The organism is Clostridium sp. OF09-36, assembly GCF_003481985.1.
Classification (GTDB): Bacteria; Bacillota; Clostridia; order Lachnospirales; family Lachnospiraceae; genus Brotaphodocola.
In genome coordinates this window covers 1-57,671 of record NZ_QUMD01000013.1, presented here as the reverse complement: position 1 = coordinate 57,671, position 57,671 = coordinate 1, and the positions used below count along the sequence as shown (strand labels likewise).

General features: G+C 50.3%; 52 protein-coding genes, 1 tRNA gene and 10 pseudogenes (1 of these 63 running past the window's edge). 2 read left to right on the top strand and 61 right to left on the bottom strand.

Going from position 1 to position 57,671, the window contains the following annotated elements; translation table 11 throughout:
• From DXA97_RS11585 to nusB, 22 genes and pseudogenes are all read right to left on the bottom strand, one after another.
• Positions 1–1,117, bottom strand: partial view of a DUF4118 domain-containing protein gene (locus DXA97_RS11585; RefSeq protein WP_347561573.1) — the 5' portion only. 23 nt of this gene lie to the left of the window's left edge; only the first 1,117 of its 1,140 coding nucleotides appear in the window; its start codon is at positions 1,115–1,117; its stop codon lies beyond the left edge, outside the window.
• A 155-nt stretch (positions 1,118–1,272) separates the two neighbouring features.
• On the bottom strand, positions 1,273–2,025 hold the full coding sequence (gene tpiA / locus DXA97_RS11580) for a triose-phosphate isomerase (RefSeq protein WP_118720210.1): 753 nt from the start codon (positions 2,023–2,025) through the stop codon (positions 1,273–1,275).
• 16 nt (positions 2,026–2,041) lie between these two features.
• The gene (locus DXA97_RS11575; RefSeq protein WP_118720208.1) at positions 2,042–3,265 is read right to left on the bottom strand and encodes a phosphoglycerate kinase; all 1,224 of its coding nucleotides are present in this window, start codon (positions 3,263–3,265) and stop codon (positions 2,042–2,044) included.
• A 167-nt stretch (positions 3,266–3,432) separates the two neighbouring features.
• Positions 3,433–4,464 (bottom strand): type I glyceraldehyde-3-phosphate dehydrogenase, encoded by a 1,032-nt coding sequence (gene gap, locus DXA97_RS11570; protein WP_118720206.1) that lies wholly within the window; start codon positions 4,462–4,464, stop codon positions 3,433–3,435.
• A 245-nt stretch (positions 4,465–4,709) separates the two neighbouring features.
• Positions 4,710–6,383, bottom strand: coding sequence for a Na/Pi cotransporter family protein (locus DXA97_RS11565; RefSeq protein WP_118720204.1), 1,674 nt, complete (start codon positions 6,381–6,383; stop codon positions 4,710–4,712).
• 272 nt (positions 6,384–6,655) lie between these two features.
• Positions 6,656–8,014, bottom strand: coding sequence for a M14 family zinc carboxypeptidase (locus tag DXA97_RS11560; protein ID WP_118720202.1), 1,359 nt, complete (start codon positions 8,012–8,014; stop codon positions 6,656–6,658).
• Positions 8,015–8,017: 3 nt separating this feature from the next.
• Positions 8,018–10,125 (bottom strand): annotated as a pseudogene (locus tag DXA97_RS11555) (polyribonucleotide nucleotidyltransferase).
• Positions 10,126–10,306: 181 nt separating this feature from the next.
• Positions 10,307–10,573, bottom strand: coding sequence for a 30S ribosomal protein S15 (gene rpsO, locus DXA97_RS11550; protein WP_118530908.1), 267 nt, complete (start codon positions 10,571–10,573; stop codon positions 10,307–10,309).
• Between the two features lie 175 nt (positions 10,574–10,748).
• On the bottom strand, positions 10,749–11,084 hold the full coding sequence (locus tag DXA97_RS11545) for a divergent PAP2 family protein (RefSeq protein ID WP_347561584.1): 336 nt from the start codon (positions 11,082–11,084) through the stop codon (positions 10,749–10,751).
• A gap of 189 nt (positions 11,085–11,273) precedes the next feature.
• Positions 11,274–12,718: pseudogene (gene glgA / locus DXA97_RS11540) on the bottom strand (glycogen synthase GlgA).
• A gap of 156 nt (positions 12,719–12,874) precedes the next feature.
• Positions 12,875–13,686: pseudogene (gene spo0A, locus DXA97_RS11535) on the bottom strand (sporulation transcription factor Spo0A).
• A 636-nt stretch (positions 13,687–14,322) separates the two neighbouring features.
• On the bottom strand, positions 14,323–14,832 hold the full coding sequence (locus DXA97_RS22200) for a SpoIVB peptidase S55 domain-containing protein (RefSeq protein ID WP_347561572.1): 510 nt from the start codon (positions 14,830–14,832) through the stop codon (positions 14,323–14,325).
• On the bottom strand, positions 14,826–15,611 hold the full coding sequence (locus DXA97_RS22195; protein WP_347561571.1) for a SpoIVB peptidase S55 domain-containing protein: 786 nt from the start codon (positions 15,609–15,611) through the stop codon (positions 14,826–14,828). The genes DXA97_RS22200 and DXA97_RS22195 overlap by 7 nt, the downstream gene beginning before the upstream one ends.
• A 171-nt stretch (positions 15,612–15,782) precedes the next feature.
• Complete coding sequence (gene recN / locus DXA97_RS11520; RefSeq protein ID WP_118720200.1) at positions 15,783–17,447, bottom strand: DNA repair protein RecN; 1,665 nt, start codon at positions 17,445–17,447, stop codon at positions 15,783–15,785.
• An 18-nt stretch (positions 17,448–17,465) separates the two neighbouring features.
• Complete coding sequence (gene argR / locus DXA97_RS11515) at positions 17,466–17,918, bottom strand: arginine repressor (protein WP_118720198.1); 453 nt, start codon at positions 17,916–17,918, stop codon at positions 17,466–17,468.
• Between the two features lie 12 nt (positions 17,919–17,930).
• Complete coding sequence (locus tag DXA97_RS11510) at positions 17,931–18,758, bottom strand: NAD(+)/NADH kinase (RefSeq protein ID WP_118720196.1); 828 nt, start codon at positions 18,756–18,758, stop codon at positions 17,931–17,933.
• 11 nt (positions 18,759–18,769) lie between these two features.
• Positions 18,770–19,578 (bottom strand): annotated as a pseudogene (locus DXA97_RS11505) (TlyA family RNA methyltransferase).
• Positions 19,579–19,598: 20 nt separating this feature from the next.
• Positions 19,599–21,520, bottom strand: a pseudogene (gene dxs, locus DXA97_RS11500) (1-deoxy-D-xylulose-5-phosphate synthase).
• An 82-nt stretch (positions 21,521–21,602) separates the two neighbouring features.
• Positions 21,603–22,490: a polyprenyl synthetase family protein gene (locus DXA97_RS11495; protein WP_118726179.1), complete on the bottom strand. Its 888-nt coding sequence runs from the start codon at positions 22,488–22,490 to the stop codon at positions 21,603–21,605.
• A 33-nt stretch (positions 22,491–22,523) separates the two neighbouring features.
• A pseudogene (gene xseB / locus DXA97_RS20935) lies at positions 22,524–22,679 on the bottom strand (exodeoxyribonuclease VII small subunit); the annotation flags it as partial.
• A 218-nt stretch (positions 22,680–22,897) separates the two neighbouring features.
• Positions 22,898–23,967, bottom strand: a pseudogene (gene xseA / locus DXA97_RS11490) (exodeoxyribonuclease VII large subunit); the annotation flags it as partial.
• A 49-nt stretch (positions 23,968–24,016) separates the two neighbouring features.
• Positions 24,017–24,469, bottom strand: coding sequence for a transcription antitermination factor NusB (gene nusB / locus DXA97_RS11485; RefSeq protein ID WP_118720192.1), 453 nt, complete (start codon positions 24,467–24,469; stop codon positions 24,017–24,019).
• A 299-nt stretch (positions 24,470–24,768) separates the two neighbouring features.
• On the opposite strand from nusB, the gene DXA97_RS11475 reads away from it, so the two are divergent.
• Entirely contained in the window at positions 24,769–25,200 is a 432-nt protein-coding gene (locus DXA97_RS11475) for a DMT family transporter (RefSeq protein ID WP_118720188.1), read from the top strand.
• Positions 25,201–25,281: 81 nt separating this feature from the next.
• Here DXA97_RS11475 and DXA97_RS11470 read toward each other — a convergent pair whose 3' ends face one another.
• The 24 genes and pseudogenes from DXA97_RS11470 to DXA97_RS11365 form a co-directional block, all read right to left on the bottom strand.
• Positions 25,282–26,319 (bottom strand): cytidylate kinase-like family protein, encoded by a 1,038-nt coding sequence (locus DXA97_RS11470; protein WP_118720186.1) that lies wholly within the window; start codon positions 26,317–26,319, stop codon positions 25,282–25,284.
• A 15-nt stretch (positions 26,320–26,334) separates the two neighbouring features.
• Positions 26,335–27,681: a sodium:proton antiporter gene (locus tag DXA97_RS11465; protein WP_118720184.1), complete on the bottom strand. Its 1,347-nt coding sequence runs from the start codon at positions 27,679–27,681 to the stop codon at positions 26,335–26,337.
• A gap of 361 nt (positions 27,682–28,042) precedes the next feature.
• The gene (locus DXA97_RS11460; protein WP_118531089.1) at positions 28,043–28,378 is read right to left on the bottom strand and encodes an Asp23/Gls24 family envelope stress response protein; all 336 of its coding nucleotides are present in this window, start codon (positions 28,376–28,378) and stop codon (positions 28,043–28,045) included.
• A 212-nt stretch (positions 28,379–28,590) separates the two neighbouring features.
• The gene (locus tag DXA97_RS11455; protein WP_243032106.1) at positions 28,591–29,388 is read right to left on the bottom strand and encodes a SpoIIIAH-like family protein; all 798 of its coding nucleotides are present in this window, start codon (positions 29,386–29,388) and stop codon (positions 28,591–28,593) included.
• Between the two features lie 15 nt (positions 29,389–29,403).
• The gene (locus DXA97_RS11450) at positions 29,404–29,817 is read right to left on the bottom strand and encodes a hypothetical protein (RefSeq protein WP_347561570.1); all 414 of its coding nucleotides are present in this window, start codon (positions 29,815–29,817) and stop codon (positions 29,404–29,406) included.
• A 61-nt stretch (positions 29,818–29,878) separates the two neighbouring features.
• Positions 29,879–30,472 (bottom strand): stage III sporulation protein AF, encoded by a 594-nt coding sequence (locus DXA97_RS11445; RefSeq protein WP_182436873.1) that lies wholly within the window; start codon positions 30,470–30,472, stop codon positions 29,879–29,881.
• A 46-nt stretch (positions 30,473–30,518) separates the two neighbouring features.
• A complete protein-coding gene (locus DXA97_RS11440) occupies positions 30,519–31,718 on the bottom strand; it encodes a stage III sporulation protein AE (RefSeq protein ID WP_118720178.1) in 1,200 nt (399 codons plus the stop codon).
• Entirely contained in the window at positions 31,715–32,101 is a 387-nt protein-coding gene (locus DXA97_RS11435) for a SpoIIIAC/SpoIIIAD family protein (protein WP_118720176.1), read from the bottom strand. Before DXA97_RS11435 ends, DXA97_RS11440 begins: the two co-directional genes overlap by 4 nt.
• An 8-nt stretch (positions 32,102–32,109) precedes the next feature.
• Positions 32,110–32,304 (bottom strand): stage III sporulation protein AC, encoded by a 195-nt coding sequence (spoIIIAC, locus tag DXA97_RS11430; RefSeq protein WP_118720174.1) that lies wholly within the window; start codon positions 32,302–32,304, stop codon positions 32,110–32,112.
• A gap of 12 nt (positions 32,305–32,316) precedes the next feature.
• Complete coding sequence (locus DXA97_RS11425; RefSeq protein WP_243032120.1) at positions 32,317–32,841, bottom strand: stage III sporulation protein AB; 525 nt, start codon at positions 32,839–32,841, stop codon at positions 32,317–32,319.
• Positions 32,842–32,843: 2 nt separating this feature from the next.
• Positions 32,844–33,809, bottom strand: coding sequence for a stage III sporulation protein AA (spoIIIAA, locus tag DXA97_RS11420; protein ID WP_182436872.1), 966 nt, complete (start codon positions 33,807–33,809; stop codon positions 32,844–32,846).
• A 118-nt stretch (positions 33,810–33,927) separates the two neighbouring features.
• A complete protein-coding gene (locus tag DXA97_RS11415) occupies positions 33,928–34,674 on the bottom strand; it encodes a hypothetical protein (protein WP_118720172.1) in 747 nt (248 codons plus the stop codon).
• A gap of 40 nt (positions 34,675–34,714) precedes the next feature.
• A complete protein-coding gene (rlmH, locus tag DXA97_RS11410) occupies positions 34,715–35,194 on the bottom strand; it encodes a 23S rRNA (pseudouridine(1915)-N(3))-methyltransferase RlmH (protein ID WP_118720170.1) in 480 nt (159 codons plus the stop codon).
• Positions 35,191–35,918, bottom strand: a pseudogene (locus tag DXA97_RS11405) (alpha/beta hydrolase). Before DXA97_RS11405 ends, rlmH begins: the two are co-directional and overlap by 4 nt.
• A gap of 334 nt (positions 35,919–36,252) precedes the next feature.
• Positions 36,253–36,615 (bottom strand): hypothetical protein, encoded by a 363-nt coding sequence (locus tag DXA97_RS20185; protein ID WP_182436871.1) that lies wholly within the window; start codon positions 36,613–36,615, stop codon positions 36,253–36,255.
• 17 nt (positions 36,616–36,632) lie between these two features.
• Positions 36,633–36,929 carry a hypothetical protein gene (locus DXA97_RS20180; protein WP_182436870.1) on the bottom strand — a complete coding sequence of 99 codons (297 nt, stop codon included), beginning with the start codon at positions 36,927–36,929 and terminating at the stop codon, positions 36,633–36,635.
• Between the two features lie 101 nt (positions 36,930–37,030).
• Complete coding sequence (locus DXA97_RS20175) at positions 37,031–37,717, bottom strand: hypothetical protein (protein ID WP_182436869.1); 687 nt, start codon at positions 37,715–37,717, stop codon at positions 37,031–37,033.
• 18 nt (positions 37,718–37,735) lie between these two features.
• Positions 37,736–38,433: pseudogene (locus DXA97_RS11395) on the bottom strand (response regulator transcription factor).
• Between the two features lie 15 nt (positions 38,434–38,448).
• A complete protein-coding gene (locus DXA97_RS11390) occupies positions 38,449–39,321 on the bottom strand; it encodes a helix-hairpin-helix domain-containing protein (protein WP_118720168.1) in 873 nt (290 codons plus the stop codon).
• A gap of 216 nt (positions 39,322–39,537) precedes the next feature.
• Entirely contained in the window at positions 39,538–40,539 is a 1,002-nt protein-coding gene (locus DXA97_RS11385; protein WP_118720166.1) for a glycoside hydrolase family 25 protein, read from the bottom strand.
• 178 nt (positions 40,540–40,717) lie between these two features.
• On the bottom strand, positions 40,718–43,150 hold the full coding sequence (locus tag DXA97_RS11380) for a homocysteine S-methyltransferase family protein (RefSeq protein WP_118720164.1): 2,433 nt from the start codon (positions 43,148–43,150) through the stop codon (positions 40,718–40,720).
• A 156-nt stretch (positions 43,151–43,306) separates the two neighbouring features.
• Positions 43,307–43,960 (bottom strand): vitamin B12 dependent-methionine synthase activation domain-containing protein, encoded by a 654-nt coding sequence (locus DXA97_RS11375; RefSeq protein WP_118720162.1) that lies wholly within the window; start codon positions 43,958–43,960, stop codon positions 43,307–43,309.
• A gap of 86 nt (positions 43,961–44,046) precedes the next feature.
• The gene (gene metF, locus DXA97_RS11370; RefSeq protein WP_118720160.1) at positions 44,047–44,904 is read right to left on the bottom strand and encodes a methylenetetrahydrofolate reductase [NAD(P)H]; all 858 of its coding nucleotides are present in this window, start codon (positions 44,902–44,904) and stop codon (positions 44,047–44,049) included.
• A gap of 28 nt (positions 44,905–44,932) precedes the next feature.
• Positions 44,933–45,337, bottom strand: a complete 405-nt coding sequence (locus tag DXA97_RS11365; protein WP_118720158.1) for a hypothetical protein — start codon at positions 45,335–45,337, stop codon at positions 44,933–44,935.
• 222 nt (positions 45,338–45,559) lie between these two features.
• Here DXA97_RS11365 and DXA97_RS11360 point away from each other — a divergent pair, with 222 nt between their 5' ends.
• Positions 45,560–46,522: a LysR family transcriptional regulator gene (locus tag DXA97_RS11360; RefSeq protein WP_182436868.1), complete on the top strand. Its 963-nt coding sequence runs from the start codon at positions 45,560–45,562 to the stop codon at positions 46,520–46,522.
• A gap of 10 nt (positions 46,523–46,532) precedes the next feature.
• Here DXA97_RS11360 and DXA97_RS11355 read toward each other — a convergent pair whose 3' ends face one another.
• The 15 genes and pseudogenes from DXA97_RS11355 to DXA97_RS11295 all read right to left on the bottom strand — a co-directional run bounded on the left by DXA97_RS11355 (position 46,533) and on the right by DXA97_RS11295 (position 57,616).
• A complete protein-coding gene (locus tag DXA97_RS11355; protein WP_118720154.1) occupies positions 46,533–46,721 on the bottom strand; it encodes a hypothetical protein in 189 nt (62 codons plus the stop codon).
• 9 nt (positions 46,722–46,730) lie between these two features.
• Entirely contained in the window at positions 46,731–48,038 is a 1,308-nt protein-coding gene (locus DXA97_RS11350) for a UxaA family hydrolase (RefSeq protein WP_347561569.1), read from the bottom strand.
• Positions 48,039–48,059: 21 nt separating this feature from the next.
• Positions 48,060–48,398: a UxaA family hydrolase gene (locus DXA97_RS11345; RefSeq protein WP_118720152.1), complete on the bottom strand. Its 339-nt coding sequence runs from the start codon at positions 48,396–48,398 to the stop codon at positions 48,060–48,062.
• 12 nt (positions 48,399–48,410) lie between these two features.
• Positions 48,411–49,145 (bottom strand): PIG-L family deacetylase, encoded by a 735-nt coding sequence (locus DXA97_RS11340; RefSeq protein ID WP_118720150.1) that lies wholly within the window; start codon positions 49,143–49,145, stop codon positions 48,411–48,413.
• Between the two features lie 316 nt (positions 49,146–49,461).
• Entirely contained in the window at positions 49,462–49,728 is a 267-nt protein-coding gene (locus DXA97_RS22190; RefSeq protein ID WP_347561583.1) for a S41 family peptidase, read from the bottom strand.
• 20 nt (positions 49,729–49,748) lie between these two features.
• On the bottom strand, positions 49,749–50,696 hold the full coding sequence (locus DXA97_RS22185; RefSeq protein WP_347561568.1) for a S41 family peptidase: 948 nt from the start codon (positions 50,694–50,696) through the stop codon (positions 49,749–49,751).
• Between the two features lie 89 nt (positions 50,697–50,785).
• Complete coding sequence (locus tag DXA97_RS11330; protein WP_347561567.1) at positions 50,786–51,694, bottom strand: peptidoglycan DD-metalloendopeptidase family protein; 909 nt, start codon at positions 51,692–51,694, stop codon at positions 50,786–50,788.
• A complete protein-coding gene (locus DXA97_RS22180; protein ID WP_347561566.1) occupies positions 51,628–52,104 on the bottom strand; it encodes a hypothetical protein in 477 nt (158 codons plus the stop codon). Before DXA97_RS22180 ends, DXA97_RS11330 begins: the two co-directional genes overlap by 67 nt.
• Positions 52,105–52,106: 2 nt before the next feature.
• Positions 52,107–53,015 carry a permease-like cell division protein FtsX gene (ftsX, locus tag DXA97_RS11325; RefSeq protein WP_118720148.1) on the bottom strand — a complete coding sequence of 303 codons (909 nt, stop codon included), beginning with the start codon at positions 53,013–53,015 and terminating at the stop codon, positions 52,107–52,109.
• A complete protein-coding gene (ftsE, locus tag DXA97_RS11320; protein ID WP_118720146.1) occupies positions 53,005–53,691 on the bottom strand; it encodes a cell division ATP-binding protein FtsE in 687 nt (228 codons plus the stop codon). The genes ftsX and ftsE overlap by 11 nt, the downstream gene beginning before the upstream one ends.
• Positions 53,692–53,693: 2 nt before the next feature.
• Positions 53,694–54,781: pseudogene (locus DXA97_RS11315) on the bottom strand (helix-turn-helix domain-containing protein).
• 192 nt (positions 54,782–54,973) lie between these two features.
• A complete protein-coding gene (locus DXA97_RS11310) occupies positions 54,974–55,564 on the bottom strand; it encodes a class I SAM-dependent methyltransferase (protein WP_118720144.1) in 591 nt (196 codons plus the stop codon).
• A 10-nt stretch (positions 55,565–55,574) separates the two neighbouring features.
• Positions 55,575–56,408 (bottom strand): S1-like domain-containing RNA-binding protein, encoded by an 834-nt coding sequence (locus DXA97_RS11305; protein ID WP_118544063.1) that lies wholly within the window; start codon positions 56,406–56,408, stop codon positions 55,575–55,577.
• Positions 56,409–56,574: 166 nt separating this feature from the next.
• Positions 56,575–57,297 carry an acyl-ACP thioesterase domain-containing protein gene (locus DXA97_RS11300; RefSeq protein ID WP_118720142.1) on the bottom strand — a complete coding sequence of 241 codons (723 nt, stop codon included), beginning with the start codon at positions 57,295–57,297 and terminating at the stop codon, positions 56,575–56,577.
• A 247-nt stretch (positions 57,298–57,544) separates the two neighbouring features.
• A tRNA-Gln gene (locus tag DXA97_RS11295) sits at positions 57,545–57,616 on the bottom strand.
• Positions 57,617–57,671 lie beyond the last annotated feature (55 nt).

Sequence of the window (57,671 nt, the reverse complement as noted above, 5' to 3'; positions counted from 1 at the left end):
CTTCCAATGGTAATGTAAAAATAAATTCGGCTCCCTTTAGGCGGTTGGCAGCTTCAATGGTTCCGTTGTGGGCATTGATGATGGTCTTACAGATGGTAAGACCGATTCCCATTCCCTTATGGGAATCCCCGCTTGCATTCGGCTCAATCCCGGCTCCGTCAAAAATCGTCTTCAGACGCTGCGGGTCAATGCCTCTTCCGTAATCGCGGATGTGGAATGCCACACAATCATCTCTTTTTTCCACATAAAACTCGATCGGCTCATCTGTCCCGGAATGGTAAACCGCATTTTCCAGCAGGTTGATGATGACCTGCTCGATCAGCGTTGCATCCATCGGGACCATGAGAAATTCATCCGGGATCTTGACATCCACCTTTCCCTGAGGCAGACGTTTGCGGAATCGCTGTACGGCCTCTGCCACCACCTCCTCGAGCGGCTCCGGCGACGTATTCACGTGGGTATCACCCACACGGATCCTGGTAACTGATAACAGGTTTTCCACCATATTTAAAAGCCAGTTGGCATCCTCCCGGATCCCCTCTAACAGCTCCCGGCGCTTTTCCTCTGTCATCTGCGGGCTGTCGTTTAACGCTGTGTCTGCCAGTCCGATGATGCTGGTAAGCGGAGTTCTTAAGTCATGTGACACCGCACGCAGAAGATTCGCCCGCATGGTCTCCTTTTCTGCCTCCACCAACAGTTTCTCCCTCTCATTTAAGAGATGGCTCTGTTTCTTGAAACGTGTTGTCGTCGTGCTGGTGATCGATGAGACCAGAAGCATGCCAAGAAACGTTACCGGGTAGCCGTCCAGGGAAAAGTTAAAATTCATATACGGATAGGTAAACACATAGTTCACGAAAAACACGCCGAAAACCGATGCAATGATACCGGTAATATACCCGGTCGTATAACGGGCCACCAGCATAACCGTCAGTACATAAATGATCGCCACACTGGTCGAATTCTTACTGTAGTGAAAAAACGCCTGCGCGATGATCGTCGATATCCCCATGATCAAAAGTGTGATCAGGACATTGTGAAGGACCATCTTCCGGATGTCCGGATGCTCCTTTTCTGCCTTTTTCCGTCTTATTTTGTTTTCTTTTTTATCATTCTCCATACACAAAAATCCCCCTAAAAAATCCCAATTTCCTATGAAATAAAAAGGGAACGGAAATAGCTTCCGTTCCCCATATTTTACTACAAAAATGATTTTGTGTATAGTTTTTCGCCTTTAGCCAGATGATTCCTTAACAACACCTTTACAGTGGTTTCTTACTTATTGTAGTTTACGATCGCACCAAAATCCGGTTTTAGGGATGCACCGCCTACCAGGCCTCCGTCGATATCTGCCTGAGCAAACAGCTCCGGTGCGCTTGCCGCAGATACAGAACCACCGTACTGGATACGGATTGCTGCTGCAGTTGCCTCATCGTAGATCTCGCCGATGCATGCGCGGATTGCTGCGCATACTTCCTGCGCCTGCTCAGTCGTAGCAACCTTTCCGGTACCGATCGCCCAGATCGGCTCGTAAGCGATCACGGCAGTCTTTGCCTGGTCTGCAGTTACATTTAAGAATGCAACCTTGATCTGCTGGCGGATCCAGTCAATGGTAATGCCCTGCTCTCTCTGGGTCAGACTCTCGCCGCAGCAGATGATTGGGGTAATACCATGTTCAAATGCCTTTAAGACTTTCTTATTTACGGTCTCATTGGTCTCTGCAAAGTATTCTCTTCTCTCGGAATGGCCGATGATGACATATTTTACGCCTGCATCGACTAACATATTCGGGGAGATTTCACCGGTGTAAGCACCCTTCTCCTCGAAGTACATATTCTCGGCACCGATCTGGATGTTGCTTCCCTTTGCAGCCTCCATAGCCGGGATAATGTCGATAGCCGGAACACAAAGCAGAACATCTACTTCATCGTTCTTTACAAGTGGTTTTAAGGTTTCGATCAAGGCAACTGCCTCGGAAGGAGTCATGTTCATCTTCCAGTTGCCTGCGATAATTTTTTTTCTGGACATTGTAGGATCCTCCTGTTTATTTATCATCTGCTGCTGCTACGCCTGGGAGGGATTTGCCCTCTAAGAACTCCAGGGATGCGCCGCCGCCGGTGGAGATGTGGCTCATCTTGTCTGCGAAGCCAAGCTGGTTCACTGCTGCTGCAGAATCGCCGCCGCCGATGATAGTGGTTGCGTCGGTCTCTGCCAGTGCCTTTGCTACGGCAATGGTACCTGCTGCCAGAGTCGGGTTCTCGAATACGCCCATCGGTCCGTTCCATACCACAGTCTTGGCGCTCTTTACTGCCTCAGCGTAAAGCTTTGCAGTCTCGGTACCGATATCCAGGCCCATCATGTCAGCCGGGATCTGGTCTGCTGCTACGTTTGCAACCTCGATCGGAGCATCAATCGGATCCGGGAAGGATGCTGCTACTGCTGCGTCTACCGGAAGGAGTAATTTCTTGCCAAGCTTCTCAGCCTTCGCTAACATCTCCTTGCAGTAATCTAACTTGGTATCGTCTACCAGGGATTTACCGATTTCCTTGCCCTCTGCCTTTAAGAAGGTGAAAGCCATGCCGCCGCCGATGATCAGTGTGTCGCATTTCTCAAGCAGGTTGGAGATTACGTTTAACTTGTCCGCAACCTTAGCGCCGCCCAGGATTGCTACGAACGGTCTTACCGGGTTTTCTACTGCATTGCCGAGGAAGTCGATCTCTTTCTGCATAAGGTAACCAACTGCGTTGGTACCGCCCTTTGCGGTGATGAATTTGGTTACGCCCTCTACGGAAGCGTGTGCTCTGTGGGAGGAACCGAATGCATCGCATACATAATCGTCTGCCAGGTCAGCCAGCTCTTTGCTGAACTGCTCGCCGTTCTTGGTCTCCTCTGCACCACGGAAACGGGTATTCTGGAGAAGGACTACATCGCCCTCGTTCATAGCCTCTACTGCCTTGGTTGCTGCCTCGCCGGTTACGTTGTAATCTGCTACGAATACAACCTCTTTGCCCAGCTTCTCGGACAGGCGTACTGCAACCGGAGCTAAGGACTCACCCTCGTTCGGGCCGTTCTTTACTTTGCCAAGGTGGGAACAAAGGATAACCTTTGCACCCTCACCGATCAGCTTCTGGATAGTCGGAAGTGCAGCCACGATACGGGTCTCATCGGTGATCACGCCATTCTTTAACGGTACGTTGAAGTCACAGCGGACCAGAACTCTTTTTCCTTTTAAATTTTTCAGATCATCAACACTTTTTTTATTTAACATGGAGGTAATCCCCTTTCTTTGTATAAATGATGGTGGGACAAGCCCTATACCTATCGACGCAAAAGGGTCCGGTCCACATGTGACCGGACCCTTTCCTGAGCCTTTTGTAAACTGTTGCCGTTCATGCACTGCATAAACAGCAGCATAAGAATTTCCTTTAGCAGAAATTATGCCAGCTCTGCGAAGTACTTAATGGTGCGAACCATCTGGCTGGTGTAGGAGTTCTCGTTGTCATACCATGAAACAACCTGAACCTCGTACAGATCATCTGCGATCTGAGCCACCATGGTCTGGGTTGCATCAAACAGAGAACCATATCTCATGCCGATAACGTCGGAAGAAACGATCGGATCCTCGTTGTAACCGAAGGACTCGCTTGCTGCTGCTTTCATAGCTGCGTTGATATCTTCTTTGGTAACGCCAGCTTTCTTAACAACTGCAGTTAAGATGGTGGTAGAACCGGTCGGTACCGGAACACGCTGTGCGGAACCGATGAGCTTGCCGTTTAACTCCGGAATAACCAGGCCGATTGCTTTTGCAGCACCGGTGGAGTTCGGAACGATGTTTGCAGCGCCTGCTCTTGCTCTTCTTAAATCGCCTTTTCTGTGCGGGCCGTCCAGGATCATCTGGTCACCGGTGTAAGCGTGGATGGTGCTCATGATACCGGACTGGATCGGAGCGTAGTCGTTCAGTGCTTTTGCCATAGGTGCTAAGCAGTTGGTGGTGCAGGATGCTGCGGAAATGATGGTATCCTCAGCAGTCAGGGTGTTCTCGTTTACGCTGTAAACGATGGTCTTTAAGTCGTTACCAGCCGGAGCGGAGATGACAACCTTCTTTGCGCCTGCGTCAATGTGAGCCTGTGCTTTCTCTTTGGAGGTGTAGAAACCAGTACACTCTAATACTACATCTACGCCGATCTCGCCCCACGGAAGGTCTGCTGCCTTAGCCTCTTTGTAGATGGTAATCTTCTTGCCGTCAACAGTGATGGAGTCCTCGCCAGCCTCTACGGTGTGTTTGCCCTCACCGATGTGGCCTGCATATCCGCCCTGTGCGGTATCGTATTTTAATAAGTGAGCTAACATCTTCGGATCGGTTAAGTCGTTGATTGCTACTACCTCATAACCCTCTGCGCCAAACATCTGTCTGAAAGCCAGACGGCCGATACGACCAAAACCATTGATTGCTACTTTAACTGCCATGATTCATTCCTCCTAGATTGTTAAAAATATGATGATTGTTAAAAAGTCATCAACCTGGTTCTTATTGTACCTAATAACAAGCAAAATAGCAAGCCTTTTTTTGCCATATTAACAAAAACACCTGGATTTTCGTCTTGTTTTTGTCAAAGAAGCCCCCCGGAGGCTGGCTCCGAAGGGCTTTCTTTTGTGCTTTGTATACAATATTCGCTATTTTCGTATCTTTTCCTGCACCAATCTGTCATTATTTACATCTCATCTTTTACATAACCTGCCAGATTGTATGCATGGTCAGATACACGCTCCAGATTGCTGATGATATCCAGGAATACCACACCGGCGGAAGCTTTGCACTCGCCTGCAGACAAACGCTCGATGTGCTTCTCGCGAAGCTCCTCCTCCTGGCTGTCAACATCGTCCTCATACTGGCTGACTTTCCGTACTGCCTCCATATTGCCATTCTGTCTTGCATCAATCGCATACTGGAAGGATTTTAATACGCTGTCGCTGATGGATTTTAAGTCTTCTGCACCAGTGCTGGAAAACTGAAGTCCGTGTTCTACCATATACTGTGCCTGTTCTGCCAGGTTTTCCGCATGGTCACCGATACGCTCGATATCGCTGACGCTGTAGAACAGGTTATTTACGACCTTCTTCTGTTTCTCAGTCAGGGAAAGATTGTCTACCTTGATCAGATACTCGGTCAGCATCTTTTCCATATTGTTGATGGTCTGCTCGGTCTTAAATACGGTTTCTACCTCATCTGAGTTCACGGTCAGAACGGCATCGATGGCACGGGTCACGTTTTCGTAGGTGATCTGTCCCATATGGACTACCTCAAGGGCTGCAGTCTCAACGGCAAAGGCCGGGGACTCGAAGATACGCTCGTCCAGATGTTTGAGGGTTGCAGCTGTTTCTGCATCCTCCACAACCGGCTCTTTCTCTTCTTTTTCCTTCACAACCATACCGGAAATCTTTACCAGAACGTCTGCAAATGGGAACAGCAGCGTGGTCATGGACAGGTTAAAGATCGTATGGAAGATGGAAATCTGCACCGCATTGATATTTGCTGCTGCAAAGGCCGGGCGCAGGCTGAAAAAGATAAAACCAATGGTTCCAAATACGATCGCACCGATCACGTTAAAGGTCAGGTGCATGACCGCTGCACGCTTAGCGGTACGGGAGCCGCCCATACTGGACAGCATTGCCGTTACGCAGGAGCCGATATTCTGGCCCAGCGTAATGTAGATTGCCGCATTGGTCGTTACGATCCCGTTCATGGCAAGGGTCTGTAAGATACCAACCGATGCAGAGGAGCTCTGCAGCAGTGCAGTAACCATGGCACCGATCAGCATACCTAAAAGCGGATTTCCGCCCAGAACCTCAAATGCTTTCGCGAAGATCGGGGCATCGGTATAAGGATTGATAGAGCCTGACATAAAGTCCAGACCGATAAACAACAGTCCAAGACCGATCATGATCTCACCGACGGTCTTCTTCTTCTGGCTCTTTGAAAACACCAGGAACAACGCTCCGATTCCAATGATGGCCGGCGCATAAAAGCTCGGCTTCATGACTTCAAAGGCATCGCCTAACTGGCTCATGGATACGATCCATGCGGTGATGGTAGTACCGATGTTGGCACCCATAATCACACCCACTGCCTGTGACAGATTTAACACACCTGCACTTACAAAACCAACAACCATAACTGTTGTCGCACCGCTGGACTGGATGATTGCCGTGATCAATGCACCCAGAGCCACTGCCAGAAAGCGGTTATTGGTGAGCATTCCAAGGAAACTGCTCATCTTGCTTCCTGCTGTCTTCTGCATACCGTCTGCCATGATATTCATGCCATAAAGGAACATGCCAAGACCGCCAAGAAAGCCAAACCCGTTTGAAATGTCGCTGATTGACATACTCTCCTCCTCGTCTCGCGTACTTTTTCTCTTTATTCTCTTCAGTCCGCAAACAATTCAATCATACCATACCACTACCTTCATTTCCAATCATTTTTAAAATTTAAATAAATTTTGGGTAAATAGTATGTAAAAATGCCTGCCACAGCATCTGTGACAGGCATTCTAAACGAAACATGGTAAAACAATTGTTAAAAAAGCAGTATGATCCGGGAAGAAGCCGCCATGGTTTGGTAAGCAGCTGCCGGTCACGCATGTGTGAACCATAATACCTAATGATCTGCAGCATACGCTGCTACAGCCGCCATAATTGACTGGTTGCTGTTCCAGACATTGCCAAATTCACTGACTGGCATCGGACAGGCTACGCCTCCCACTTCGATCGTAAGACTTGGGACCGGATTGTCTTTGATCTGGACATAATCCTTAAACCCGCCTTTTCCGCTGCTTGTATTCGTGCGGTATCCGGAAATCCCAGTTACCAGATCTGCCAGTGCTTTGGACTCTGCTGACACCTTATTTCCCTCAAAATCCCAATAAACCAGATTTCCCATGCTGTGGTAGCTGATGGTCAAAGACCAGCTTCTGGAGTTCACGAGATTTGCCAGTGCCTGGCTCTCCGGCTCGGAAAGCGCACTGGTTCCCTTATAGTTTGCATAGGAAGCGTGGGACGGTCCCGTGCTGATGGAATCCCACAAGGCCGGGAAATTCTGGTTTAAGTCCACACCGCAGCCATTGGCCTTCCATAAGCTCAAATACCGGTCAAAGGCCTGACTGGTCCGCCCATCTGCCGTATCCTGGGCATAGCACTGGTTCACAGTCTGACGCAGGTCGGAAGAGCGAAGCGCTGACACCCCAAACTGACTGATCGTAATTCCATCCGGATTCACCATCGGTACAATGTGGACAGCCACACCACCCAGAATGTCTGAGAGCTTGCGCCCCTGGTATGCTCCACTGTCATAAAAGGCAAGCAGATGCTCCGCCTGCTTCATGACCAGAAGCGGTGTCATGTATTCCCGCGCATGGATTCCTGCATGAATCAGCACATGCTTTGACGCATTGGGATTTCCAATGATCATCTCATAAAGGGTTCTTCCATCCAGGCTGGTGCCGATGGAATTCACCTGCATGTGGCTTCCATAACGCGATTTCAGGCTGTTGATGTCCTTTGTCATCTGGTCGTAGCTGTATTTGTCCACAACCTTGACGATAGGACTGGAAAGCTGTCCTGCAAAGGAAATATTTCCGGCTCCTACTACGGCAGGAACCGAAATACTGCTTCCCGGTCCGCTGCCCGGTCCTGCCTGACCGCTTCCTGCCGTGATCACTCCGGAGGTTACGACACCAGATCCGGTTGTCTGACTTCCAGATAATGCAGGTGTCGAACCGGATGTCTGGCCACCCGCAGTGACTGTCTGGGATGCATTGCTTTGTGCTTCTGATGCGGCCTGCACGGTTTCCTGTGCAGCAGGAGCCGCATTTCCTGCCCCGGTGCTTTCGCCGGGTGCTGATGTAAGTCCTGCCGGATCGGTCCCCATCGTCACCGGACCGTCTGCGTAAGTCATAAAAGCACTACTGGCCACCATAAAGGCAGCCAGAGCACCTGTAAAATATCTTTTACAGTTCATAGTTTAGTTTTCACTTTCCTTTTTTGCAAGGTCACCCGGCTTCATGCTGAGGCTGATCTTGCCCATCTTATCTACGTCAAGAACCTTAACGGTTACCATATCACCGATATTTACAACATCTTCCACTTTCTCTACACGCTTGTCGGAAAGTCTGGAGATGTGGATCATACCATCTTTTTTCGGCTTCAGCTCAACAAAAGCACCGAACGGCATAATGCGGACAACCTTACCGGTAATGACCTGGCCCGGCTCAATGTCAGTCACAATGCTCTTGATGATGCTCTTTGCTTTCTCGATCATCTCTTTGTCGGTACCGCAGATTGCTACGTTGCCTTCCTCGGAAATGTCGATCTTCACGCCGGTCTCCTCGATGATCTTGTTGATCACGCAGCCCTGCTTACCAACCACATCGCCGATCTTCTGCGGGTCGATGCTGATCTGGTCAATCTTCGGAGCATATTTGCCAACTTCTTTTCTCGGCTCAGAGATTGCCGGTTTCATGCAGGTATCCATGATGAAGAGTCTTGCCTCACGGCATCTTGCGATCGCACCCTCTACGATTGGTCTGGTCAGTCCGTGGATCTTGATATCCATCTGGATTGCAGTGATACCATCGGTGGTACCGGTTACCTTAAAGTCCATATCGCCGAAGAAATCCTCAAGGCCCTGGATATCAGTTAAAAGAACGAAATCGTCATCAGAATCACCAGTTACAAGACCACAGGAAATACCTGCTACCATCTTCTTGATCGGCACACCTGCTGCCATTAAGGACATACAGGAAGCACAGGTAGATGCCATGGAGGTAGAACCGTTGGACTCGAAGGTCTCGGATACGGTACGGATCGCATACGGGAACTCTTCCTCGGACGGCAGTACCGGAACCAGGGCACGCTCTGCCAGTGCGCCATGACCGATCTCACGGCGTCCCGGTCCTCTGGACGGCTTGGTCTCACCTACAGAGTAGGACGGGAAATTATAGTGATGCATATAGCGCTTGGATACTTCGTTCTCATCCAGGCCGTCTAACTTCTGCTGCTCAGACAGCGGAGCCAGGGTACATACGTTGCAGATCTGGGTCTGGCCACGGGTGAACATAGCGGAACCGTGTACACGCGGGATCAGGTCGACCTCTGCAGCCAGCGGACGGATCTGGGTGATCTCACGGCCATCCGGTCTCTTGTGGTCTTTTAAGATCATCTTGCGGACAGTCTTCTTCTGGTACTGGTAAACAGCCTCGCCAAGCACTGCAAGCCACTCCTCGTTGTCCGCAAATGCCTCCTCCAGCTTCTCGGTAATCTGGCGGATGTTCTCCTCACGGGTCTGCTTGTCATCGGTGAAGACAGCCTCTTCCATCTGCTCCGGAGTTACGATCTCCTTGATCGCTGCAAACAGCTCTTCCGGGATTGCACAGCTCTCGTAGCTGTGTTTTGCCTTGCCGCACTCTGCCACGATGGTGTCGATGAATTTGATGATCTCCTGGTTGATCTCATGAGCCTTGTAGATTGCTTCGATCATCTTTGCTTCCGGGATCTCGTTTGCACCAGCCTCGATCATGATGACCTTCTCACGGTAGATGCTACGGTTAAGTTTAAGTCACCCTGCTTCCACTGCGCCTGGGACGGGTTGATGATGAACTCGCCATCGATCATGCCAACCTGGGTCATGGCACACGGACCGTCAAACGGGATATCGGAAATGCAGGTTGCGATTGCAGCGCCTAACATTGCAACTAACTCCGGACGGCACTCCGGATCTACGCTCATAACCATGTTGTTTAAGGTTACGTCGTTGCGGTAATCCTTCGGGAACAGTGGTCTCATCGGACGGTCGATAACACGGGAGGTCAGGATTGCATTCTCAGATGCTTTTCCCTCTCTCTTGTTGAAGCCTCCCGGGATCTTTCCTACGGAGTATAATTTTTCTTCATATTCTACGCTTAACGGGAAGAAATCGATACCGTCTCTCGGTTTATCGGATGCCGTAGCGGTAGATAATACGGTAGTGTCGCCATAATGCATAAATGCTGCGCCGTTTGCCTGCTTTGCAACTCTGTTGACGTCCACAGTCAGGGTTCTTCCGGCAAGTTCCATACTAAAACTTTTGTACATGGGTTGTCTCCTTTTCTCTTTCATTCTATATATTCACAGAAGGCTCCGAAACTACTGCTCTGTACACAAACAGTTGTGTATACAGCAGCGGCTTCGGGATATACCTTCCAGAAAATATCACTTTTCACAAAGTACGGAAAAACAAAAGGGTGGAGATGACCTCTCCACCCTAACGTCCTAATTACTTTCTGATGCCTAACTTTTCAATCAGTGCACGATAGCCTTCCAGGTCGGTTTTCTTTAAGTAGTCAAGAAGACCACGTCTCTGACCTACCATCTTTAACAGACCACGTCTGGAATGATGATCCTTCTGATTGCTCTTTAAATGCTCAGTCAGCTCTGCGATTCTTGCAGTCAGGATTGCGATCTGAACCTCTGGTGAACCGGTATCTCCTGCTTTTCTGCCGTACTCAGCGATGATTGCTGCTTTCTTTTCCTTTGAAATCATGGTGATTTCCTCCTTAAAAATAATATACTCACCGTAAACCAGGTCATTGGTTGGAGTTATCCAAACGACTGGGTCCCGGCGCTAACTCATACCGGATTATAATATCATATCCGTTTTTCTGTGTCAACTCGTTTTTATAAATAGTTTCTGCGCCAGACCGCATGCGCAAACAGAACTATAAATAGTTCTGATGCACAACCAGAGCCAGCAGAATGCCAAGTGCTGCCCCGGCTGCTACCTGAAGCGGTGTATGCCCGACAAATTCCTTCAGCCGTTTCTGGATCTCCTGGTTGTTTAAGTTAAACCAGTCCTGCTCCATGATCAGGTTTAACAGCTTTGCCTGTTTTCCTGTCTCCTGCCGTACACCGATGGCATCGTACATGACAACGGCCGCCAGTATAAAGCTGATCGCAAACTGAAAGGAATCCACCCCGTAGCAAAGTCCCGCCGCAGTCGTAAGACCACAGACGGTTGCTGAGTGGGAGCTTGGCATGCCGCCGGACCCTACCAGGCGTTCCGGTGTAAAGCTCTTATTTAAGCCAAAATCGATCAGTGTTTTTAAAACCTGGCAACCGTCCAGCCCACAATAGCGCTGATGAGTACCTCGTTTCCCAGGAGTTTATCCCAAAATCCCATGTTGTAATCCTGCTTTCCTTTTCGTTCTGTTCCTGTTTTTCCTGTGCAGGCCAGACCTTTGGGATCAATAACCGATCAGCCAGTCGTAAAGCTCCTGGTATTTGCCCGCTGACTGCTGCCAGGAGAAATCTGCTGCCATGGCACGGTCAATGATCTTGTTCCATTCCCGCTTTTTATCGTAGTAAATATACTTTGCATAGCGGACGGTGTCAAGCATCTCGTGCGCATTATAATTTGAGAAGGAGAAACCGGTTCCGCGGCTCTCGTATTCATTGTACGGCTCTACGGTATCCTTCAGGCCGCCGGTCTCACGCACGATCGGCACCGTTCCGTAGCGGAGCGCCATCAGCTGGCTTAAGCCGCACGGTTCAAAGAGTGACGGCATGAGTAATGCGTCACAGCCTGCATAGATCTTGTGTGACATCTCGTTGGAATAATAGATCTGTGCAGATACCCGGTCATGATATTTCCAGTCGTAATGACGGAACATATTCTCGTATTTTTCGTCGCCGGTTCCCAGTACGACAAACTGCATATCGTCGCTGCAGAGTTCGTCCATGACACACTGAACCAGGTCTAAGCCCTTCTGGTCTGTCAGTCTGGATACAATGCCGACCATGAATTTCTTTTCATCGACCGGAAGTCCAAGCTGTGCCTGCAGCTGCTTTTTATTCTTTCCTTTTTCCTTGCGGAAATTCTTCGCATTGTACGGCTGCACGATGAGTTTGTCTGTCTCCGGGTTAAATTCATCGTAGTCGATACCGTTTACGATACCGCGCAGGTCACCTGAGCGGGCACGCATCAGGCCGTCAAGTCCTTCGCCGTAAAACGGCATCTTGATCTCCTCTGCGTAAGTCTGGCTCACAGTGGTAATGGCATCTGCAAAAACAATGCCGCCCTTTAACATATTTCCGTCTTTGTATGCTTCCAGCTTATCCGGAGTAAAGTAATAGTCCGGCAGCATGGAGAAGCGCTGGATCGTCTTGACATCCCAGACACCCTGGAACTTTAAGTTGTGGATCGTCATGACGGATTTCATGTTTGCGAAAAACTCCCCGCCGCGGAACCGGTCCTTTAAGTAAACCGGGATCAGTCCGGTCTGCCAGTCGTGGCAATGTACAACATCCGGCTTAAAGCCAATGACCGGGAGTGCAGACAAAGCCGCATTACAGAAGAAGGAAAACTTCTCCAGATCATACAGCCAGTCTCCATATGGCTTCGGACCGCCAAAGTAGGATTCATTGTCGATAAAGTAAAAGGTGATTCCATCATAGATATATTCCATGATTCCCACATAACGGCTCTGTCCAGATAATCCATATAAAAATGGTCGATATAGGTCATTTCATTGCGCCATTTTTCCGGTATACACAAATATTTCGGTATCATGACCCTGACATCGAAATACTCCTTGTCAAAGCATTTTGGCAAAGAACCAACGACATCAGCAAGCCCTCCTGTCTTGATAAACGGAACTGCTTCTGATGCAACAAATAATATGTTCTTCATACGAACCCTCCTCTGCACCAGTCTGCCCCCAAGCGGACTGTCTTATCTATCAGTATACATGATTTACTCTGTTTTAGGAAGTAAAATCTTTATGAAACTTACGTGAAAATTCGTTTTTTTCATAAAACAGCCATTGGAAAGCAGCTTTTTCAAAAATCAGAGTGCACGTTTATAATCCAGGCGGATCTTATCTGTGATCAGCGCAATAAATTCGGAGTTCGTCGGTTTTCCTTTTCCGCTGTTTACCGTGTAGCCAAAGATGTCGTGGATCACCTCAAGCTGTCCGCGGCTCCATGCCACTTCAATCGCATGGCGGATTGCCCGTTCTACGCGGCTTGACGTAGTTCCATGCTTCTTGGCGATCGTCGGATATAAAACCTTGGTAACAGACACCAGCATATCCTCTTCTTCTACTGAGATCGTAATGGCATCCCGCAGATACTGGTAACCTTTGATATGGGCCGGGATCCCGATCTCGTGAAGAAGCTGCGTTACATCATCTTCCAGATTCTGCCGCAGGTACTCTCCTTTATTTAAATAGGATTCCACCGGTTTTTCGCGGACTGCCGATATCATTTTTGAGTGGAAACGCTCCTTTGCAACCAGACGGATCTTGTCGAGAAGAACCTCACGGTCAAACGGCTTCAATATGTAGTAACTGGCTCCATTCCGAAATGCCGCCGATGCCACAGTCTCATTTCCCGCTGCAGTCACCATAATGATGGAGGCATATTTTTCCCACCCTTCGCCTCTCGTACCTTCTCTAATACAGTAATTCCATCCAGCTTCGGCATGATTACATCCAGAAGAACAATATCTGGTTCTTTCTCCATGATCATCTGATAGGCGTCTTCTCCATTGTCTGCTGTCCCAACCACCTGAAATCCATTCTCTGCTTCCAGGATGCTGCTCAGTAATTCCAGCATCAGCGGGTTATCTTCTGCAATCGCAATCTTTAATTCTGCCATGATCCATTCCTCCTGTCCCCAAATCCGGCATATTTTATTTTATGACGGATAGTTACACAATTTGTATTATACTCGCCTTCTTTGCAAGGCAACAACCTGGTTTTGGCGCACAGTTCGACGCTTCCCGCATAATTCGACAAACACTCAGCCAAAGCTTTTACAGTTGTTTCACCGTTTGTTTTCCAGAGTGGTCTTTGCACCAGTCCAAAAAGACTGCCTTACATGTTCAGCTTTCATACTTTATGACGAATGAATCCTGTCAGATATAACGCATTGTGAAGAATTTTTTTGTATTCTTTAAAATTTTCTCGTTATGTTATGTTGTTGTATTTTCTACCGATGAACAGCTTGCCCTCCCCCCCGCAGCTTTGCCGCCTGCTACGCTTTTCAGCGTCCGCTCCAGAACGCCAATGTCAAGAGGTTTGGATATATGCGCGTCCATGCCTGCGTTCAGGCAGTTCTGCACATCCTCGGAAAAAGCATTTGCTGTCATGGCGATGATGAGAATCCACGAGTTTCTGACCGTCGGGATAGATCACGCAGGTAGCACCATTCATATCCAGCACCGCCTCCAGGATTTCTGCATTCAGGGCGTTATCCTCAGCACAGAGGAAGCTTGACATATCAGAAAAACACTCAATGCAACATCATATCCTCCGCAAAAATCCCATACCCTCGGCTGGAATCCTGCACAAACACATGCGTTACCGCCCCGATGAGCTTTCCATCCTGCAAAATCGGGCTGCCGCTCATGCCCTGCACGATTCCCCCGGTAAGGCGTAAAAGCCGTTCATCCGTCACCTGGAATACCAGACTCTTGTTTTCCCGCGCCGGGTTGTAATCGACCCGCTGGATTTCTATCTCATAATCGCAAGCACTTCCCGAAACATAGCTGCGAATCCAGGCCTTGCCTTTTTTCACATCCTGCCGGTGCCCCACCTCCACCGACTGCTGCAATACCTTCTGGCTAAATTTTTCGTCCACCGTTCCGAATATCCCGCAGTCTGTATTTTGATCCACACTTCCCAGCCTGGAACCAGGTCCATAGTAGATGACGCCAGCCATCACACCCGGATTTCCGGTACTTCCCTTCTCAATTCCCAGAATCTCTGTCTCATACAGCGCCCCGTTCTCAATCTCTACCACACGTCCGGTATCACTGTCACTGATCCCGTGTCCCAGTGCCCCAAAGCTCCATCTTCCTTTAAATACGTCATGGTGCCAATTCCCTGGGTATCGTCACGCACCCAGGCACCCAGCTTGCGGCTCCCATCCTCTGTCTTTACTGTATCCACAGACAGCTCCAGCTCCTTTCCGGCCCGCCGCACCAGCAAAAGTGCCTCACTTTCGCCCATACGGTTTAAGCTTGTGACCAGCGCTTCCTTGTCTGAGAGCGGTTGCCCGTTGATCGCCTCAATGTAGTCACCGGACTGCAAGATCCCATAGGCCGGCTCTGCCTCGTTTCCGTTTTCATCCGTCACTATTCCGGTCCCGACCACCATAACCCCACGGGATTTCAGGTAAATTCCCACCGGCATACCACAGGGAACTGCATAAGAGGCATCCTCCACATCCACGCTGATCTGTTTAAACGGGATCGCCCCGAACAGCTTCAGGCCCAGACGGAACTGACCTTCTTTTTTCGCATAGAGAGAAAACTCCTGGTCTGGCCGGATCCGGATCTCGTCCTGCGGAATACCGGAATCTCCCTTTAGTACGACCTCCTCACTCTCACTGAGTATGGTGGTATAAAAAGGCAGATCCAGCACTATGGATTCTTCTTCCCCCTCTGCAATGCTAAAATGCTCCGGGATCTGGTGCTCGGTATAGTACCAGCCATATCCCGCCGTAAAGACCAAGCTAGTCCAGAATATCACCGTAAGAATCCGGTAAAAGTAACTTCCTGTCCTGTGTGTTTTTCGCATCCCACATTCCTCCTGTCCGTTGTCTCACCTGCCGTCTGTTTCATTCCTGTACCCTGGAACCTGATTCCCGATTTTCTATGAAACAAAGAAAAAAGGAGCCTTTTTTAAGCTCCTTTCTAGTATGTGTGTCGGATGTAAAAAACACACTGTCAGTTTTTAGTTGTAAATATCTTACCTGCGCTTTTTTGTCTGTTCGGCCAGTTTTTTCATCTCGCTGGCATTCTGAAGCACTGCTTCCGTGATCTGGGCGCCGCCAAGAAGTCTTGCAAGCTCCGTCACCGTATCCTTCTCATTCAGGCGCAGAATCCGTGTTTTTGTGCTCTCACCGTCTGTCGATTTTTTAATTTCAAAATGGCAGTCGGCCATAGATGCGATCTGCGGCAGATGGGTGATACAGATCACCTGGTGGTTTCTGGATATCACAGCCAGCTTTTCCGCAACCTTCTGTGCCGTGCGGCCGCTGATTCCGGTATCGATCTCATCGAAAATCAGAGTTGGAATGTCATCGCTGTCTGCCAGCACCGTCTTGATCGCCAGCATGATACGGGAAAGCTCACCACCGGATGCCACCTGTCCAAGGGAACGTTCCGGTTCGCCGGGGTTTGTGGAAATGACAAACTCTGCCTCATCAAAGCCATTTGCCGTGTAGTGCGGCAGGCGGCGAAATTCCATGGAAAAACGCACATCCAGAAAATTTAAGTCGATGAGTCCCTCGCGGATCTTTTCGGTCAGCTTCTTTGCTTCCTCCATGCGGACCTTTGACAATTCCTCGCTCACCGCCTCCAGGCTTTCTTCTGCCTTTTGGTATTTCTGTTCCAGTCTGGCGCGGTACTCGTCAAAATGCTCCAGCTGCTCCAGACGGTTTTTCTTTTCTTCCAGGGATTTCTGGATCTTTTCTATGGTTTCCCCATATTTTGCCTGCAGTCCACAGATCAGGTCCAGCCGCTCCTGGGTTTTCTGAAACGATGCTTCATCAAAATCAAGCTGCTCTAAGTATTCCCCGATCGCATGGTGGGCATCCGACAACACAGCCTCCGCATCGTAAAGCTGGTCCTGTATTGCTTTTAATTCCGGATCAAATTCTGCCACCTCGCTGACCTCGTGCAGGGCATTTCCCACACCTTCCGAATCTACCGCACGGTATGCAGCTGAAAGATTTTCGATGATCCGCTTTGCGTTTGCATATTTTTTATAATTTGCCGCAAGAAGTTCCTCTTCCCCTTCTTTTAAACCGGCATTTTCAATTTCTTCAATCTCAAAACGCAGAAAATCGGCTTCTCTTCTGCGGCTCTCACTATCTGTATCAAGCTGCTCCAGTTCTCTCTTAAGACAGGTATATTCCCGATACAGGGATTCCGTCTGTAATTTCAGCTCAAGAACACGGGATTTTGCGTAGATATCAAGAATTTCCAGATGCTTTGACGCATGGAGCAAAGACTGATGCTCATGCTGTCCATGAATATCGATCAGAAGAGATGTGATCTGTTTTAACCTGGCCGCCGTAACCGTCTCATCGTTAATACGACTCATACTGCGGGATGGCATGATCTTGCGGCTGATGATCAGGATGCCGTTTTCATCGGGTACGACATCCAGCGCACGGAGCGCTTCTTCTTTTTGCGGATCCACCGAAAATACAAGCTCCACATAAGCATATTCCGCACCGCTCCGGATCATCTCTTTCGAAGCTTTCTGGCCAAGCGCCAGATTGACCGACCCGATCATGATGGACTTTCCTGCACCGGTCTCGCCGGTCAGGATATTTAAGCCATCTTCCAGTTCCACATCTGCCGCCTCGATCAGCGCCAGATTTTTTACATGCAGTTCCAAAAGCATTTCTGCACCTCCTTTTGCCTAACGGGCCAAGATCAGTTTTTTCAGTTTTTCCATCAGCAGAATGGTATCGTCCACGCTGCGCACTGCACACATGATGGTGTCATCTCCTGCGATGCAGCCCACGATCTCATGAAAGTGGATCTCATCCAGCGCTGCTGCAACCGCCATCGCCATGCCAGACACTGTCTTGATCACAAGGATATTCTGCGCCATATCCATGGAAACATATCCATCTTTTAAGATGCGGATATATTTGTCACTAAAAGCGGTCTGGTTCTGCATGACCATATAGCGCTGGCGTCCGTTTTCAGACTGTATCTTTGTCAGCTTCAGTTCCCGGATATCGCGGGAAACCGTTGCCTGCGTTACCTTATAGCCTTCCTGATTCAGACGCTCTGCCAGCTCCTCCTGGGTTTCAATCTCATATTTTCCGATCAGTTCCACAATTTTGCTGTGACGTTCCAGTTTCATTTATTACCTCCGTTAGATGCGGTCCATTTTCTGTCTGATATTTTCAAGGAATGATACATTTTTTAATTGGATCAGCGTTGTATACTGCGGTGCGCGGCAAATTTCCAGCCGTTCCCCGCAGTGGAGCGGAAATGCCTGATCCCCGTCAAATACAGCCGAGTACGACTTTCTTCCAGTCCAGTTTACCAGGCGGATGCTGACACGGTCCTCCGGGGAAAGCACGATGCTTCTCGCATTCAGGGAATGGGAGCAGATCGGGGTCAGAAGCATCAGCTCGGCCCCCGGCGCCACGATCGGTCCACCGGCTGACAGATTATACGCAGTAGAACCTGTAGGGGTTGCCGCAATGATTCCATCTGCCATATATTCGTTGAAAAATACTCCATTCACATAAACCTGGAAATGCAGTACCTGCAATACATCCTGCCTGGTCAGAACGATCTCATTTAAAGCAATGCCTTTGACTTTTTTTTCTGCCCCTACGACACTGCCTTCCAGCATCATGCGCTTTTCCAATGTAAAAGAATCTGTCAAAAGAGCATCCAGTACCGGATCGAGGGCTTCTTCCCTCGACACCTGGGTCAGGTAGCCAAGATGTCCCATATTAATTCCCATCATGGGAAGATCGAGACTGATCAGATCTCTGGATGCCTGGATCAGGGTACCATCTCCGCCAAGTGTGATCACACACTCCGTGTCAGACGGAACCTGATCCGCCCTTGTATATCCCCGGTTATGCGTGCAGTATGCACCGCGGCGGATCAGTTCTTTTTCTATTTTTTCCGCTGCATCCAAAGCTCCTGGTTTCGACGGATTCGCGATCAGATAAAAATGTTTCATAAACTCTCCTGTTATTTGTCCAGTTCTCCGTGAGCCGCATCGACAATGGCTTTTGCGTCGACCTGATACTCCGTGTAGGTTTGTCCATCTGTATGATTCTGAAGATAAAGCAGATATTCGATATTGCCCTCCGGCCCCTTGATTGGGGAATATTCCAGATTCAAAATTTCAAATCCAATGCTCACCGCAAATTCGATCACCTTCTCAATAACTTCCAGATGCGTGCTCTTTTCACGGACCACGCCCTTCTTTCCAACCTTCTCCCGCCCTGCTTCAAACTGTGGTTTGATCAGGCAGACGATCTGTCCGTCATCGGCAAGAAGCGCCTTCACCGGACCTAATACCTTCGTCAGGGAGATAAAGGAAACATCGATGGAAGAAAAGTTGATCTTATCTGCGATATCTTCCGGAGTTACGTAACGGATGTTGGTCTTTTCCATGCATACGACCCGCGGATCGTTGCGGAGCTTCCAGTCTAACTGGCCGTGTCCTACATCGACCGCATAGACCTTCACTGCGCCATTTTGCAGCATGCAGTCGGTAAAGCCTCCCGTGGAAGAACCGACATCCATACAGATCTTATCTTTTAATTCCACGCCAAAATGCGTCATGGCCTTTTCCAGCTTCAGGCCGCCGCGCTGACATATTTTAATGTTGCGCCGCGCACTTCGATGTTTGCAGTCTCCTCAAACATGGAGCCCGCCTTATCTTCCTTCTGTCCATCTACATAAACAATGCCCGACATGATAATGGCTTTCGCTTTTTCTCTGGAAGCGGCAAGACCTTTGTTCACGATCAGGATATCCAGTCTTTCTTTCATGTATCTTCCTCTTTCTGTTTCTATTTCTGATTTTCCTGCATTATTTCATGAGACTGCGCCTCAGACAACCTCTCATCCAGCGGTTTCCACGCGTTTCGCATCGTGCGGATCACAGAATCACTGTCAATGCCCAGCCCCTCGCGCAGGACTGACACATTGCCATGCTCCACATACGCATCCGGAAGTGCGATATTCAATACTTTAACCTGTGGGTAACGCTCCTGCACATAAGCCTTCACCTGCAGGCCATAACCGCCCTGAAGCACATTCTCCTCCAGTACCACAAGCAGCTCATGGTCTGCTGCCAGCCTGTCTGCCAGATCATAATCCACCGGCTTGATAAAACGGCCGTTGGCAAGTGTGCAGTTAAAACCTGCGTCTTTTAATTTTTCCCGCACATGCTCTGCCGTGCTGACCATGCTGCCGACTGCAAGCAGGGCAATGCGGCTGCCCTCGTAAAGCAGTTCCCCTTTTCCGTACTCAACCGGCTGATTGAAGTCTTTTAAGCCGCGGTAAGCCTGCCCACGCGGGTAGCGGATCGCGATCGGGCCATCGTAATGGCAGATTGCAAACTCCAGCTCCTGCCGAAGCTCCCACAAGTTTTTCGGAGCCATAATGCTCATATTCGGAATACAGCTTAAATAGGACAGGTCAAAAATGCCCTGATGGGTCTCCCCGTCACTCCCGACCAGTCCCGCCCGGTCTAATGCAAAGACCACCGGCAGGTTCTGGATACAGACATCGTGAAGCACCTGATCAAAGCCTCTCTGCAAAAAGGAGGAATACACGGCAACGACCGGTTTTAAGCCGGCTGCAGCCATACCCGCCGCAGAGGTTACCGCATGCTGTTCTGCAATTCCCACATCAAAGAAACGGTCCGGATACTGTTTGGAAAACGCTTTCAGACCGGTTCCATCCGGCATGGCTGCCGTAACCGCAACCAGTCGTTTTTCGGTTTCCGCAAGCTGACAGATTTCCTTGGAAAATACATCCGTGTACGTCGGATAAACCTTTTCCTTCAATGACTTTCCGGTTGCAATGTCAAACGGATCGATTCCATGGAACCGGGACGGATTCTTTTCTGCCGGTGCATACCCTTTTCCTTTTTTCGTCAGGACATGGACCAGCACCGCATGCTCCATTCTCCGGGCTTCCCGGAATGTTTTTACCATGGCTTTGATATCGTGCCCGTCCACAGGTCCCAGATACGTCACGCCCATATTTTCAAAGAGCATTCCCGGAATAACTAACTGCTTGATGCTGTCTTTGGTACGGCTGATCTGCTCTACCAGTCCGGCACCAACCACCGGAACTTTTAACAAGGTCTCCGATACATGGCGTTTCAGCGCATTATATCTGGTCCCGGAACGCAGACCGCTTAGATATTTTGACATGCCGCCCACATTTTCTGAGATGGACATGTTATTGTCGTTTAATACAATGATAAAATTCTTTTTCAGGTGAGCCGCATTGTTCAATGCCTCGTAAGCCATGCCACCGGTCAGGGCTCCATCGCCGATCACGGAAATGACTGCATAATTCTCTCCTAACAGATCCCGCCCCTGGCGATGCCAAGACCTGCAGAAATGGATGTGGAGCTGTGTCCGGTATCAAACGAATCGTACGGGCTTTCCTTGCGTTTCGGAAACCCGCTCATTCCCCCGTACTGCCTCAGTTCATCAAACATTTCCCGGCGTCCGCTTAAGATCTTATGGGTATAGGACTGATGCCCCACATCCCAGATGACTTTATCCTTTGGCAGGTCAAATGCCAGATATAAAGCAATAGTCAGCTCCACCACACCCAGATTGGAGGCAAGGTGTCCGCCGGTCACACTGATCTTTTCGATCAGAAACTGCCGGATCTCTGCCGCCAGGGTCTTAAGCTCCTCCGTGTTTAATTTTTTCACGTCCCACGGACCTTCAATGTGTTCCAGAATCATGGTTTTTGCAACTCCCTGTTTCTTTCCTAAAGTAATTTGTAACTGCCTGATATCCCCCAGTTACAGTATTTACATATAGCTCTTATTTTTTCCGTTCCACCAGCATCGTGATCAGGTTTTCAAGGAACGGATTTTCACCTGGCAGCTGTTTTAGCAGCGTTACCGCACGGGCAGAGATCTCTGCCACGTCTTCTCTTGCCTTGTCCAGGCCAGCCAGCGTTACATACGTAGTTTTCTGGTTCTTTTCATCGCTTAAGACCGGTTTTCCGAGTTCTTCGCTGGTGCTTGTCACATCGAGGATATCATCCTGGATCTGGAATGCCAGACCGACAGCAGACGCAATCTCCTCTACGCGGCTGATCTCTTCTTCAGATGCACCGCCCAGAATAGCTCCGATCATCATGGAAGCCTCCAGGAGTGCCCCGGTCTTTAAACGGTAGATAAAGTCCAGCTTTTCCTGCGGGATTGGTTTTCCGGTCAGCTCCACATCGACTACCTGGCCGCCGATCATACCGTAGATGCCGGTTTTTTCTGCCAGAACGCCAATCGCCCTTGCGGCACGGTCCGGATGAGCAGTCATGGCAAAGGCTTTGGATGCTGTCTCAAACGCATAGATCATCAGCGCATCCCCGGCCAGCACAGCCATGTCATAGCCGAATTTTTTCCAGGTTGTCGGAAGTCCCCTGCGCAGCTCGTCATTGTCCATGCACGGAAGGTCATCATGGATCAAAGAGGAGGTGTGGATCATCTCCATGGCTGCCATAAAGGGCTCTACTGCCTTTTCCGTCCCGCCAAACAGACGGTAGGTCTCCTCCATGAGCATGGGACGAAGGCGCTTGCCGCCGGCCCGAACACTGTAATTCATGGCTTCAAAAATCGTCTTCTGATGCCCCTCTTCCTCCGGGAGATAGCTCTCTACAACTTTCTCTACCTCACCGGTCCTCTTTTTCAGTTCCTCATGCATCTCCATCTTCCTCAGTCCCTCCCTGCAGATGATCATCTGTTTTTCTACTTTATCGATCTTGTCGTTGCAGGCCTTCACCAGCTTCATGCCTGCCTCATAGCAGGCAAAGGATTCCTCCAGCGTGCTGTCCGGTGCCTCCAGCTTTTCCACAAGCCCGTCCAGCTCTGCAAAGATCTGTTCTATTGATTGTTCCATGTCTGCTGCCTCTCCTTCTGCCGTTGCTGTTCCCATCTGTGTGCCCATCAACTGATTTTCCGTTTAGGAACTTCCTGCCTGCGCACAGTAACAATACCGGCCGTTTTTCATGTCTCCGATGGGCATGTTTCCGGGATTTCATGTTCTTCTGTCTCCAGCACCCTTGCCCGGACCGTTCCATCCGAAATACGCAGGGTAATGGCTTCTCCCGGTGCCGTCTGGCGGACACTCTCTAAGCGTTTTCCCCTTTCATCGGTTACAAAGCCAAAGCCACCGCTGATCCTTTCTAACGGGGACAGCCCGTGAAGACGGCTTCCCAAAAGAGCCAGCCGGTGGCGTGACCCGGTTATCTTCTGTTCCATGACCTGCCTTAAGGCATCCTGGATATCTGCCAGACGCTGTCTCTGCTCCCGCAGTGTGCGCTCCGGATCATGGAGCAGAAGCTTTAGCCGGTACTGCTCCGCCCGGTAGCGGAAAAGCTCTGTTTTCCGTTCCATGGCCTGCCCGAGTGCCTCCTGGTAAGACAGCCGTGCCGCTTCAAACTGGCGGTAATCGAACACAGCCAGCTCTGCCGCTGCCGACGGGGTCGGTGCCCGCAGGTCTGCCACATAATCTGCAATGGTCACATCGGTCTCATGCCCCACTGCCGAGATGACTGGTGTCGCACAGTCAAAAATAGCCCTCGCCACAATTTCTTCGTTAAACGCCCACAGATCCTCGATGGAGCCGCCTCCGCGGCCCACGATCAGTACGTCCAGCCCCAGCTTATCTAATGCGCGGATGCCTCTGGCGATGGAAGCCGCAGCCCCTGCACCCTGCACCAGCGCCGGATATAAACCAGCTGGGTATAAGGGTTTCTTCTGGCTGTGATATTCATGATATCCCGGATGGCTGCCCCGGTCGGTGCTGTTACCACGCCAACCCTTTTTGCATAATCCGGAATGGGCTGCTTATACTCCGGTGCAAACATGCCCATCTCCTCCAGCTCATCGCGCAGCTTTAAGAAGCGCTGGTATAAGTCACCGCGTCCCTCCTGCTCGATCTTTCTGGCATAAAGCTGGTATTTCCCGTCGCGCTCGTAGACCTCGACCGACCCGGTCACTACTACCTGGAGACCTTCCTGTAACTGAAAAGAGAGACCTTTCCTCTGGCCGGCAAACATCACTGCCGACAAAGTTCCGGTCCCGTCCTTCAGCGTAAAATAAATATGTCCTGATGTGTGATACTTGCAGTTTGAGACCTCGCCCCGCACCGTGATCCGGCTGAGGGCAAAGTCCTGGGCAAACATATTTTTGATGTAGGAATTCACCTGGGAAACAGAATAAACACTGGCCATATTATGCCTCGGTCACCAGCTTCGCCAGAACACCGTTGATAAACGCCGGTGAATCCTTTCCGCCGAATTTCTTTGCAAGGTTTACTGCCTCATTGATCGCAACCTTGGAAGGTACCTCGCTGTCATATAACATCTCGTAGAGAGCCTGGCGCAGGATGGTAAGCTCTACCTTTCCCATACGTCCGGTCTTCCAGCCCTGTGCCACCTCGTCGATGCGGGCATCTAACTCCGGGATCTTGCCGGCAATGCCTTCCACACGGTCTGTCAGGAAGGTGCGGTCTACCTCTTTCATGTCGACGTTGTGGACCACCTCTTCTTTTCCGTTGTCGGCTACGTCATCCTCCTGTGGGGCGTCAAAGTACTGCTCCACCTGGTCTTTTATTTCTTCTGCCGGGTAAAACTCTACTCCGAACAGGATCTTAAAACAATGCTCACGCATTTCTCTTCTGGTCATCTATCCTTTATCCTCCTGCTTGCAAGGGGCACAAAACCGCCGTCTCTGCACTGTCTGCAAAGCCATCTGGCCGCACCACTGCCAATCTTACGCATTATCATACCACATTTTTTTCAGTTTCACAACGCTGTTTCCTTTCATCGCATAAAAATCGTTGCCGGGCAGTTGCTGTTCATGCCTTGCACAGACAGCAACGCATAAAAACTGCCGCATAAGACACACTATCCCATGCGGCAGTTCCGTTTTGTTCTTTTGCGGTTCACGCATTGCGCAAACTTTTTTCTCCAGGAGGTACTGTTATGTTTGGATTTTTTGTTGCCCTGATATCCGGCGCCCTCATGAGCATCCAGGGCGTGTTGAATACCGGCCTGACCCGGCAGACCGGAATCTGGCTTTCCGCCGGATGGGTCCAGCTCACCGCGTTTTTCACCTGCATGGTATTCTGGATCTTTTCCGAACGGGTTCCCGTCTCTGCCCTGTTTACCGTTCGCCCCTGGTACATGATGCTTGGAGGCATTTTAGGAGCCTTCATCACTTACACGGTAATCCAGAGCATGGACGGCCTTGGCCCGGCCAAAGCAACGCTCTTTATTGTCGTGACACAGATCATCGTGGCTTATGCCATTGAACTGTTTGGATGGTTCGGGGTGGAAAAAGCCGCGTTTGAGTGGAGAAAAGCCATCGGCGCCCTGATCGCCATCGGCGGGATCGTACTGTTCCACAGCAGATGAGCTTCCTCCGGCTGCTACACACGGAGCCCGCCATCTGCTGTTTCGCAAACGGCCGGCACCGGTGCCTTTTCATGGGTACACTTACTTCGGAGCGTTCATCTTTCCTTCCCGGTCCAGCATCCTGAGGATAAAATCGACTGAGCCGTCAATTCCGTAGGCTGCACTGTTTAAGCACAAATCATAGTTTGCGGCATTGCCCCATTTTTTTCCGGTAAAGAAGCGGTAATAATTCTGGTGCTGGCAGTCCAGCTGCTTTAACAGATGCTTTGCCTGCTTCTCATTTAAGCCCGGGTGCACCTCCATGGTCCGGCGCAAGCGCTGCTCAAACGGTGCTGTGATAAAGATGCTGATGTGCGGGATGCGGTTATTGGTTAAGATCACATCCGCACAGCGTCCCATCACGATAAAGTCTTCCTTCTTTGCCATATCGCAGATCAGGTCACTCTGGTTAAAGAATACGGCATCTCGCTTGTTCAGGCCGTGGTAGCGGTTAAACCCGGCTGCCCAGTCCTTCAATGTCAGCTTCTTCGGTTTTTCAAAGGCAGCCTCCTGGTCGGCTTTATCAACAGCCTTGCCAGGATATCCGGCTCTGTCTACCACTTCATCCTTCTCCGCTTCCAGCCGTTTTAAAACCGCGGAGAAGATTTCTGCATCATAATAATTGATTCGCAGGCGGTCTGCCAGGGTAAAGCCGATTTCATTCCCTGCACAGCCATAGGTGCGGCTGATGCAGATGACCAGATGGTCGTTTCCCGAAAACCGGTGTTCCAGGTTTAAAGCATTTAAGCTGGCCATGTTCTGGTCCAGAACATCACCGCCGCCAAAGCTGGTCGGCATCGCAATGATCTCATGCAGGATGCTTGTGTATTCCCGCATGATCATGGAACGGCTCTCCTTATCCGGGATAGTCCGCGCCATGTTACTGATCAGTGCAAGCTCACTTCTGATCTGGTGCCCGCTGTCGCGCTGCATCATTAACTGTACCAGCTCCGTCACGCAGCGTTCCCGGTCACGGTTGAACACACGGCCAAGGGAAGATCCAAGACAGCTATAAACCTCTGCATCCAGATCGTAGATGCGCTCCGCAAGCTCGCGGAGACTTTCCTGTGTATATTCCATAGTCTCTTTCCCTCCTTATAAAAAGAATACCAGCATGTCCAGAATAAATACCGGAACCAGAAATGAAACAGACCAGAGCAGGTACCCGAAAAACGAAGGCATGCGGATACCGTTCTCATCCGAAATCGATTTTACCATAAAGTTCGGTGCATTGCCGATATAGGTATTGGCGCCCATGAAGACTGCACCGCAGGAGATTGCCTCCAGCATGGCGACCGGAACGGTACCGAGGATCGTCGGCATTCCTTCCGTAAAGCCCAGCGCACCGGCTGTCGTGAGGAATACCAGATAGGTCGGTGTGTTGTCCAGAAAGCTGGAGAGGCATCCCGTTGCCCAGAACATCTCAAACGGCTTGGTCAGTCCAAGGCTTGCGCCGTTCGCCTTTAAGATCATAAGAGCCGGCTGCATGGTGATGAAAATACCGACAAACAGTATGGCAACCTCATGGATCGCACCCCAGGTAAAGTGGTTCTTTCTGCGGATTTCCGGGCTGGTTGTCTTAAAGGACAAAAATGCTGCTGCCAGGATGATCACAACCTCGATCAGGGCCGGGTAAGTCAGTGTCACTTCCCCAAACAGATGGATTCCGCGCACAGCACCCTCTGCATCCTGAAATGCTGCCATGCCCGGAAGGGTTCCGCTTAAGATCACGGCTGCCACGATCATAACCAGAAATACCAGGTTGTGAAGTCCCATAATGTGAACCTCGGTACCCGGCTTGCTGATGTCAGGCTTTAAGCCCTCTGCAATGTCCTTCCGGTAAGCGCGAAGGTCCAGGAAATAAAAGACCGTCAGCAGGATCACTACATTAAATAAAAGTACCGGTAACAAATGCAGGCTCCAGAAAAACGGGACTCCACGCATAAAGCCCATCAGAAGCGGCGGGTCGCCGATTGGGGTCAGGCATCCGCCGATATTGGAGATCAGGAAAATAAAAAATACCATGATATGGCTTCTCCGTTTTCTCCACGCGTTCATCTTAATGACCGGGCGGACCATCAGCATGCTGGCACCGGTTGTTCCGATCCAGCTTGAAAGCATGGTTCCGATCAGCAAAAGGCCTACATTGATCCGCGGGGAACCGGCAAGGTCTCCCTCCAGGGTAATATTACCCGAAACGCAAAAAAGTCCGAACAGCAGAATGATAAAGGTCAGGTAATCGTCTACGATACACTCTAACACCTTCTCAAAAGCCTGTCCAGGGCCATAAACAAATGCAAAGGGCAGCACAAACAGCAGTGACCAGAATACGACCGCATGCGGCTGGTGTGCTTCCCACCATTCTGCCTTCACCAGCGGAAGCACCGCGATGCAAAGCAGAAGTCCTGCAAATGGAATACAAAATGCAAGATTCATCATCATTTCCTCCTTTGTCTGTTGCTGTTGCGTAAACACACGGCAACGTTTGTCTTCCTGTTTAGTCTCCAGCCTCGCGCACCCAAAATACGCTGCAGCTGTTCTCTTTTCGGAAACAGTGATGGATTATAGCACCTTTCTTACCAAAATGTAAGCATAGATATTTTATTATCAGTTTTCTTTACGGTATCTTTACACAATGGACCAGCCAATCAGCAGGCGCAGCACTAGCGCCCCTGACATGCAGCTTAAAATAAACTAATGAAAAAAGGACCAATCCTCACGGACGGTCCCCTTTTCCTGTTTTTCGTAACTGTACAGTACGTTCACAGTCACGGTTTTTCTTTTGATTCCTTCTTCTTTCTGCCTACTGCTCGTTAATGTTGACTCCGGCAATACGGATATTAACATCCAGCACGGTGAGGCCGGTCATGTTTTCGATCGCAGACTTTACACGGTCCTGGACACGCTCGCTCACGTCCGGGATGTTATAGCCGTACTTGATGTTTAAGGAGAGGTCAACCGATACATGCTCCTCGGTCACATCTACCTTCACACCCTTGGACAGGTTCTTCATGCCAAGCTTACCAACCAGCTCGTTGGTGATGTTTCCTGCCATGGAGTCCACACCGTCTACCTCGGTCGCTGCGAGGCCTGCAATGATAGCCACCACTTCATCTGCGATGCGCACCTCGCCCATCATCTCTTTTTCATATAATTTATGCGTATTTCTTCCTTCTAACTCTGCCACAGTATTCCCTCCTCAGATCAGACAGGTTCCTGGCTGCATTTCTGTTTTTCCAGCCTGCCGCCCGGAATCTCTTTTGTTTATAGTATAGCAAATCTGCCCTGTTTTGCAAAGAGTATTTTCAGTCCAGAAAATCCCTGCCTGCAAACAGCAACTGTACCGTAGCGTCAGTCTTCCAGGTTTAAAAGCGTGATAATGATATTTTCTGCCCCAACCTCCGTTTTTCTTTTCACAATATCCTCGATCTGTGCACGCTGCTGGTCCGTGATGGATGGTGCATTGATCACAACATCCACCTTTCCGTCACTTAAGCTTACGACCGGGTCTGCAAAACCACGGGCCTGCAGAAGGGTTTCTGCCGCATTTTCCTTTTCTGCGACCGCTGTCATGGCGATCATGTTCTGGATTGCCTCCTGCTTGGCAGCCTCATCGATACTGGTATTGTTGATGATGGAATTTAAGGCTTCCTTGTTTCTCGCCCGAATCTGCTCCCGGTTCAGCTGCACATTTGCTATGTAGTCCGACACCGTCAGCCCGCTGGTTAAAACTGCCTCCCCAGGGTTTTCCATACCGGTTTCCTCCCCATCCCAGCTTTCGATCTCGGCAAGGTCACTGCCAGGCTCCGCCTCTGCAAGGGTTTCGCCCTGTGAAAGCGCTCCTCCCTGCATTGCTTCGGCCTGCAGCATTTCTCCCTCCGCCTGAGGCTGTGCCTCTCCGGTCACATCTGCATAGCTTTGCCCGGCCTTCTGGTTTTCTGCCATCAGCTCTTCCTCTGAGATATCAAAGGTCCCCGCCTGGTATATCCCGTTCCCGCTGCTGGCCTCAAGCTCCCGTTTTCCCGCATAATTCAAATATCCGGCAGCAGCGATCATGATGGCCAGGGTCGTAATGATGATCTGGTTTCTCCGGAACAGCTTTTTCATATTGATATCCTGTTTTGGTGTTCCTTCCCGTTTCAGCTTCATACCGACGCTCCTTTTTTACTCCACCCGCTTTAGCACTTTTATCTTATGCGCCGGAAGTCCGAATAATGACTCCATGGCTTCCGAAATTTCCGCCCGCACGGAGGCACTGCCGCCGCCGGACGCACTGATGACGATACCGGAAATCTCCGGATAGATTTCTTTTGCCACGACCGGCTCCTGGCCGCTTCCGCTTCCGGTCAGTACTGTGCTGTGCTCCTGGTCCATGCTTTCCACCACGCGGTCTGTTCCACCTCCTTTTTCCGTTGTCGTGGATCTGGAGCTGCTGTTATCCACCTGGATCACCTTTTCCGAGGATGCTTTTAATACGATCATGACATCGACCTCACCAACGCCCCATACGCCACGCAGGATTTCCTTTACCCGCTGCTCCAGCTCCTGTTCATATGCTGCTGCATCCTGCTGCGTCACCACAGACTGCCCCTGCGTGGCAGCTGTTTCCTTCGATGCAGGAAATGCGATCTTGCTGTTTTTATTCCCTGCCGGAAATGTCAGAATGCACAGGATCACCCCCACCGTCAGCAGAAAGATCCACCGGTCTCTCCCCTGCGGCAATTTCAATTTCCACATACCGCTCCTCCAGCCCATAATACTCCTGAATCTTGTTTGACAGCTGTTTTTCTTTGTCTGTGTCAGACTGCGCCGGAAGTACTGCAAAGATCCGCATGACCTTGCAAAAGCTTTCCCCGTCCTCCTTCCTGCCGATCTGTACCCTGCAGGAAAGAAGGGAAAGCCCGCAGTCTTCTGCCAGTCTCCGGACATCCTGACCGACCGCCTCCTCGTATTGTGCCAGAAGATGCTCCATGCGCTCTTCCCCCGCCGCATCCAGTCCGTCCGGCAATTGCCCGGCTTCTTCCCGGACAATCAGGCCCTCATAGCTGCGTGCCAGGATTTCCTCCAGGCCAGAGCTCTCTGCAAAGGGCTCCACTGCCAGAAGGACCAGGACCATTCCCGCAAACAACCGGATATATTTTCCATACTTATCTCCCGGCAGCAGATTTTCCAGCACCGACAAAAACAAAAAAAATGCAGTCAGGTTCCGGATCCATTCATAAACTGCTGCCACACGCACGCCTCCTTCTGCCATTTTCAAACATATTAAAATTGCTTCATCAGGATGCCAGATATGCTGCATTGGTTCCCTGGCAGATCAGCGCCAGGGTCACAGCAAACAATAAAAAACCTGATGCCGCTACCGTCAGAAGCAGCTTCTGTGCCTCCGCGGCCCCGCCAATGCAGGCCACCAGACGCTTGTCTGCCACCGGCTGCAGCACAGCCGCTACCCCACGGTAAATCAGATACAGCACAAACAGCCTTGCCAGCGGCCAGACAGAAAGCAGGAACAAAACCAGGACTGCTGCGGCCCCCAGCGTATTTTTGATCAGCACACCGGAGCCAAGCATCAGCTTTGTAAGTGCACCTGCCCCATCCCCAACACCCGGAATTGCCTGCAAAAGGCGCTGGACCCCGGCATTCCTGATAGAATCCGCATAGGGAAGCACCATCCCCTGGATCAGCTGAAAGCCGATCACAAGACCGATCAGCGACCGGCTTGCCCACAAAATCCCGGTCTTAAAAAGCTCCAGCAGCTTAGACAGCATATCCTCCCTGGTCATAGAACCTGCCACTACCGCCAGAAAATAAATCCGCACAAGGGGAAGCAGCAGCCCTGCATACAGCCTTTGCACCCCTGCGATCAGAAACAGGGCGGCCTCATACCATGCAGCCGAGGAAAGCCCTGCACCAGACCAGACCACTGCCGCAAAATAGGACGGAATCAGAACCTTCATAAACTGGATCTGGCGTTCCAGCACCTTCGCCGCGGCCCCTGCACTCTCCCCAAACACGGCAGCAAGGATCGCAAATGCCAGCAGATAGGTCAGGAAAAATCCGGTTTCTGCCATCTGTCCGCCGGAAAACACATCGGAAAAGCCGGCAAATAGGGCTCCGAAAAGGCCCAATGCCAGAAGCCGTCCCGCCATACGGTTTTTCCCCTGCAGTTCTCCCAAAAGCTCTTGTCTAAGTGCCTCCATACAATAAGAAAGCAGCTCCTTTGTATTCCCTGCTGCCAATGTCTCTGAAAGCTCCCGAAACGAAGCCTGCCGCCCGGAGGTTTTCAATTCCTGCTTTAAGTACGCCTCAATCTCTTCCATTCCGGTAAGCCCGTCCCACACAAGTGCAGACTCTGCCGCTTCCTGCGTTTTCACGGCTTCCGCATGCATCTCCATCGCCCAGGCACGCCCATAAGGAGAAAGCAAAAGCCCCAAAAACACGAGAAGCAGGATGCAGCCTCTGCATACCTGCCGTCTCATGTCAGAAGTCCCTGCAGCGTATCCAACAGGGCCAGGATCACCGGAAGGCTCACAGCCAGAATGGAGAGCTTTCCGAAAATTTCAATCTGGCTGCCCAGTGCGCCATACCCGGCATCCTTGCAGATTCCGGAGGAAAACTCCGCGATGTAGGTAATCCCTGTCATCTTCAGGAGCGTATTCAGATACACCGGATTGATGCGGATCAGCTCCTGTATTTTCTGCAGTCCATCCAGGATTCCCTTTAATCTCATACTTCCGTAGAAAAAGATCACACAGGCCGCAGCCATCACCAGATATATCCCGTATTCTCCCTTCAGGCTTTTTAGCTGGACTGCAAAAAGCACTGTCATGATCCCGATGATCCCTGCCGTTACAACTGTCATGCCGCCCCCTATAATGCAAACAGATTTTTCATGGTTTCAAATAGATCATAAATGTACGGCACCAGCCAGAACAGCACCAGCACAAGGCCGGCCAGACTGGTCAGAAATGCCTGTTCTTCCCGTCCGCTGTGCCGGAGGACCTGGCAGATCACCGATACCAGGATCCCAACTGCGGCAATTCGGAAAATCAGATTTACCCCCATAGGTACCCTCCATCAGACCAGGATCACAGCCAGAAACAAGCCTCCCATGATTCCAAGGCTCGTATAAAGACGGCAGCGCTCCTGCCTGTGCTCCCGAAGGACCCCAAGCTCTGCATCGACCTGCTCCAGATAAAGAAGCAGCGTGCGTTCCTGGGTTTCCCGGTCTAAAAAGCCAAGATGCTCTCCCAGTGCAGCCAAAGTCTGCCTGTCCGTCTTGGAAAGTGCCGTATCGTTCATGCGAAGGACCGCCTCCTTCCAGATACTGTTAAATGGTTCTCCTGGTTTTTCTGCCAGGCTGGCAGCTGTCTCCAGAAACAGGCTTCCCAGTGCCCCACCAGAGCGTTTTCCCACCGTTTCCAGCGCCTCCGGAAGCGGTGCACTGGCATATAATATCTGTCCTTTCAAGAGGAACACCATCTGCTTTAGCTGTTCCAGCTCTGCGATACGTTTGCGGTAATGGCCTGCAAACCAGATCCCGCAGCCTGCCGCTCCCCATAAAATACAGGCAGCTCCCAAAAGCTTCATCCATCCCTGCATACTCAAAAGCATTCACCTCCCACCGGGTACAGCCTGCAGCCCCTGGAATCGTAGATTTCCCCGATATTGCCTACCTTTCCCCTGTTATTCAGGATCACATAACGCTCAAACCATTTTTCGAGGACCATTTTCCTGAGGACCGGTTTTTGCTTAATGTCCTCAATGGAGCTTCCATGTACGGTCGCCACCAGCTTGCAGCCGCAGTTCATTACGTATTCGATCGCCTCCAGATCCTCCCGGCTTCCGATCTCATCCACCGCGATCACCTGGGGGGACATCGTCCGGATCAGCATCATCATTCCCTGTGCCTTGGGACAGCAGTCTAGGATATCGGTCCGGATCCCCAGCTCATTCTGTGGGATTCCCTGGTAGCAGGCTCCGATCTCAGACCGCTCATCGATCACCCCGATGGTCAGTCCCGCATGTTCCGGACTCCCGTTTGATACCTGCCGGATGATATCCCGAAGGAGCGTGGTCTTTCCGCACCGCGGCGGTGAAATGATCAGTGTATGGAAGATCATGTCCCGGTCATACAGATACGGAAGCACTGCCGCTGCACAGCCCTTTACCTGATGCGAAAGCCTTACATTGATGAAAGAAATAAACTTCATGCTCCGGATGCCATGTCCATCGGTGATGGTCTTTCCTGCAATGCCAATGCGGTGCCCACCCTGGATCGTGATAAAGCCCTGCCTGATCTCCTCCTCAAATGCGTATAAGGAATAGCTGCTCATATAATCCAGGGTTTCCTTCAGCGCTTCCCTTGTCACGAGATACGCTTCCTCTGCCTTCATGCTTAAATTTCCTTCCGGTGTGATGTAATACTCCCGGTTGTTGCAGATCATCAGAAGCGGTGCATGGACCCGCAGGCGTATTTCCTGCACCTGGTCGAAATCCACCATGACCTGCTTTAAGATCACCCGAATATCTTTTGAAAAGATTTTGATCAGTTCTTCCCGCTTATCCAAAAATCACCCCTCCCCTACATAATATATATGAGGGAAGGGGTGATTTATACCCGGACCTTGTCTGTGTTCTTTTATTTTTAGCTGCTTATGCGCTGCACAAACAGCAACCGGTTTTTATTTACTGCTGCAGTGCCCCGGAAGCATCAAAACGGTAAGCGGCACCGTCAATGGTGTATTCCCCGACTGCCATGGCTCCGCTTCCTGTGCAGTAATAACGGCTTCCATTCCAGTCGATCCAGCCAGTCTGCATATATCCCTGTGTATCGAAGAAATACCAGGTTCCGGTTGCAGGCTCCTGCCACCAGCCACCCTTCGGATAGCTTCCGTCCGCATTCTGGTACCACCAGCGTCCGCTTCCATCCTCCTGGATCCATTTTGCCTGGCGTACGATAGAAGCCTCTTTCTCCTCCGCAGTTGACCCGTCTTCTTTTTTACCCGGTCCGCCATTCTTTAACTGGGAGGTGCTTCCACCATTCTTGATCATATCCGCAAAGTCTGCTGAAACATAGGTTTCCTCAGAATCCTCAGACCAGTAACCATCCGTGAATTCCTTGGAATTCGATTTCGCCAGCGCACGTACCCGGAAGGTATAATCGCCTTCTTTTGTCATCTTTTTTTCCATGTCAAAAGAGTCCTTCTTCGTCTTGATGCTCTCCACCTGGCTTTCATTGCAGTAGAGACGGACCTCATACTGGTAAGCATCGTCTATCTTTTCCCAGTTGGCTGTAGTTCCGTCATCGCCCCAGTAAAGGTCTGTCACGGTGTCCAGTCTGGTTTTTGAGGCTGCAAACGCAGTAGCTGCCCCCATCACGGTCAGAAGACCTGCTGTTACGGCCAGCGCGATCTGTTTTTTCCAGTTTTTCATATGAATCCCCTCTTTTATTTTATTTATTATTTTTTCAGTCTTATTTATGGTATGGCTCTTTATGGATGATCCGGTAGCTGCGGTAGATCTGCTCTAATAAGATCACCCGCATCAGCTGGTGCGGAAATGTCATTCTGGAAAAGCTTAAGCGGTAATCGGCCCGGTTCAGCACGGCCTCGGAAAGCCCCAGAGAACCACCGATCACAAAGACCAGCTGGCTGACGCCGCCAATTCCAAGCTTATCGATCTTCTCTGCCAGCTCCACGGAATCGAGCATCTTTCCGTCGATTGCCAGCGCAATGACAAACGCACCGTCCTTGATCTGCTCCAGGATCCTTTTTCCTTCTTTTTCCTTGATCTGCTGCTCTTCTGCTTCACTCGCTTTATCCGGCGTTTTTTCATCTGCCACCTGGATGATCTCAAGCTTGCAGTACCGGCTCAGACGCTTCGCATACTCTGCGATTGCATCTGTATAAAACTTTTCTTTGATCTTTCCTACTGTCACCAGTGTGATTTTCATGCTTCGCTCCTGCTTCTCTCCCGCCCGGATTTTACCCGTTTGACGGTTTTTCCTTCTTTTTTCCGTTCGATCCGGTAGATCACCTCTAGAAAACGGCCGACCTCCTCCCAGGCATCCCGGCTTTCCGGGATCAGCCGCAGCGCCATCTGGAATACATGGAACATGCCCTCATAAACCGTTACCCGGAGCTTTCCATGCGCCTTGCGGACCTTATCGGCCGCCCGCAGGGTATCGTCCAGGAGCACCTCCTCACTTCCCACCTGGAACAGGACCGGCGGAAGCTTCTCAAAGCTGCCAAACAGCGGGGAAATATACGGATTCTTTGGGTCTTCCGAACCGATATAGCTGCTGTGGAACAGCATATTATCTGTCGTGCCGCCAAACTGGGGATCCCGGTCAAAATTCGTTTGGTACGATGCCCCGCTGTTGGTCAGGTCGGTCCATGGAGACATGACCAGCACTCCGGCCGGAAGCTCCATTCCATGGTCACGCAGATACATCACCAGGCGAGCGCAAGACCGCCGCCCGCCGAATCCCCTGCGACCACGATCTTACCGGCCTCGTAATGCTTTTCCCCGATCAGCCACTGGTAAGCCGCCACGGCATCCTCAAGGGCAGCCGGGTATGGGAATTCCGGTGCTACCCGGTAATCGGCCGTCAGCACATCACCACCAAAGCTTCTTCTGGAATACTGTACAGCAAAATCACGGTAAATATTCTTCATGGGACCTATATAGCCGCCTCCGTGAAGCTGCAGCACAACCCGTCCGGTACAGACCCCCGTGGGACGGAGATACTCCATCTTAAAATGCTCCATACCAATGATCTCGTATTCGTAATCCGGCGGGCAGACCCATGCAGGCTCCTTAGGGTCCATCCGGTATTCCCCCGTCTGGATCTTGTGCCCCATAGCGGAATCCATCATATTTTTCATCATGTCCCGCACCAGTTTTCCACGCAGGCTTATTTCTCTGTTTTTCAAACTAGTCTACTCCTTTTTAAGCCCTGTCCTATTTTCTAAGCATAACTGTTTGGTACCTTCCCAGTTACTCCTAAGCTTATATATGCAGGCGCCGTTTCAATTCCTCTTTCCAGCTTCTGCGCCCGCTTACATAATCACGGATTCCCTTTGCCGCATCAACTCCGGTATTTCCTACCTGCTTTGCCATGCGGGTTGCCTTTTCCTCTGCGCCTCCCCGGCGGATCAGTACCTTGCGGATCCGCGGATAGATTTCCCGTTTTGCCGCAGCAGAAAGGTCATTTCCCTCAAAGCGGACCGATACACCGTCCTCCTTCAGCTTGCCAAAAAACCGCTTCTGCAGACGGCTGTCCGCAAACACGGAGGTAAAGGTGATCACCATTTCATCCTTGTAGGCGCACACCGCACATTTGACCGGCTGGCGGCGGGAAACCCCGATCATTAAATGGAACCTCTCGATCAGTCTGCATATTCCGGCTCCATGGAGACCGGACCAATGTTCGACAGCGTCATGGTGTAGGCGCGGTCCTTTAAGCGGAATACCAAGGAAAGTGCCGGAACTTTCAGAAAGAGCGGAATGGCACGCAGATACCACTTTTTCTCATTCGAAACGTTGTAAGCAATGCTCTCCGCCAGCTTTTCTTTATCGATCTTTCTGTCCATCTGGCTGCTAACCTTCTGGAGCAGTACCTCAAATGGGATATCCGGATTGCGGAAAAGCCAGCCGATCATGGTAACGGCGAAGAAGTTTGCCATGGTATCGGAGCCGAAAAAAGCGCGCAGATTGATCGGCAGGTTTAAAACAACCGCCCTCTTACTGCTTCTTCCGCCTAAATATTCCTGCCAGATCGACCAGATCAGGCTGCTGCCAGATATTTGGTAATGCTTACGCCATGCTGCCTGCAGACCTTCTTTAGCTGGCTGACCGGAACATAACCATGCAAAACCTGGCCACTTCCAAGCGGCAGATAATGCCCCTCCAGCTGATAGGCCGGCTTCGAACTGTAGCTGCGCGGCTTTCCGTCGTCACCATGCTCTAAATAGCTGTCCTGCACATGGAATACTTCCTGTTTCCGGATGTTTTCATCGTCCCAGGTCATAAACTGGGAAGCGCCCGCTGCCAGTCTTAAATACTGCCTGGTCAGGCACTTCAGGAAATTTACCGCTCCCAGCCCGTCTGTCAGCGCATGGAATACCTCCAGATTGATCCGTTTTTCGTAATAGGTTACCCGGAATAAAAAGCGCTGGTTCCCATGCGGATCAATGAACCGGCAGGGATAGGTATTCTCCCGCTTTACCTGCGGGATCCTGTCGTTTTCCTCAAAATAATACCAGAAAAGCCCCCGGCGCAGCTTCACCCGGAAATTCTGGATCTCCGGCAGGATGTCTGTCAGTGCCTGGCTTAGAATCTCCGGGTCCACCTTTTCTTTTAAGGTAACCGAGATCCGGAATACCTGGCTTACATTTTCATTTGCGATGACCGGAAAAATCTTTGCGGTATTATCCAGTCGTCTCCAACGTTTTTTCCATATGTTCTGTCCCATACTGCTCTACCTCTTGTTCTAGGCTCTAAAATAATATCCAACGCCCCACTTGGTATGCACGTATTTCGGATCGCTCGGGCTTGGCTCGATCTTCTCGCGCAGACGTCTGACATGAACATCTACCGTGCGCACATCGCCAGATTCTGATGCCTTATTGCCCCACACAAGAGCCAGGAGCTTTCCCGGGAATACACCTTATTCGGGTTGCAGACCAAAAGCTCCAGAAGATCAAATTCCTTTGCCGTCAGATTGATCTCCTTTTCCCCGATAAAGACCCGGCGGCCCTCACGGTCAAGCTTTAAGTCCCCGGCAGTGACCATCTTGTTCTCTGCCTCTTTTCCCTTACCGGATTTCTTGGAATTTCTCCGCATGATCGCTTTGATGCGGGCTTTCACCTCAAGAATATTAAACGGCTTGGTCACATAATCGTCGGCACCGTATTCCAGTCCCAGGATCTTGTCCATATCCCCGCCCTTGGCAGTCAGCATGATGATCGGCATCTCGGAAAATTCCCGGATTGCCTGACAGACCTCAAAGCCATCGTACTTCGGCAGCATGACGTCCAGAAGCACAACATCGTACTCCGTCTGCTTCGCAAGATTGATTGCCTCTTCTCCATCGTATGCGCAATCCACATCCATTCCGTCCTGTTCCAGACTGAAACGAATGCCCTTCACGATCAGTTTTTCATCATCAACCACCAGAATCTTTGCCATGTTCTCACCTATTCCCTATACTGTAATGTTATCTTTAATTTTTTGAAAAGCCGTGTCCTTGATGCCCGGCACCTTCATGATATCTTCAATTTTTGTAAAACCGCCTGCCTCCTGCCGGTAGCGGACAATGTCCTCCGCCCGGGAAGCGCCAATGCCTTTTAGCGTCATAAGCTCTTCCAGCGAAGCCGTATTGATGTTCACCAGCATTTTCTGGCTTCCACCGTCCGTACCTCCGGCTCCATTTCCGGCTCCGGCAGCGCCTGAAGTTTTCGCACTGCCAGCCTGAGCCTTCGCCTGCCATAACGGGTCCTTTGCCTGAGTCTTCGACGGAACCTCCAGCTTCATGCTGTCACAGACCGGCTCTGCCAGATTCAGCCAGCTTTCCGCAGCTTCCCCGGTAAAGCCTCCGGCCAGTTCAATGGCCTCGTAAACCCGCGCGCCCTCTAAAAGTGTGTAAACACCCGGGTTATTGACCTCTCCGCAGAGGTAGACGTAGCAGAGCTTCTGGTCTGTTTTTTCTGATCGTTCTGCCACACCAGATACCTCTGTGCTCCCAGACTGGCCTGCTGGTTCCGGTGCGCCTGCGTTCCCAGACGGCCCTTCCGGTTCAGCCAAACCAGTATTTCCAGACTGTTCTGCTGTTTCAGACTGGCCTGCATTTTCAAACTCGCCTGCCTGTTCAGACCGCCCTGCATTTCCAGACTCGCCTGCCTGCGTGAGCCCGGAAGCTGTTTCTGCAGCTTCTGGCGCTTCTTCCGCCATGGAATCTGCTGACGGATCCCACCCTCCAGAAGTCCTGCCTCCGCTGCAGCTGTAAAAGCACCCGGCCGCCAGCAAAAATACAGCCAGCAAAAGCCATTTTAAAATGGCAGATTGTTTTTTCTTCATGTTCTTCTCTCCGTTTCCAAAGAGAATCCCAGATTCAGCCTAGTACTATTCTACCGAAAGCCGTCCACAAATACAAGCGGTATTTTCCGCAAACCGGGCTCACTTTTATAACAATATTGCACAGTAACGAACGAGGGCCGAAAGGTTTCGTCCCCGCCATTCGGCGGGGACGGAACCTTCCGGCCCATTTATGTTTACTGTGAGATATTGTTTAATTTACGATTCGGATGGCGATTTGGTCAGCTGGCTCTCATCCTGTCCGGTTGCCGGAGTTGGGGAGGTGCTGGTCTGGACCGCTCCTCCTGCCTGGGTGCCAGGGCCGGTCTGGGTATCAGAAGACTGACCGGCTGCCGGGGTTGCCTGGGTCTGGCCGGAGGCCTGCATATTTACACCAGGACCACCGCTGTTTGAGGAGCCAACGGTATAGGTTTTGCTTGCAGCTGCATTGGCCAGTTCCGGATAATCATAATAGGAAACCTCAAGGCAGACATTGCCGGTAATCCCGGCTACGGTTCCGGTTTCCGTAAACTGCCAGATCTTACGGTTTGTAAATTCACCGTTTGTTCCGTAGCGGGCATACCAGATGTCATACGGGACCTGGGAGATATCGATATGCTTGGTCAGCCATTCGTTGTTGCCGTACAGCATCGGGCGGTACCCTGCATCTGCGATGGCTTTGCAGAAAATGTTTACGTGGTTTGCCAGCTCCTGCGGTGTTTTTCCGTTGTCCAACAGGTATTTGGATTCCACATCATATGCAACCGGGTAAGAGATCGGGTAGTCCTTGATCTTATCCAGCACAAACTGCGCTTCCTGGCGCACGGTGTTCTCATCCAATGCCCTGGTGTAATAGAACACGCCGACACGGATTCCGTTCTGGAGTGCGCCTGCTATATTTTCCCTAAAATACGGATCTTCCTTCAGGTAAGGCTCTTCGCTGTCCATATAAGCCACACGGATCATGGCAAAGTTCACCCCGTCCGCTTTCATGGCTGCCCAGTCGATCGGACCAGCCTGGTTCTGGTATTTGGAAATGGTAACGCCCTTTGCAACCGCACCCGTGATCTGGGTTCCGTCGCTGCGGTAAAAATTCTGGTTTTCTATCTTTAAGGTTTCCTGTGCTGCCATGGCCGGTACTGCCGGGGTCTGCAGGGCAAAGAACCCGCAAAGAGCCAGCGCCGCCAGGCATCTGCCTGTGTTTTTCTTATGAAATAACATGAAAAAATCTCCCTTCTGCCTGATTATACTTTTGTCATGTGTTTTAGTGTAATCCAGATGGAAAGGAGATTCAATTTCTATTCTTTTAAAAATTTCTTACTATTTTGTATGTTTGCAACACGAACGCCTTTGACGCAAGCTTTTGATACAGGCTTTTGATGCAGATTTTGACACCAGCCTACGTAAACACCTGCTCCGCATAATTCACGGATGCCATCGCGTCGCGGCAGTACTGGTCTGCCCCCATGGTATCGGCATACTCCTGGGTCAGCACGGCGCCGCCCACCATAACCTTGACCCATGGTGCTTTTTCGCGAAGCTGTACAATGGTTTCTTCCATGCTTGGAACGGTTGTCGTCATCAGCGCAGAGAGACCAACTAACTGAATGTGTTTCTCCACTGCGGTTTCCACAATCATCTCCGGCGGAACATCTTTTCCGAGGTCCAGTACGTCGTAGCTGTAGTTTTCCAGAAGGACCTTTACGATATTTTTTCCAATATCGTGAATGTCGCCCTTTACCGTAGCCAGGATGATGGTTCCCTTCTTCTCCTGCTTCTGGCCGCTGGCGTCCATCTTTTCCTTAATGATCTCAAACGCGCCTTTCGCTGCCTCCGCGCTCATCAGAAGCTGCGGCAGGAACATGGTGCCTTTCTCAAAACCTTTTCCCACGACATCGAGTGCCGGGATGATCTGGCTGTTGATGACATCTAACGCATCCTGGGTTTCCAGAAGTTCTCGCGCCGCATGTACAGCCTGATCCTTCAGGCCCTTTACAATGCTGGCATGCAGATCAGAAGTTCCCTGACCGCCTGCTGCTCCGGCTGCGCTTCCTGCTGCCGAACCGCCATTTCCAGTCACCGCGCTCTGTCCCAGGCATGCTACCTGACCGCTGTAGACGGAAATGTACTCACTGCACTGCGGGTCTAAATTCATCAGCGCGCGGAAGCTGTAGTACGCACGCATCATCGCCTCGGAATTCGGGTTGATGATCGCAGCGCTTAAGCCATTCTGCATCGCCATGGTGAAGAACGCCGCGTTGATGATCTCTCGCTGTGGAAGTCCGAAGGAAATATTAGACACACCTAAAATGGTCTTTCCGTGGAGTTCATCACGCACCCGTCGTAATGTTTCCAGTGTCGTGATGGCGCCCTGGCTGTCTGAACTTACCGTCAGGCAAAGCGCATCGATCACGATATCTTCCGGTCCGATGCCATACTCGGCTGCGGTCCGGTAAATCTTCTTCGCTACCTCAATACGGCCTTCCGCGGTTTCCGGGATACCGCCCTCATCCAACGCCAGTGCTACCACAACACCACCGTATTTCTGCACCAGTGGGAATACCGTGCGCATGGATTCTTCTTTCCCATTAACAGAGTTGATGAGCGGCTTTCCGTTGTATACACGCATAGCCCGCTCCATGGCCTCTGCATCGGTCGTGTCGAGCTGGAACGGCAGGTCGATGATGCTCTGCAGTTCCCGTACCACTTCCTCTAACATAGACGGCTCGTCGATTTCCGGAAGACCTACGTTTACATCCAGCACATGGGCACCGTGATCCTGCTGGGTCACACCTTCGCGGAGAATGTATTCCAGGTTGTGGTCACGCAGGGCCTGTTTGAACTTGGATTTTCCGGTCGGATTGATGCGCTCTCCGATGATGACCGGATTTTTGCCGATCTCCACTGCCTGTGCAAACGAGGAAACCACAGTACGGTTCTTTTTCGTAACCGGAACCGGCTGTTTATCCCGGCAGCGTTCTGCCACCATGCGGATATGCTCCGGCGTGGTACCACAGCAGCCGCCCACAATGCGGGCACCCATATCCACGATTTCTTCTACGGTCTTTGCGAAATGCGCCGCATCGATATCGTAAACGGTCTTTCCATTCTCGCTTCTTGGAAGACCTGCATTCGGGTTGATCATCACCGGAGTGGAAGAAACCTCCAGAATATCCTTCAGGATTTCTTTCATCTGGACCGGACCAAGTCCGCAGTTCATGCCCAGAACATCCACGCCAAGGCCCTCTAACATGGCTACGATCGAAGCCGGGCTTCCACCGGTTAACAGTTTTCCGCGCTCATCGAAGGTTACCGTGACAAAGATCGGGAGATTACAGCCTTCCTTTGCCGCCAGCACCGCTGCTTTGGTTTCATAGCTGTCGCTCATGGTCTCGATGAGGACAAAATCCGCACCTGCATCCGCACCGATCTCCACCACTTCCCGGTAAATCGCATAGCAATCTTCAAAAGCCAGGTCGCCCATCGGCCTTAGCAGCTTTCCGGTCGGTCCCATATCCAGACCGATCCAGGCCTGCTTTCCACTCTGGCGGATCGCTTCTTTCGCGTTTGCTACTGCCGCGCGGATCACCGGCTCCAGTTGAAACTCGGTTGTTTCATTGTATTTTAAGCGGTCAACACCGAAGGTATTGGTTGTCACGATATCCGCGCCAGCCTCCAGATAAGCCTTATGGATCTTCACAAGTTCCTCCGGGTGGGTAATGTTCCAGGTGCCCGGAAGTTCTCCCGGTTTTAAACCCGCTTCCTGTAAAAGGCTTCCCATTCCTCCGTCACAAAACAGGATGCGTTTCTGTAATTCCTGTAATATATCCATAACCAAACTCCTTCGTGTTTTCATTTTTTGCATTGTCAGGCAAACAATGACCGTTGCGGCTTTGTATATCTGCCTTGTCTCAAACTGTATGAAAAGGCAAACGAATGCCGCCAAACACCAACTCTTGCCGCTTCGTACACCTGTATTGTCCGAATTTTATCTGCGGTACGCACAGTCCCTCTTTGCGCAGACCTCGCATCCCTGCACCGTACAGTTTCTCGGCAAACGGCTCAGTCCGATGACCGCTGTCACCGATTTGGACGGTGCCATGAGAAGGCTGTCCGTCAGCGTCACACCAATCCTTTTTGAAAGTTCCAGTGCCGGTGCGATCTGCCGCTGGCATTCCAGCGGAAAATCCCCATAGCCCGGACTGAATCTCGGGCGCAGATACCAGCCTTTTTCCTGATAGGCTTCTTTCAGCTTCTGGTTTTCTTCGTCGCAGAAGGTCTCCAGCATGGCAACCGATGCCGCCTGCATGACCACCGCCTTACTCATCTGGATCATGTTATAGCGGTGCAGCAATACATCCACCTGACTGCCAAGCGTTGCCGCAAACAACAGGATCTGCTCACAATCCTTTAGATTCCGCTCCAGGCTTTTGCTCCTTGTCTGAAAACAGGTCATATCGATCACGTGGTCCTGAATGGACAGCGGATACTCCCTCCAGGTTACCCGCGGGGAAGCTGCCTGCTCCAGTTCCTGCTTACACTGGTCGATCAGGACTTTCGTATTTTCATCCGGTACAGTGCCATTTTTGCAGCCCAGATAGCGCAAAAGTTCCCGGTCATTCCACTGAAATGTATTTCCCATGAATAAAATTTCTCCGTAGTTTCTGGTCTCTGTTCACGCATGCAAGCCATTCAGCCCTTGCCAGTGAACAAAAATCCATATTTTCCCTACCGTATAATCTCAGAAAGGCTGTTTTTGATCTGCGCAGCCACATCCGGCTTATTCATGGAATAAACGTGAATGCCGTTCACATGGTTTGCAATCAGGTCGATGATCTGCTCCGTCGCATAAGCAATACCAGCCTGCTTCATGGCTGCAGGGTTATCCCCGAAACGGTCTACGATTGCCTTAAAGCGTGCCGGAAGGTAAGTGCCGGACATGGAACAGATGCGCTTGATCTGGGCTACATTGGTCACCGGCATGATGCCTGCGATCACCGGAACGGTAATGCCCTTCTCACGAACCCGGTACAGGTAATTGTATAAAATATTATTGTCAAAGAACATCTGGGTAGTCACGAAATCACAGCCAGCCTCAACCTTTTCCTTCAGATGCTGAATATCCTCGGTCTTGTTTACAGATTCCACATGCCCCTCCGGATAGCAGGCAGCGCCGATGCAGAAATCGCCGGATGCCTTGATCTCAGCGATCAGCTCAGACGCATAGCGGTAATCCTTCTCTACCTTGCCGTCCTTCGGGATATCGCCGCGCAGGGCCAGCACATTTTCAATGCCCTCTGCCTTTAACTGGTCCAGAACGGAATGCACCTTCTCCCGGGTAGAGGATACACAGGTCAGATGCGCTAACGGGGTTACACCCTTTGCTTTTAAAGAAGCAGCAATGTCAACTGTGTACTGGCTGGTTCCGCCGCCGGCACCGTAAGTAACGCTCATGAAAGCCGGATTCAGCTTTGCAATCTCGGAAGCGGCTGCCTCTACAGACTCATATTTATCCTCCGTCTTCGGTGGGAACACCTCAAAAGAAAGTGTCGGTTCGTTTTTTGCAAGAATATCTCTGATCTTCATCGGTATAAAATCCTCTCTTCATACTAATTTAAAAAATCCCTATCAATGCGTTCACCAGACCGCCCACCAGACTGATGATCCAGAACAGAACCACAATGAACACATACAGAAAAACCAGTTTTTTCACCGGATTTTGGGTTTTCGCATCCGTTTTTTTCGCGGTCATTTTCCTGTCAGCAGTTTCCGTTGTTCGCGGAGTGTTCACTGCAGGCTTTGCTGGTTTATATGCCGCCTTTTGCTTTCCGGTCCCGTTTTTCACAGGATCCGGATCTTCGTTGTGATAGCTGCAGTGCGTTTCATGTTCTGGATGGCGCTCATTCAGATAGTAGGTTACATTCATATACACCGGGTCCTTCACCCAGGATCTGCATGCACTGCAGTAATGGGTATGTTTCATCACCTGGTCGCACACCGGACAAATTCGCTGCATCATAAAATGGCACCCCCTCACGCGATTGCTGTTAATGTTTACGCGGTACGCAAACAATTTGTTCTTTAGTATAACATAACATTTTGATATTTTCCATGTAAGGAAGATATTATTTTCATTTTACAATTTTTTGCAGTATAATCCTTCTATATGATAAAATCTATCCTCCTTAGCTAGCAGAAAAACAAAAAAAAAGACAACATCCGTGAATAGGAGCGTATGCTTATGGACTTACGACAGCTTGAAAATATCCGCATGATCGCAGAGACAAAAAGTATCAGCAAGGCGGCGAAAAAGCTCTATCTGACACAGTCGGCCTTAAACCAGCAGCTGATTCACTTAGAGGAAGAGCTTGGGATCCAGCTTTTCTGCCGCGGCAGGAACCATTTCCAGATCACGGAAGCCGGGCAGATCTACTTAGACGGCGTGAACCGGATTCTGGATATCCGCAAGGACGTTTACAACCGTATCAGCGATCTTAGCCAGCTTCAGCGCGGCTCCATCCGGCTCGGGCTTATGGCAGACCGCGGCATGTCCATTTTCTGCAGTATTTACCCGCACTTTTATGAAAAATATCCGGATATCCACCTTACCCCGATCGAGGCGCCCGTTTCCGAACAGGAGCATATGATCGGTACCGGAGAACTGGATATGGGAATTATAACACTTCCCACCGAACAACTGACACGCAATAACTATACGCATATTTACAAAGAGGAACTGATTTTGATCGTGCCTGCCTCCCACCCGCTGGCCGCCCAGGGTGCCCGCTTTACCACAGAGGAAGCACTTCCAGAACTTCTTCCTGAGATCTCGCCAAAACAATTTAAGAAAGATCCGTTTATTCTCATGCAAAAAACCTCCACCATGCGCAGTCTGATCGACCGCAGCCTGGAGGAGGCCGGTTTTCATCCGTCCATTGTAATGGAAACACGAAGCAGCTATTCTATTTTTAAAATGGCACAAGTCATGGGATGCTGTTCGATCATCCCACGTGCCTATGCCTGCCCGACAAAGCGTCTGGTTTATTTTTCCCTTCCTGGTCATCCGTCCTGGGACTTTGTCGCAAGTCATCCAAAAAAAATCTATTTGAATGAGCCTTGCCGTTATCTGATCCAGCTGATGAAAGATTACTGGAGCGAATCACCTTACCTGTGCGACCATAAGAAGGAAGAGGACATGGACTAAACCTTTTTCTTTAGCGGATATCTTCTGCCGGAAGTGCTTCAATCCGGCAAGTTCCAAGGTAAACCGTTTCCATGGAGGATTTCACATAGTCTACAATTGACTTTACAATAATATCGGAATTGCGGATGCCGCGGCTTCCCATGGTTACCGCAATCTGCATTCCCGGACGGATTTTTCCAGATATTGCAGAATCATCCAAACGTTCCGCTTATGCCCTGCACGGCAGCGGCACATCATCCACGTTTTGATATTTATATGGAATGTAGTATTCCTTGTGTCCAAGGCGTTCAGCATTGGTCTCCTTGCCTTCGCAGACAGCCTGTACCAGGTCTGCAAGCTCCAAGGATAATTCATCCAGGCTCTTAACACCGGAAATGGCATCTCCTGCACAGAAGTCCATATCATCTGACATACGGTTATAGGTCACGGTGTTTCCGGTGATCTTTACCAGCGGGGAAACTGCACTTCCGACTACGCTTCCGCGTCCGGTAACCAGAAATACTACCTGGCATCCGATCGAGATCAGGTCCATAAGTCCCTCACTGTCGTTCGGGTTGGTTTTTCCAAAGCCCATGAAATACGGATCCGGAGTACTGTCTAACAGCCACAGGCCTTTTTTATCCGGCTTGCAGGAAACCTTAGTCACGCCCACGATCGGTTTGGTACCGCTCTTGATGGTCGCGCCCATGCTCTTTTCCTCGATCGTGCTTAAACCGCCCACAAAGTTTCCAGAGGAAATGGAAAACTGGTGAATGGAACGGCAATGATCCAGCGCTTTCTCATAGGTCGTATCCAGCTTCTCGCGGACCTCATCGGTTGCTGCGCGGTCCATAAGCATCTTCTTTAATCCAACTGCTTCCACGATTTCTTCAAAGACTGCGGTTCCGTTCCAGTCTACCAACCGGTCAAAAAATCGTCCTACTGTGGCATTTCCTGCCAGACCGGAAGTATAATCCGATCCGCCGCACTCACAGCCCACGATCAAGTCTGCAAAACCCATCGGTGCGGTCGGTGTATTCTCCAGTGTCTTTAAAAATTCCTGAACGCGCTTCATGCCGTATTCAATGGATTTTTCTGTTCCCCCCATCTCCTGAATATAGAAGCCGTCTGCTTCCTTTCCTGCCTCTCTTGCCTTCTGTGCCAATGTCTTTGGCTGAGTATACTCGCATCCAAGTCCTACACCAAGCACGGCTCCTACATTCGGGTGACGGACCAGTGCTAAAAGCATCCGCACCGCATACTGGTTATCGCAGCAGCCGGTAAAGCCGACAACCTCTACATCCTTGCGGTTTGTTCTGCGCACGATTTCCTTCGCAACAAAGGATGCACACTCTACGGTATAAACAACAAGTACTTTATTACGGATTCCCATACGGCCATCTTTTCTCACATAACCGTTCCAGCGAACGCTCTGATAATCTTTCTTCTCCATGACATTCTCCTCTTTTTCTTCGATATTCCGAATGATTTCCCGCAGCTCCATGCTGTCTGCACTGCCACGGGTTTTCTTTTTCACCGGTCTGCGATTAAACCTGCATCAAATATACTGGGTATCGCTCGGTGCCCCGGTATGAATATCCAAGGTTGAAGAACGCGCATCATACAAACTCTTCATGTTCTGAAGATGCACCCAGCTTCCTTCCGGGATATCTGCAATGGCTTCCCCGATCACCGTTCCGTATTTCACGATCGGTGTTCCTTTTTCAATGAACTGTAATGCAACCTTATGTCCAGACATTACCGTTTCCAGGCAGTTCACGCTCTTTTTATCTCCTGCCCCGTTGATCCAGGCAATTCCTGGTTCCAGATTCTCCAGTGCAGTTGCCACATTATCTTTTTCCGTTACCCGGTAAATATACTGTTTTTTCTCACTCATGTTTTTCCCCTCTCAATCCAGCTTCGTTAATGGAAGTTCGTCTCCCAGATACGGCACATAACGCTTAAATCCTTCTGCATATTTGATCGGTCTTCTCCCTCTAGACCAGTCATTTGCCTGTACGCCGCGGTTTAAAGCACAGCGGGTATAGTATTCCACCAGCTGCGGCTGTGCTGCAAACAGCTTAACTGCCTCGATCTTCTGCTCAAAAACATCTCCGATATCTACATAAGTGTCCATCTGGAAATGATTAAATTCGGAATGCGGCATGGTTGTCTCAAAGAAGAACAGATCTGGAATGAAATGCGGGTCCGTATCTGGAAGTGCACCGCGCATTCCTGCTGCGCTGATCGCACGGACCACTGCCTTTCCTACAATCTCATGGTCCATGTTGAACGGATCATCGATCCAGTGGGTCAGTACCACATCCGGTCTGAGTTTCAGGATCCGGTGACCAAGATCCCGGATCTGGTCTGCGGAAAGCACCAGCGGATAATCGCCGCAATCAAAGAAATATATCTCTTTAACTCCAAGGAATTTCGCCGCATTCTGCGCTTCCTGTTTTCTGCAGGCCTTTACTTCCTCTACATTGGTGCCCGGGTGATTTTTCCAGTAAGCACCGGACTCTCCGTGCTCGCCAAAGGTGTAAGCAAATACCGTTACCTCCCAGCCCTTCTTCACGTACTTCAAGATCGTTCCACCCGACCGTGTGCACCAGTCAGCTCCATGTGCACTTACTACCAACATTTTTTTTTGCCATTTTTACTCACTCCTGTGTTTTTCCTGTTCTATGTTTCGTTCTATGTGACTTTTTTTATCATCTCACCACGCGATTTCTTGTGATGCCTTTATTATAAAAACAGACTTAATAAAAATCAAACGCAGGGATTTTCTAAGCTTAGTAGGAATTTTAAGATAAACAATATCGCACAGTAAACACAAATGGGCCGGAAGGTTCCGTCCCCGCCGAATGGCGGGGACGAAACCTTTCGGCCCTCGTTCGTTACTGTGTGATATTGTTACTTCAATACCTCGATCGCGGCCTGCACCTGGTTATCCCGGTCTAGCGGGACATCGTACTGTCCGATGAGTCTTCGTCGAGCTGCTGCTCAACTTCCACATCCGGGGTCAGGCCTTTTTTGTGAAGGTCATGTCCGGCCGGAGTATAGTAGTGGGCAGTCGTGATCTTGACTGCAGAACCGTCTGTTAACGGGATCAGGCTCTGTACGATTCCTTTTCCGAAGGAAGTAGTTCCGACCAGCGTTGCTGCGCCGTAGTCCTGGAGCGCACCGGCAAATACCTCTGCCGCGCTGGCAGACTGCCCGTTGATGAGAACGGCGATCGGAACATTCAGCTCATGATCGTCTGCCTTCGGGAATACGCCGTCTTCAGTATCGGTTCCCTGATATTGTGACGGGTTTCTCCGTCCTGGCTGTAATAGCGTTCTTCCTGACCGGTCTTGGTCGCGGTGGAAAGAATGGTTCCATCGTGCTGGTTTTCCGGCAGAACATAAGCGGCCATCTCCACGCAGGAGGTTACCACGCCGCCCGGGTTGTCACGCAGATCAATGACCAGGCGTTCCATACCCTGTTGTTCCAGATCTGAAACGGCATCGATAAACTGCTCGGCCGTCACGGTGTCAAACTGGGTCACCAGGACATAGCCGGTCTTATCCGGCAGCATCTGGTGCTCTACGGTTGCCACCTCTACCATGCGTCTCTGGATATGAAGCGGGATTTCTTCGTTTCCGCGCAGCACCGTCACATCGACATAAGAGCCTTCCTCACCGCGGATGTATTCCTGAACCAGAATATCGAGCTCTTCCTCAGTCGCAGAGATATCTTTTACTTTATAAATGATATCGCCCTTCTGCATCCCGGCTTCTTCCGCCGGGGAACCCGGGAATACCCGGAGTGCCGTTACAATCCCGGTCTGGACATTCTTGCTCACCAGGACACCGATGCCGCAATACACACCAGAGGTTTCTTCGGTTAAGGAGCTGTACTCGTCCGGAGTGTAATATACTGTGTACGGATCATCCAGTCCGGCCAGCATTCCTTTATAGATGCCGGTCTCCATCTGCTCCGCATCTTCATCAAATAAGAAGTAGCGGTCTATGATCTGCTGCAATACGGAAATTTTTGCATCGACCTGCTTTAAATCCACCTGGGTGCGCACCGCATCGCTTCCGGTTTTAGAAGCTTCTGTGTCCTTAACCTGGCTTTCGATCACCGTCCGCCCGATCACGGAAATGCCGGTAGCTACGCCTACAATACCAAAGCCCGCGAGTGCAGTCACAAGGGAACCTGCTAAAACGCCTTTCCAAAATTTTGACTTTCCTTTATTTTCTTTCTCCAATGATGTCACCTCGTTTATTCTGTTTCCCTTTACGGACTCACGTAGGACTGCGGATTTACATACCGTCCGCCGGACCGGATTCCAAAGTGCAAATGGGAGCCTGTGGAATAACCGGTGGAGCCTACCTTTGCAATGGTCTGGCCCTGTTTTACCGTCTGTCCTTCCGAGGCCAGCAGCTGGGAGCAATGCATGTATACCGTATATACACCGCCTCCGTGGCTGATCATGATGTAATTTCCCGCAGAATAGCTGTAGGTCGATACAACCACTGTTCCGGAAGCCGCTGCCACAATGGCTGCCCCGGTTGATGCCGGGATATCGATGCCCTGGTGGTTGCTGGACGCTCCCTTGGTCGGAGAGGTTCTGCTTCCGAAACCAGAAGAAATCCTGCTGCTGGATGGACATGGCCACTTAAAGCTAATATTCCCAAGACTGGCAACATTATACGATACAGCTTTGTCGGTAGCGGAAACCTTTTTGCCCTCAGCCTCTGCTTTTTTGCGTGCTTCCTCTTCTGCCTTGCGGGCCGCCTCTGCTTTCTTGCGCTCTTCTTCTTCCTTGCGCTTGATCTCCGCCTCGATCTGCTTGATCTTGTTTTCCTGCGCAACCAGATCGGCATTGTACTGGTCTACCTGGCTCTGGGCGGTATCGATCTGACCGGCATAGCTCTGCATTTCCTTGTTTTTCTGGGCACGCAGCGTCTTGACCGACTCCTGCTTGGCCTTGGTCTTCTCCTGCATATCCACAAGCGCTACTTTATCGTCCTTTAATTTCTGTTCTTCATCGGCGATCGCCTGGCGGGTTGCCGCATACTCATCCAGCTTTTTCCGGTCATAGCTTGACATCTTGTTGATGTACTCTGCCCGGTTCATCAGCTGCACCATATCCTCCGACTGGAACAGCATGTCGATATAGTTCGTGTTTCCCTGCTCATACATGTATTTGATGCGCAGCTCATATCGGCATACTGCTTATTCTCGGTTGCCTTAGACTGTTCTAAGGCAATGCCGGTATCGGCGATCTCCTGTTCCTTTGTGCTGATCTGGGAGGACAGCTCGTCTAACTCTCCCTCCAGCTTTGTTAAGTTTCCATCCAGCTCCTTAACGTACGCTGCCGCGTCGTTCTTTAAGCCCTCCAGGTTCTTGATGGTCGCCTGTACCTTTTTCTTTTCCTCTTCGATGGAGCTGACTTTCTTTTTCGCCGCCTCCACATCCTGTTTCGTTGCGTATGCTGTCTGGAAGGAAGACACCGCCATGGCCGCGCCAAGCAGGGCAGCCGCAATGCGCTTTCGTATTCTTTTCAGACTGCGTTTGTCCGCAGCTGTAACATCTCTATTGTTTTTATGCATGCTTACACCTTCATATACTTACGGATGGTGAAAAAACTTCCGAAAAAGCCGATTCCCACACCAAGGATCATGGCTGCCCCGATCATAAGCGGATAAATCTCCCCGACCGGAATAAAATAGAACAGGTCAGACAGCACATGGAACCGCTCAGACAGATACACAATGCCCCTTGTGTAAAGGAAATAATTCCCGATTAACGGGATCAGTGCACCGACCAGTCCGATCATCACACCTTCTACAATGAACGGTGCGCGGATCATGAAGTTGGTTGCCCCGATCAGGCGCATGATCTGGCACTCCTGCTTGCGGAATGCCGCTGCCACGGAAATGGTGTTGTTGATCAGGAATAACGATACCGCCAGCAGCACGCCGATGATCAGGGAGGATAATACCCCGATCACGCGGTTAAACCCGGCAAAGCCTGCCACGGCCGTATTGGAATAGTTGACCTGACGCACACCGTCTAAGCTCTGTAAGTAAGCCACCAGCTCATTCTGCTGGGAAATATCGTTTAAAAAGATCTCGTAGGAGGCAGAGCCTGCTAACGGGTTATCCTCCGCGAAGCCGTCTGCCAGTTCCTCGTGACCTGCAAAATATTCTTCCTTAAAGGAATTCCAGGCATCCTCCGCAGAAATATAATACATCTCACGGATCTCCGGCCGCTGGTGGATGATTTCCCCAAGGCCCTGGATGTCTTCTTCCGTTAAATCTTCATTGAACAGCACCGTAATACCAACGGTACTTTCCACATGCTTCACCATGTACTGGATGTTGGCAATAATGGAAAAAAACAGGCAAAACAAAAAAATACATGCAGAAATCGTCGCCACAGAAGCAAGCGAAAACCAGATATTTCTGCATATATTCTTCATTCCCTCTTTCATGCAATACCAGAATGTACTAATCTTCACGGTTTGATCCACCCTTTCTTTCGTCACTCACCAGACGTCCTTTGTTCAGGGTGATGACCCGTTTGCCCATCTGGTCTACAATTTCCTGACTGTGTGTTACGACCACAACCGTAGTTCCAAGTGCATTGATCCGCTCGAGAAGCTTCATGATCTCTGTCGCATTCTCATGATCTAAGTTTCCGGTCGGCTCGTCTGCAAGAAGTACCTCCGGCCGGTTGATCAGGGCGCGGGCAATGGCCACACGCTGCTGCTCTCCTCCGGAAAGCTGCTGCGGATAGCTTTTGTACTTTGCGGAAAGTCCCACCAGCTTTAACATCTGCGGAACGTCTTCCCGGATCTTTCTGGTAGAAGCACCCACCACTCTCTGGGCAAATGCTACATTTTCAAATACTGTCCTGTCCTTTAACAGGCGGAAATCCTGAAATACAACGCCAAGCTTGCGGCGGTATTTCGGTATAAAACGGCGCGGCATTTTCTGAAGGTCCATATCGTTGACGATAATGCGCCCGGAGGAAGGTTCTGCCTCTTTCATCAGAAGGCGGATCAGGGTTGATTTTCCTGATCCGCTCCGTCCCATAATAAAGACAAACTCCCCGTCCTGGATGCGGATGTCAACGTCCTTTAACGCCTTGCTTCCATTCTCGTAGGTTTTGCTTATATTACGAATTTCTATCATGATTAATAATCCAGGTTCTCCATGTATTTCATATACTTTACAACCATCAGCGCGATCTTGAAAGTAATGGCATCCTCAAATACCCGAGGTCCAGTCCGGTGCTCTTCTGGAGCTTGTCGAGACGGTAAACCAGTGTGTTTCTGTGGATGTAGAGCTGACGGGATGTCTCAGATACGTTTAAGCTGTTCTCAAAGAACTTATTGATGGTAGTCAGAGTCTCCTCGTCGAACTCATCTGGGGACTTGCCGTCGAAGATCTCGCGGATGAACATGCGGCACAGCGGCAGCGGCAACTGGTAGATCAGGCGGCCGATTCCCAAAGTTCCGTATGCAACCACGTTCTTGCCATTGTAGAAGATTTTTCCTACGTCTAAGGCCATCTTCGCCTCCTTGTAGGAACGGGAAACCTCCTTGATGTCGTTGACCACGGTACCGTAAGCCACACGCACCTTAGTCATAGCCTCAGAGCTTAACATATCGAGGATGACACTGGCGGTCTTGTCCAGATCTGCATAGTCCTCGTTCGGCTTTACCTCTTTTACTAAAATGATGTTCTTTTCATCGACCGCGGTGATAAAGTCCTTGGTCTTGGTCGCAAACAGGCTGCGGACCGTCTCAAGCGCATTCACATCCTTCTCCTGCTTGGTCTCGATCAGGAAAACGACTCTGCGGACATTGGTCTCAATGTGTAGCTTTTTCGCACGGTTATAAATGTCAACTAACAGCAGGTTATCAAGAAGCAGGTTCTTGATGAAATTATCCTTATCGAAACGCTCTTTGTAAGCGACCAGAAGATTCTGGATCTGGAACGCTGCCAGCTTTCCGACCATGTATACATCGTCACTGCTTCCTTTTGCAAGCAGAATATATTCCAGCTGATGCTCGTCAAACACCTTAAAGAACTGGTAACCCTGGATCACCTGGCTGTCTGCCGGTGAATCCACAAAGGAAAGAATGGAATTTTCATACTCTTCTGCCTCTGGAAATGTGGAAGCCAGCACCTTGCCCTCTGTGTCGCAGATACACAGGTCAATCCTGGTGATCCCCTTCAGGCCATCAATGGTTGTCTGAAGAATCTGGTTTGAAATCATAATATTCACTCCTTAATCCTTATTTCGTAATACCGCCCCGTTTTGTAAAATCGCACAAACTTGAAAGGACCCTTATCGTATATTTTAATGCACTTTGCAGAAAAAAGCAAGCAAGTATCCAATACCTGCCTGCCTTTTTTAAAGTTTTATTGTCTATATTCAATAAAATCTTTCTAAAAAATATCCCATACATCAGGATATTTTCTTTGCAAGTACGTTCAGAAGCTTCGCTCCTTCTTCCCGGTCCTCGTCCTTCGTCGACCAGAGCTTTAAGATTTCCAGACGTCCCGTTTCTGTTAAGATGCGCTCCAGCTCTTCTTTTGTGTATTCGCAGAAGTACCGGCCACTTCTCTGTCCTTCAAAGTCCCCTTCCTGAAAGGAAAGGAATAAGATTCCGTTCTGGCACAGTGCCTCGGTCAGTTTTTCCAGGATAGCAGGCAGCTCCTCCTCCGGCACATGGATCAGTGCTTCGTTGCCCCAGATGCCGTCAAACGCATCGTCAAACTCCATATTCGCATAGTCCATGCACAGCACCTCCAGGCCTGTGTGGATCTCTGCAAGCTTGCACATTTCCTCGGAAGCATCCAGTGGAGTTACATCGAAGCCCTGCTCATAAAATGCCAGGCTGTCGCGGCCGGAGCCGCACCCGAGATCTAAGATGGTGTCGCCGTCGATCTCACGGAGCTCTTCTAAAAACTCCTCCCGCTGCGACTCCATGTCACGGTCTACCGTATCCTCAAAAATTCGCGACGCATACTTATTATAGTATTCTATCGTGTCCAAAACTATCCTCCTATATTCTCTCTATGGTTTTCTCCGTAATACGGATCTTATTTTCTTTCAGTAATTTGCCGACTGCACGCTTAAATGCATTCTTGCTCAGCTTAAATTCCCGCATGATGGTTTCCGGTCTCGCCTTGTCATTGAACGGCAGAACCCCATCAAACTCATCGATGACCTTTAATACCAGCTCGGCATCCTCATCCATCTGCATGTAAGCCTTCTGACGCGGGCTTAGATCCAGCTTGCCGTCATCGCGCACCTTCACAACACGCGCCTCGATAACATCGCCCAGATGGAAGTCTCCGTAGAGCTCCTTCTTCGGGATGAGTCCGTAATAGCGGTTATCGACTGCCACAAACGCACCGAGATTCTCGTTGATCTCGTAGATGGTTCCCTGCACCTTGTCATCCTTCTTGTACGGAGACTCTGCGCTCATGTAGGAATACACGTTCATGGTTGCTGCCAGTCTCTGGCTCTTGTCCACATAAAGTGCAACCAGACAGTTTTCGCCCTGACGCACCTTGTGGTTCTGCTCCTTAAACGGAAGCAGCAGGTCTTTCTCCAGTCCCATGTCGAGGAATGCGCCGATCTTAGCTACATCCTTTACGGTCAGGACTGCAGTCTCGCCAACCTGTAATTTCGGACGGTTGGTCGTTGCAATAAGGCGGTCCTGGGAATCCTTATAAACAAACACTTCCAGGCTGTCGCCCACCTTCGTGCCTTCCGGCACCTGTTTTTTCGGCAGGAGCACCGAATTCTTATCGGTCTGGCTCTCACCAAGATACACTCCGAATTCTTTTTCTCTCTGAACTACAAGGGGCTGTATCTTTCCTAATTCAATCATTTGGTTCTCTCTTTCTGGTCGTTCCTTCACGACCGCTTACCAGCCCGCAGCCATGCTGTTCACGCAAGCGTGCCCAGCATCGTGATTTTGCCGATGCTTCGCATTCCAAATCGGCAAAATCTGCTGCCACAACTGTATTGTACGGAATTTTCAGTGCAGAAAATTCCTACTCTGAACAGTAACTTCGCAGCCACACAATGGCATAAGGCTTTCCTTCTGTATCACACAGGGCTATGGTATAGCACCCTGCCTCCACGCTGACGCGTGGGATGATCTGGTCGCCAAGGACTGCCGCCTTTTTGTACTCCACCCTAAGTTCCCGGATGCCAATTCCTGCCGGCAATACCTCGCGTGCGATTTCCACATACTGGGCATTATTCACATGGTGGTTGGTATCGATGTGATGCGCCGCCACCGCAATGACCGGACATTCCTCATATTCGGCCGGAACCGGGATCCTGCGTGGTGCATAGTCCATCGGAAGCTTTTCTTCCTGCCCAATGCCGTAAGCCGCCACATCTTCCTCCCCGACACGTACCGGACAGCCGGATTCCGTGTCAAAGAAAAACCAGTTAGAATTGGCCCGCACCAGATAATTGCCCTCCGGGTCCTGGATCGTAAAATTACGGTACCCGTAAATGCCCTTAAAATCATATGGCCAGGTACTCACCACGATCTGCTCCCCAAGCTTCGGATAACGGTCCACAATGATCTGCCAGGAAGATAACAGCCATGCACGGTGCTTCTTTGTCAGGTAATCGATTCCCTGGTTTAAATCCTCCGACTGAAACGTCGAACAGTCCTGCAGATAATTGATCACCCCGGTCAAAGAAAGCTTCCGGTCCTCATCTACTTCGCTGTAGCGCACCCGGCTGTCAAATGAATACATGGTAGTCCTCCTTCTGGTCATAACCCTTCTACTGTCTTTTCATAGCTCATTCATTCTGTAAAAAGTCCGTAAAATGGAAATCGTCCCTTATTATCTCACATTCCTCGTGGATTCACAACTGTTTTTCCAAAAGAATTGCTATAACTTTTTTTATCATGTATACGCATCTCGCAGAATGTTTTATTGTATTGGTGAAAAATTTCCTGTTATGCAAAAAAGCTTCCGAAAACCGGAAGCTTTTTCTTAGCTGGGCTACAAGGATTCGAACCTTGAAATGACGGAGTCAGAGTCCGTTGCCTTACCATTTGGCGATAGCCCAATAATAAATCGAATATGAAGTTTTTGAACTGGGCTACAAGGATTCGAACCTTGAA

Bases quoted from the DNA above. Each gene is read 5' to 3' on its own strand.
- tpiA (WP_118720210.1), bottom strand. From the start codon at position 2,025: ATGTCCAGAAAAAAAATTATCGCAGGCAACTGGAAGATGAACATGACT.
- DXA97_RS11575 (WP_118720208.1), bottom strand. From the start codon at position 3,265: ATGTTAAATAAAAAAAGTGTTGATGATCTGAAAAATTTAAAAGGAAAA.
- gap (WP_118720206.1), bottom strand. From the start codon at position 4,464: ATGGCAGTTAAAGTAGCAATCAATGGTTTTGGTCGTATCGGCCGTCTG.
- DXA97_RS11565 (WP_118720204.1), bottom strand. From the start codon at position 6,383: ATGTCAATCAGCGACATTTCAAACGGGTTTGGCTTTCTTGGCGGTCTT.
- DXA97_RS11560 (WP_118720202.1), bottom strand. From the start codon at position 8,014: ATGAACTGTAAAAGATATTTTACAGGTGCTCTGGCTGCCTTTATGGTG.
- rpsO (WP_118530908.1), bottom strand. From the start codon at position 10,573: ATGATTTCAAAGGAAAAGAAAGCAGCAATCATCGCTGAGTACGGCAGA.
- DXA97_RS22195 (WP_347561571.1), bottom strand. From the start codon at position 15,611: ATGCGAAAAACACACAGGACAGGAAGTTACTTTTACCGGATTCTTACG.
- recN (WP_118720200.1), bottom strand. From the start codon at position 17,447: ATGCTTTTGGAACTGCATGTAAAAAATCTGGCGCTGATCGAGGCGGCA.
- argR (WP_118720198.1), bottom strand. From the start codon at position 17,918: ATGAAACTGGAACGTCACAGCAAAATTGTGGAACTGATCGGAAAATAT.
- DXA97_RS11510 (WP_118720196.1), bottom strand. From the start codon at position 18,758: ATGAAACATTTTTATCTGATCGCGAATCCGTCGAAACCAGGAGCTTTG.
- DXA97_RS11495 (WP_118726179.1), bottom strand. From the start codon at position 22,490: ATGGAGATGCATGAGGAACTGAAAAAGAGGACCGGTGAGGTAGAGAAA.
- nusB (WP_118720192.1), bottom strand. From the start codon at position 24,469: ATGACCAGAAGAGAAATGCGTGAGCATTGTTTTAAGATCCTGTTCGGA.
- DXA97_RS11475 (WP_118720188.1), top strand. From the start codon at position 24,769: ATGTTTGGATTTTTTGTTGCCCTGATATCCGGCGCCCTCATGAGCATC.
- DXA97_RS11470 (WP_118720186.1), bottom strand. From the start codon at position 26,319: ATGGAATATACACAGGAAAGTCTCCGCGAGCTTGCGGAGCGCATCTAC.
- DXA97_RS11465 (WP_118720184.1), bottom strand. From the start codon at position 27,681: ATGATGATGAATCTTGCATTTTGTATTCCATTTGCAGGACTTCTGCTT.
- DXA97_RS11460 (WP_118531089.1), bottom strand. From the start codon at position 28,378: ATGATGGGCGAGGTGCGCATCGCAGATGAAGTGGTGGCTATCATTGCA.
- DXA97_RS11455 (WP_243032106.1), bottom strand. From the start codon at position 29,388: ATGAAGCTGAAACGGGAAGGAACACCAAAACAGGATATCAATATGAAA.
- DXA97_RS11440 (WP_118720178.1), bottom strand. From the start codon at position 31,718: ATGAGACGGCAGGTATGCAGAGGCTGCATCCTGCTTCTCGTGTTTTTG.
- DXA97_RS11435 (WP_118720176.1), bottom strand. From the start codon at position 32,101: ATGACAGTTGTAACGGCAGGGATCATCGGGATCATGACAGTGCTTTTT.
- spoIIIAC (WP_118720174.1), bottom strand. From the start codon at position 32,304: ATGGGGGTAAATCTGATTTTCCGAATTGCCGCAGTTGGGATCCTGGTA.
- DXA97_RS11425 (WP_243032120.1), bottom strand. From the start codon at position 32,841: ATGCAGGGATGGATGAAGCTTTTGGGAGCTGCCTGTATTTTATGGGGA.
- DXA97_RS11415 (WP_118720172.1), bottom strand. From the start codon at position 34,674: ATGAAAAACTGGAAAAAACAGATCGCGCTGGCCGTAACAGCAGGTCTT.
- rlmH (WP_118720170.1), bottom strand. From the start codon at position 35,194: ATGAAAATCACACTGGTGACAGTAGGAAAGATCAAAGAAAAGTTTTAT.
- DXA97_RS20185 (WP_182436871.1), bottom strand. From the start codon at position 36,615: ATGATCGGGGTTTCCCGCCGCCAGCCGGTCAAATGTGCGGTGTGCGCC.
- DXA97_RS20180 (WP_182436870.1), bottom strand. From the start codon at position 36,929: ATGGCAAACTTCTTCGCCGTTACCATGATCGGCTGGCTTTTCCGCAAT.
- DXA97_RS20175 (WP_182436869.1), bottom strand. From the start codon at position 37,717: ATGGGACAGAACATATGGAAAAAACGTTGGAGACGACTGGATAATACC.
- DXA97_RS11390 (WP_118720168.1), bottom strand. From the start codon at position 39,321: ATGAAGAAAAAACAATCTGCCATTTTAAAATGGCTTTTGCTGGCTGTA.
- DXA97_RS11385 (WP_118720166.1), bottom strand. From the start codon at position 40,539: ATGTTATTTCATAAGAAAAACACAGGCAGATGCCTGGCGGCGCTGGCT.
- DXA97_RS11380 (WP_118720164.1), bottom strand. From the start codon at position 43,150: ATGGATATATTACAGGAATTACAGAAACGCATCCTGTTTTGTGACGGA.
- DXA97_RS11375 (WP_118720162.1), bottom strand. From the start codon at position 43,960: ATGGGAAATACATTTCAGTGGAATGACCGGGAACTTTTGCGCTATCTG.
- metF (WP_118720160.1), bottom strand. From the start codon at position 44,904: ATGAAGATCAGAGATATTCTTGCAAAAAACGAACCGACACTTTCTTTT.
- DXA97_RS11365 (WP_118720158.1), bottom strand. From the start codon at position 45,337: ATGATGCAGCGAATTTGTCCGGTGTGCGACCAGGTGATGAAACATACC.
- DXA97_RS11360 (WP_182436868.1), top strand. From the start codon at position 45,560: ATGGACTTACGACAGCTTGAAAATATCCGCATGATCGCAGAGACAAAA.
- DXA97_RS11345 (WP_118720152.1), bottom strand. From the start codon at position 48,398: ATGAGTGAGAAAAAACAGTATATTTACCGGGTAACGGAAAAAGATAAT.
- DXA97_RS11340 (WP_118720150.1), bottom strand. From the start codon at position 49,145: ATGTTGGTAGTAAGTGCACATGGAGCTGACTGGTGCACACGGTCGGGT.
- DXA97_RS11330 (WP_347561567.1), bottom strand. From the start codon at position 51,694: ATGTATGAGCAGGGAAACACGAACTATATCGACATGCTGTTCCAGTCG.
- DXA97_RS22180 (WP_347561566.1), bottom strand. From the start codon at position 52,104: ATGCATAAAAACAATAGAGATGTTACAGCTGCGGACAAACGCAGTCTG.
- ftsE (WP_118720146.1), bottom strand. From the start codon at position 53,691: ATGATAGAAATTCGTAATATAAGCAAAACCTACGAGAATGGAAGCAAG.
- DXA97_RS11305 (WP_118544063.1), bottom strand. From the start codon at position 56,408: ATGATTGAATTAGGAAAGATACAGCCCCTTGTAGTTCAGAGAGAAAAA.
- DXA97_RS11300 (WP_118720142.1), bottom strand. From the start codon at position 57,297: ATGTATTCATTTGACAGCCGGGTGCGCTACAGCGAAGTAGATGAGGAC.